Below are 57,671 nucleotides of genomic sequence, written 5' to 3'. Positions count from 1 at the left end.
TAGAGACCGAACCGAACAGCTTGCCGGAGTCGTGGGTCTTGACGCCCAGCTTGACCTCGGCGAGGCCTTCGATGGCCTGCTTGAGCTCGTTGGCGTGCTCGACGCCACGAACCTCGCGGAGATCCCGCGAGCGACGGATGCCGTCGACCTGCTTCTGTGCTCCACGGGTGGCAACGATGGCCAGTCCGCGGGGCAGCAGGAAGTTACGGCCGTAGCCGTCTTTGACCTCGACGGTGTCGCCTGCGACACCCAGGTTCTCAACCTCTGCGGTGAGGATCAGTTTCATGTTCTTGGTCCTTTCCGCTTATCGAGAGGTCGAGGTGAAGGGCAGCAGGGCAACTTCGCGCGAGTTCTTGACGGCGATGGCCACGTCCCGCTGGTGCTGGACGCAGTTACCGGTGACCCGACGCGAACGGATCTTGCCACGATCGGACAGGAAACGACGCAGCAGCGCGGTGTCCTTGTAGTCGATCAACAGGTTCTTCTCTTTGCAGAAAGTGCAGGCCTTGGCCTTGACGATCTTTTCTGCACCACGGACCTTCCGTCCGCCTTTAGCTTTTCCAGCCATGTGTACATACTCCAAAAGTGTTCTCTAGCCGCGGCATGTGACTGCCGCGCCCGAGGATGTTCGTCAGAACGGTGGTTCGTCGTCCCCGCCGCCGAACGATCCGCTAGCTGGGGCGCTGCCCCACGGATCGTCGTTCTGCGCAGCGCCGCCGCCGCCGGAATTGCCCCCGCCGCCGCGGTTTCCACCGCCGCCGCCCGATCCGGCATTGCCGCCACCGCCGCCTCCACCGCGCGAGGCCCGATTGACCTTGGCGGTGGCATAGCGGAGCGAGGGACCGATCTCGTCGACCTCAAGTTCGACCACTGTGCGCTTCTCACCCTCACGGGTTTCGTACGACCGCTGCTTGAGCCGGCCGGACACGATCACGCGTGAACCCTTGGTGAGAGACTCTGCGACATTCTCGGCGGCATCGCGCCAGATGTTGCAGCGCATGAACAGCGCTTCTCCGTCTTTCCATTCGTTGGTCTGCCGGTCGAACGCCCGCGGCGTCGAAGCCACGGTGAAGTTCGCGACGGCGGCACCCGACGGCGTGAACCGGAGTTCCGGATCTGCCGTGAGGTTCCCAACGACGGTGATGATGGTGTCGCCTGCCATGTGTATCTCCCGAGTTCAGTTGCGATTGCGCAGTGGTTGGGGTCGATGTGCACCGAGTGAGCCCCTAGTCAATAAGGAACCCTAGAGCCCGGTACCGACACGCATTGGACGTTCAAGAGACCTGATCGGTTCTCCCGAACATCCAGCGGCTACTTGGCCGGTTTCGCGGCAGCCTTGGCTGCGTGCTTGGCAGCAACCTTGGCGCGGCGTACCTTGGCACGCTCGTCGACGCGCATCACCTTGGTGCGCAGCACCGACTCGTTCAGCTTGAGCTGACGATCGAGCTCGGTGACGGTTTGGGGTTCCGCATTGAGATCGACGACTGCGTAAATTCCCTCGGTGTGCTTGAGAATTTCGTAGGCAAGACGGCGCTTGCCCCAGACATCGACGCCTGCAACATTTCCGCCATCCTGGCGAATCACGTTGAGGAAGGTATCCAACGATGGAGCAACAGTTCGCTCATCCAGGTTGGGGTCAAGAATGACCATCAATTCGTAGTGACGCATAAGACCTCATCACCTCCTATGGACTAGGTCGGCCACGGACGTTCCGTGGCAGGAGGGTCGCCGCGTCGGCAACGCTGGCCAGGCTACCTCAACTGACCGTGACCAGCGAAATTCGCCAATCTGCGCATCGAAACTGAATCTCCAGTTAGTTTCTGCGGATGAGCACCCCGACTGTGATAGCCGTCACCGAAGACCTGACTACCGACTGGCTGACCGGAGTCATCGGCGGTGGCGCTGTCGCCGCATTCGAGACCACCCGGATCGGGACGGGTCAGATGAGTGAGAGCCACCGGGTCAGTGTCCGCTACGACGACGGGGACGGCCCGGAATCGGTGGTGCTGAAGATCGCGGCCTCCGACGAGACGAGTCGCTCGACCGGGGTCTCGCTCGGACTCTACGAACGCGAGGTCCGCTTCTACGCCGACATCGCCGCCTCGATCGCCCCGGCGCCTTGGCCCGCTGCCACCACGCGAGCTACGAAGCCGATTCGGGAACGTTCGCCCTGGTGCTCGAGGACGCGGGACCGGCGGAGGTCGGCAACGACATTGCGGGCGCCACCCTCGGCCAGGCCGAACTCGCGGTTACGGCCCTGGCGCGAATCCAATCCGCGGTGCTGAGCAACGACGATCTGGCCGCCACCGAGTGGCTCAATCGCGAGGCGCCGATCAACCAGGCGCTGCTCGCCTCCCTGTTCCCGGCTTTTGTCGATCGGTACGGAAGCCGGCTGGACCCGCGGCATCAAGAGTTGGCACAGCAGATGGTCGACAGCTGGGACGCCTATCTCGCCGAGCAACAGGCCATGCCGCATCAAAGTCTGATCCACGGGGATTTCCGCCTCGACAACCTGCTCTTCGGGCACCCCGGCGCGGCCCGACCCGTGACGGTCGTCGACTGGCAGACCGTGGCGTGGGGCCCGGCGACCAACGATCTGGCGTATTTCCTCGGGGCGTCTCTGCCGACCGAGCTGCGACGCGCGCACTTCGACGAGCTACTGCAGATCTACTTCGACGGGCTCGGCGGACGCGGTCCGGCCTCGGTCGACGAGGTGCGCGACGGCGTCCGCAGACACACCTTCTTCGGCATCCTGATGACCATCGTCCCGTCGGTGATCGTCGAGCAGACGGACCGCGGCGACGAGATGTTCATGACGATGTTCGCGCGACACTGTGAACTGGCGCTCGACCTCGAGTCCGCGGCGACGCTGCCCGCTGCCCGAGCCCTCGAACCGCTCGCACCCGAACCGACGGACGAGTTCGCTCATACGCCCGGCGACGAACAACTGTGGAACGAGAGCTGGTACTTCGACGTCGCCGACGCCCAGGCCGGAGTCGGCGCTTACGTCCGAATCGGGGTGACCCCCAACCAGAGGAGCTCTTGGTACACCGCGATGATCTGCGGGCCAGGGCGCCCGACCATCGCAGTCCTCGACTTCGATCTGCCGACCCCGCAGGACCTGAGCTTGGCCACCGAGAATCTGCAGGCAACTCACCGCTTCGACGAACCGCTCACCGCCGCGTCGGTGACCTTGCGGGGGCGAGGCGAGGCGTTCGACGACCCCGCCGCGATCCTGCGCGGCGAGCGTGGCCGGCCCGTCGAGGTGCGTATGGACCTGCAGTTCGCCAGCGCGGGCACCGCGTACCGGTACCGCGTGACACCGCGCTACGAGATTCCCTGCCTGGTCACCGGCACCATCAGCGTCGACGGCGAGATCATCTCGCTCCAGGACGCGCCAGGACAGCGCGACCACTCCTGGGGTGTCCGCGACTGGTGGGGCATGGACTGGGTGTGGAGCGCGCTCCACTTTCCCGACGGCACCCATCTCCACGGTCTCGACCTGCGGATCCCCGACCTTCCGCAGATGAGCATCGGCTACGCACAGCTGCCTGGCCTACCACTACTCGAGCTGAGCCGGCACGTCGCCGACTCCGAGTTCACCGGCGACGGCCTACCCATCTCGGCACATTTGGAGATCGAACCGGGAAACGCCGCACTCACCTTCGAACCCCTCGGACACGGGCCGCTCCGACTCGAATCCGAGGACGGCAGGGTCGCCTACTTCGCCCGGGCGTGGGGGCGGGTGACCAGCGCCGACGGCTCCATTGGCGTGGGCTGGATCGAGTGGAATCGCAACCAGATTTCGTAGCGCCAGATGTGCGCCCCTACTCTGTAGCCCATGCCATCGCCGCCCCGCGCTTCGACGTGGGAAGAGGCGACCCCCAAAGGTCACTCTGGCCACGCTCCTTCCTGGCGGACCCGCATCAGCGCAGGACGCGGCGAACTCATCCTCATCCTGCTGATCTCGTTGCTGGTCAGCTCCTTCTTCATGTGGCTGAGCTACCTGGGTAAGGCCACGTGCGGCGGGGCGCCCTTCGACGAGTTCGGCCGAAGCTCCGTCTGGCCCGTCGGTTCGGGCGAGATCGTGATGCCCTGTTACTCGGATCTGCAGTTCCTGTGGGTCGGCCGCGACATCAACAATCACATCTTCCCGTTCATCCACGGCGGTATCGACGACAACGGCGTGCTCTACGGCGGCGTCGTCGAATACCCGGTGCTGTCCGGTCTGCTGATGTACATCGGTGCCAGCGGTGCCCACACCGACATCGACTTCCTGACCCAGTCGGCGATCCTGCTTGCACCGTTCGGCGTACTCATCGTCATCCTGCTCGCCCTGCTGGCGCGCTGGTGGGTGTTGCTCTGGGCCGCGACCCCGCCGCTGATCCTCTACGCGTTCCACAACTGGGAACTCCCCGTCGTCGCGACCACGGTGGGCGCGGTCGCGGTGATGGTGCTCGGTGCACGTATCAACAGACGCACGGGTAGACCGTGGATGTCGTTGCGTACCAGCGCACTCTGGGCATCTTTCATCCTGTCGATCGGATTCTCACTCAAGATCTATCCGGGCCTGTTCGTCCTCCCGCTGGCCATCTTCGTGCTCACCCGCGGCTTGGCACCGAGGTCTGCCGGGGACGAGGACGACTCGCGGGTCCGCCTCGACTGGGCGGGCGCAGGTGCGGTTGCCGGAGTCGCGGTCGCGACCGTGCTCGCGGTCCAATTGCCGTTCATGATCGCCGGATTCGAGGGATGGCAGGCGTCACTGTCGTTCCAGGGCAAACGTAAGGCCGATGTCGACACCAACTCCATCTGGTACTGGGGGCTGCGACATTTCACTGGCAGCGGACCCAGCGACGACCCCAGCCTGTACAACTCGATCGTCGGGGTTGCCTCGCCGCTGCTGATCATCGCCTCGCTGGCCCTGGCGGTCTGGTTCGGGCTACGGCACTGGCAGCGCGGCAACGTCTTTCCCTGGATCGGTGTCAGCGCCGCGATGCTGGCCGGGTTCATGCTGTTCCACAAGGTGCATTCGCCGCAGTACACCCTGTGGATCCTGCCGTTCTTCGTTCTTCTCAAGGTCGACTGGCGCGTGATCCTGTTGTACCTCATCGGCGATCTCGCCTTGGACCTCACCATCTTCCGGATGTTCGGAATCCTCACCCGCGGCGACGACATGACCTGGTGGGTCATGGGCGGCGTACAGCTCGGCGTGTGGTCGCACGCGCTCTGCCTCGCGTTCCTGATCTACCACTTCGTGGGCAGAGGGCTACGCGTTCCGCCTGAAATACCCTCGACGGCCGGGCCTCGGAGCGCTACCGTACCGGCATGACCTGGATGAGCGCCCCCGTCCTGTCCGGTACGCGAGTTACATTGCGGCCCTTGGAGCTTTCCGACGCTGCCGACTTGGCTGCTGCCGTCGACACCCCTGAGCCGTTCCGGTGGACGACCGTCCCCGCCGGCGAGCAGGAAGCCCGCGATTACATTCAGACCGCTCTCGACACCCCCGATCGGGTCGCGTTCGCAGTCGTCGACCAGACGACCGACAGGATCGTCGGATCGACCAGTTACTACGACATCAGCCCCGTGAATCGGGCTCTCGCCGTCGGCTACACCTGGTACTCCGCATCGGTGCAGGGCACGACCGTCAACCCGGATGCGAAGCTGCTCCTGCTGCGGCGCGCGTTCGAAGACCTGGGCGCGGTACGGGTGGTGTGGCACACCGACGAGCGCAACGCCCAGTCACGGGCGGGAATCGCGAAACTCGGCGCCACCTTCGAAGGTCTACTCCGCAAACACAAGCCGTTGGCCGGCGGCGAGTGGCGGACCACCGCGCAGTTCGCGATGACCGACGACGACTGGCCCGCTGCGCGATCGACACTGCAGGAACGCCTGCGCTGAGCTCACGTGCAGGGCTAGGAGTCCTCGAGGAGCAGCGGTCCCGTGGCCGGATCGTCGTCGAGGTTTCGGACTGTTGGCGTGCGGCGCGGCCACGGCATCCGATCGGGAGCGAGATCGAGAACGCCGCCACCGGGGTCGTCGGCAGACAGCCGCCGCCACCCGTGCCCACGGCGAACCAGGTCCTCGGTCGGATGATAGATCTGCCAGATGACCAACGCGCACAGCGCGATCACTGCGATGTCGCGGATCACCACGGCTGTGAGGAACCACTGCTCCGGCAGCCCGTCACCGGTCTCCTGGAACAGGTACCACATCATGCGCGGCACCCACACGAGTGAATCGATCACCATCCAGGCCAGCAAGATCCGGGTGTGAGGTAACGCGAGCACCGCCAATGGCACCAGCCACAACGAGTACTGCGGGCTCCACACCTTGTTGACGAGCAAGAATCCGGCAACGGTCAAGAACATGAGCTGCGCCAGTCGCGGACGCATGGGAGCGTGAAACCCCATGAACGCCACTACGAGGCAGATCAGGATGAACAAGCCCATGCTGATCGCGTTGAGCAACGACGGCGCCTGCCCCGGCTGATTGCCCCACTGATACCCGGACACCGCCGAGATGACGTTGAAGAGGGTGTCGGGGTCGGTGCCGCGTTCTGAGTTGTACAGGAAGAACTCTGACCAGCCGCGGGGGTACAGCACCATGATCGGCAGGTTGATCACCAGCCAGGTGGCGGCCGTCATGACAGCGGTGATCCCGAAGTCGCGAACCTTGCCCGCGCGCAGGCACAGGATGAGCAAAGGGATCAGCAACAACCCGGGATACAGCTTCGCGGCCATCCCGATCCCCAGGAAAAGCCCGGTGAGCCAGGGGTTTCGACGCGACCACGCCAACATGGCGACGGCGAGCGCGGCGGTGGCGATGGCGTCGAAGTTCGTGAAGATGTGCACGATCACCAACGGCGATGCGGCGGCCAACGCTGCAGCCCACACCCGGCGCTGGGCGGTGAGCGCGGTGGCCCAGATGGTGACCAGCCAGCACAGCGCAAGACCGAGCGCGACCAGATTGAAGAACAGCACCACATCGAGAGCCGCAGGCACGCCCCAGTTCTCGTGCGCCCACTCCCACCCCTGCGCGGTTTGCGCCGCGGCGTACATGAACATGCCCGTGGCGACCGGGTACTCCATGAAGCGCTGTTCCTGGCCACCGTTTCCGTCGTCTTGGAACCAGGACGCCTTGTACGGCAGCGCTCCCTCGTTGAGTTTCTCGGCACCGTAGAGGGGGATGGTGTCGGCGTAACACATCGCCGTGTACTGGCGGTGGTTGTCCCAGTCCAGACCCAGGACCTTGGTGGTCTTGTCCGGAGCCTGCTGCAGGCAACCGGCTTTCGCGAACCACCCGAGTGCCAGAAATACGAGGGCGATCAGCAGGATCACCCGGACCGGGGTCCAGCCGGGACTGCGGCCGACGACTGCGTGCAGGCCGACTGGGCCACCGATCACCATGCTGCCCGGAGCCGCGATGGGGTCGCTGCGGCTCGGCAGGATTCGGGTGCTCGCCTCGCGCCGATCGGGAGCGAACTCCGTCGGCGACTCGAACAGGTCCAGCGAATCGGTTGTCAGCGCCTGCTCGGCGCGAGGCTCATCGTCTCGGGCCCCGACTCCGCTCGCCGAGTCACCCTCAGTCGTCACGAACCGTCGCCTACGGGCTACCGCGGCCCGGGCCGCCCTCTTCGGGAGGCAGGGTCGGTTCCGTCTCCGTCTCTGTGTCGGGATCCGGGTTTGCCTGCCCCGGCAGCGGTATCACCACGCCCGGCGCGAGGGTCACTCCCGGCTGGGTGGTCGTGGTCGGTGGGGCCGTCGTCGTGGTGGGCGGCCTGCTACGGGTTGTCGTGTAGGTCTCGGGCGGCGGCTCGTACGGCACGCCTGCGACCCCACCGATCTCCGTGGGTTCCGGGAAGTTCTCGATCGGCTGGCCATCGAGCGCACGGTTCATGGCGGTGCGCCAGATCTGGGCGGGCAGTCCCGACCCGTAGATGGTTGCGCCGCTGTAGTTCTTCAGCGCCCCACCCTTGTCGGTACCGACCCACACCGCCGTCGACAGCTGCGGGGTGTAACCGACCATCCAGGCATCCTTGTTGAGGCCGGTGTCCCCGAGCTGGGTGGTTCCGGTCTTGGATGCAGACGGGCGTTCGCCGCCATCAAGTGCGTTGCCGTTGGAGTACGCCGCGATCGGTTCCAGTGCCGCGGTGGTGTTGTCGGCGACCTCGGCGGGGAGCCGGCGCTCACCCTGGTTGTCGGTGCGCTCGTACAGCACCTCACCCTTGGAGTTCTCCACCTTCTGCACGAAGTGGGGGGAATGGAACATTCCCGACGCGGCGAGGGTGCCGTACGCCGAGGCCATGTCGATGACCCGCGAATCGTACTGTCCGAGAACCACACCACCCTCGACGCCGCCGTCCGGGTTCTGCAGCGTCTTGACCCCATTGCTGGAGACCTCGGGGATACCCGCGCGGTGGGCCGCTTCCGCGACAGCGTTGGGTCCGCCGTTGAGGTCCATCATCAACCGGTAGTAGACGGTGTTCAGCGACATCTTCATAGCGGTGGCCAGGTTGCAGCTGCCGCACGATTCGCCGTCGGAGTTGTTGACGGTGAATCCGCCCGCGCCCTCGAAGGGCGCCGAGCTGTAGTTCTTGGACAGCGGGATGCCTTGCTCGAGGGCGGCCACAAGCGCGAAGACCTTGAACGACGACCCGGTCTGCAGGTCGGCCTGGGCGTAGTCGTAACCGTTGCCGTCGTTTCCGCCGAAGTAGCCCTTGACCCCGCCGGTACGTGGGTCGATCGAGACCACTGCCGTTCGGATGTCGTTCGGTTCGCCTTCGCGTAAATCGTTGGCACTGCTGACGTTCGCGTTCTGCACCTGCGGGTCGATCGTCGTCGTGACCCGAAGCCCGCCGGTACGGATCTCCTCCTCGGAGATGTTGAGCGTACCCAGCTCGGCCAGTACCTGCCGCTTGATCAGGCCATTGGGTCCGTTGCTCGCCGGGTCACCGGTCTCGGCCTGCTGCTCGACGACTTTCGGGTACTGCTGCGCAAGACGGTCTTCTTCGGTGATGGCCCCGGTGGTCACCATTCCGTCGAGGACGTAGTTCCAACGGCCCTCGGCTGCCTGCAGATTCGTCGCGGGATCGTAGTAGGACGGGGACCGGATCGAGCTCGCCAGGACCGCAGCTTCGGGCAAGGTGATGTCGCGGATGTCTTTGTTGAAGTAAGCCTTCGACGCAGCCGAGACACCGTAGGCGCCGCGACCGAAGTAGATGGTGTTGAGGTAGGCGGCGAGAATGTCCTGCTTCGACCACTCGTTGGCCATCTTCGTGGAGATCGCGAGTTCGCGGAACTTGCGCTGGTAGCTGGCCTCGTCACCGGTCAGCACGTTCTTGACGTACTGCTGGGTGATCGTCGAGCCACCGCCGGCGTCTTCGCGACCGGTGACCTTGCCGAGCGCTGCGCGTCCGTAGCCGCTGATCGAGAACCCGGCGTTCTCTTCGAACTCACGGTCCTCGGCGGCGATGACCGCCTGTTGCAGAACGAGCGGGATCTCTTCGATCGGGACGTCGGTGCGGTTGCCTTCCGGCGGCACGATCTTGGCGATCTCGCCACCGCGGGAATCGACGACCGTCGCGATCTGGCTCTGCTTGATGTCGCCGGGTGCGGGCACGGACAGGTCAGCGTAGGTGAACAGGAACACTGCCGCCATCACCAAGACGAACCCCGGCAGCAGTGCGCCGCCGAGGCCGACGATCCAGGCGATGACCTTGTGGAGGCGTCGCTTCTTCTGCGCCGGGGTCCGGCCAGTCGAAGCGGGACGTCCGCCATCGTGCTCCGAGGTCCAATTGGACCTGTTCGGTCCGGTAGGGCCGCTGTTCACAGATACTTCTCCATACCTTCGGTGCCCAGTACTTCTGGGCCACCGGCAGTGTCCACTTGCGATGAACCACCACCGGCTGAATTGTTTGCCACGCGGCCGCCGGCCACCCTGCGACTGCGTCGCACTTGTGGCCGTGGTGGCAATCCAGATACGTACGACTGGACCAAATGGTTCCAGCTACATGTCCGGCACACCTCCACCACATGTACCGAGAACTCCTCCTGGCTCACTGCCAGGCGCAGGATTTCCTCGGTCGTCCGGGCTGATCCCGACACCTGTCCAAGCTTCTCGCCGAACACCCACGAAACGATGGTGACCTGCTCTTTTCTGCAGATCGGGCACCGCGTCGCGCACGGTCGGCCGTGAAACTTGGCCGCTCGCAGCAGATAGGGGCTGGCATCGCAGACCTCGGCGACCCCGGTACGTCCGGAGTACACCTCGGCCAGCCGAGACTTGCGCTGTAACGCGTAGTCCACCACCTGTCGCTGCAATCGCACTCGTCAAGAGTACGTGCCACCACACGGCGACCGTCTGCGGTTGTCGCACGGGCCCGGCCCGAACACCGAGCCCTTCACGGGCGACGACACCGCGCTCGAGCGCCGCTTCGCCACGGTCAGCAGAGGACATCTGAACGCTTTCTCGCCGATACCCCTCGGATCGCCCCAGTTCAGACGCAGTTTCCTACCCGGTTATATCGGCGCGATACATTCGGGTGTACTGTTTGGCACACAGGTTTCTGCAACACGTTGAATGGAGGTGTCATCCCGATGCTCGAACTCGCAGTACTCGGTTTGCTCCTCGAGTCCCCGATGCACGGCTATGAGTTGCGCAAGCGGCTCACCGGTCTGCTCGGGGCATTCCGGGCGTTTTCGTATGGATCGCTGTACCCGTCGCTGCGCCGTATGCAGGCCGACGGGTTGATCGCTGAGGATGCCGGCCCACAAGGAACGCTCAAACGACGCGCACGTCGCGTCTATGCGCTCACTCCGAAGGGACGCGAGCGGTTCGCTGAACTGGTCGCGGACACGGGTCCTCAGAACTACACCGACGACGGCTTCGGAGTGCATCTCGCATTCTTCAGCCGGACCCCGGCAGAGGCGCGGATGCGCATTCTCGAGGGTCGTCGCCGGCAGGTGGAAGAGCGCCGCGAAGGTCTCCGTGAGGCCGTCGGACGTTCGAACCGCACAGTGGATCGCTACACGAAGCAGCTCCATCAGCTGAGTCTCGAATCCAGCGAACGTGAAGTCCGCTGGCTCAACGAGCTCATCGCCGCCGAGGGATCGGAGCGAGTCGAGGACCCGACAGCAGCGTCGCGTAACCCCGGCCCGTTACCCACCGAGACGGTCCATGCAGAACCAGAAACAACCTCAGTTACACCACACAAAGAAGGGGAACCCGACCATGGGTGACAACACCAATTCAGTTCGCGTGGCGATTGTTGGCGTGGGAAACTGCGCCTCATCCCTGGTCCAGGGCGTGCAGTACTACCAGGATGCCGATGAGAACGCCAACGTTCCCGGCCTCATGCACGTGAAGTTCGGCCAGTACCACGTTCGCGACGTGCAGTTCGTCGCCGCATTCGACGTGGACGCCAAGAAGGTCGGCTTCGACCTCTCGGACGCCATCTTCTCCAGCGAGAACAACACCATCAAGATCGCCGACGTGCCGCCGACCGGCGTCACCGTCCAGCGCGGACACACCCTTGACGGACTCGGCAAGTACTACCGCGAGACCATCACCGAGGCCGACGGCGAGGGCGCTGATGTCGTCCAGACCCTGAAAGACGCCAAGGTCGATGTACTCGTGTCGTACCTGCCCGTCGGATCCGAGCAGGCCGACAAGTTCTACGCACAGTGCGCCATCGACGCGAACGTCGCGTTCGTCAACGCCCTCCCGGTCTTCATCGCCAGCGACCCCGTGTGGGCCAAGAAGTTCGCCGACGCCGGCGTGCCGATCGTCGGAGACGACATCAAGAGCCAGGTCGGTGCCACCATCACCCACCGCGTCATGGCGAAGCTGTTCGAAGACCGCGGCGTCACCCTGGACCGCACCTACCAGCTGAACGTCGGCGGCAACATGGACTTCAAGAACATGCTCGAGCGTGAGCGTCTGGAGTCCAAGAAGGTCTCGAAGACCCAGGCCGTGACCTCGAACCTGACCGGTTCGCTGTCGGGCAAGATCGACGACAAGAACGTGCACATCGGACCCTCGGACCACGTCGCTTGGCTCGACGACCGCAAGTGGGCCTACGTCCGCCTCGAAGGCCGTGCCTTCGGTGACGTGCCGCTGAGCCTCGAGTACAAGCTCGAGGTCTGGGACTCCCCCAACTCGGCCGGCATCATCATCGACGCCGTGCGTGCAGCCAAGATCGCCAAGGACCGCGGCATCGGTGGACCCATCCTCCCCGCTTCGGCCTACCTGATGAAGAGCCCGCCCGAGCAGCTCGCCGACGACGTCGCGCGCACCCAGCTCGAAGCCTTCATTGTTGGAGCAGACGCCTGATCTGATCTGATCGAGCTTCACCCGAGAGCCGCCCACCTGTAAAAGGTGTGCGGCTCTTGGCATTCCGGGGTGCTGGAGCACTTCGACGACAACGGGCTGGGGACGGTTCACCAAGGTGGGGTGACCGCGCTCCGCCTAGCGGCCGGTGGTCTTCTCGATGAGCTCATAGGCGATGTCGGTCCGTATTCTGTCCGGATTCTCGAGATCGGCTTCGTCGTACCACGACTGGTCGGCTTCGGGGTGTGGGCCGCTGACCCCGACCTTGCCTTGCCCGTAGGGCGCGACCATGACTGCGGCGATCCCGTTGGGGTAGGTCGCCAGCACTTCGGCGTTCGAGTTCGGCTTCACGGTGAATGCGGGACGTCCTGGAAGTACATGTGCCGCTTCTGTCCGCGGTAGGTGACGTCGACGACGGTGTCCCGGTCGTTGTGGACGGTGGCGCCGGCGGTGTCGGTGTACCCGCCCACTGCGGCGGGCAGCAGGTCGAAACCGGGATCGGCTCCCGCCAGGTAGCCTCCGAAACACACGCCAAGATAGCTACCTCCGCCGCTGATCCATGCGCGCAGGTCGTCGGCGACTCCCTTGAGGTCGTCCCAACTGGACTCGAGATCCTGGCCTCCCCCAGGTTGCACGTACAGCGACGCGGTGGCCAGAGTGGCCGCGGTGAGAGGGGTGCCGGTGCCGGGACCCACATACTTGGTCCGGAACGGGTGCGGCGCATTGCGCAGGAGCGTCGCGATGGAGGGCGCGCAGTCGTCGCACCCTTGAGGACCGTTGTAGATCAGCGCGAGGGGGAGCTCGGGGTCCGGCGCACTGGTCGCAGGAGCGCAACCCATCACCATCACCAGCGCGGCCAGAGCCGTCGCGACCAACGCACGCACACTCGTCGAGCGGAAAGGACGCGATCTCCCCTGGCGGCGAACGGGCAAGTTGTCTCCTCGCGGACGGCCCGCGGCGGCGGCCCGGTGTGTGTTCGATTCGACAGCAGTGTAGACGGTTTCGGCTGTTCGGCACCGTAGATCGACGAGCAGGATCACGAAGAAGACCCACCGGATCACGGTGGGTCTTCGTGTGAGCGGCGGCGGATCAGCCGACGACGGTCGTGTCGTAGTAGCCGTCGCCGTCGGTGTCGACATGCACCGTGTCGATGTAGCCGTCGTTGTTGGCGTCCTCGTGCATCTCGTCGGCCATGCCGTCGCCGTCGGTGTCGTACTCCTCGTAGTTCGCGATGCCGTCACCATCGGTGTCGGTGAGTGCCGTGTCGACGATTCCGTCGGCGTTGGTGTCGTAGTACTCGGTGGCCATGATGTTCTCCTCGCTGGTGTGTGGCTTTCAGGGATAGGAGAGCCACGCACCGGCGAATGTTCCCGATGGCCGCGTTTTATTCAGGGCACAGGCCCTACATCTGCCAGTGCACCGGCTGCGAGATGATGTCGGCCAACCGCCTGCGGTAGTACTTCGCCGACTCCTCGTTGAACGCGCTCATCGTCTTCGCGGTCGACTCGGTGTCCCGCGCACGCATCGCGTCGAGGACGTCCTGCTGCATCTCCACCGCGGCAAGCCTGGTGGCCATCGGATGCTCGTTGGGTTCGGCGTCACGCACGAGCAACCACAGCGTCTCCATGACGATCTTCAGCGCGGGATTGCCGGCCGCCTCGTAGACACAGCGCTGGAAGACCGCATTGTTCTCCTGGAAGTTCGCGTAGTCGCCCGGGTCTTCGCGCATCCTGTCGAGTGCGGTCTGCATGACCTCGATCTGCTCGTTGGTCACGTTCGCCGCGGCAGCACGGGCCACGATGGGTTCGAGCATCAGCCGGACATCGATCACGTCGCTGATGTTGGCGCTGTCGATCTGCAGGAACAGTTTCATGGTGTTCCCGAGCGATTCGAGCTCGGGCCGCTTGGCGACCGGGCCACCACCGATGCCGGACTTGATGGTCACCAGGTCCCGGCTTTCGAGTAGCCGCAGAGCCTCTCGCACCGTGGTGCGGGCGACCCCGTGCTCGGCCACCATCTCCTTCTCGGTGGGCAGCCGCTGACCGACCACGATGCCCCCGGTGAGGATCTGATCCGCGATGACGTTTGCGATTTTTGCGGACATCTTCTGCCCGCGGACCTTCGGCCCTACGGTGTCTTCAGCGGTCATTTCTCCCCCATGGCGATCAGCTGGCGCTGCGTGGCTGTCAGCGCATTCGGCTCGTACGCTGACAACACTTTCAGCGCTCCGGCATTGCGCCCAACAGTACCCATCCGAACTGTGATGTGGGTCAAGTCTGTACATAGTTAGCGAGATTAGATACTGTAGCCGATGTCAGAAAAGTACGCAGTGCAGGACAGGAGGTAGCCATGTTGCCAACGCGGCCGCCGAATGCCGAACTCGCGCAGTCGTTTCGCGACGGTGGACACTGGAATGACAAGCCGATCGGCCATTTTCTCTCCCGCGCGGCCCAGCTCTACCCCATGGCAACGGCGGTGGTCGATGGCGCCCGCAAGCTGACCTTCGCCGAGGTCGACCTACAAGCAACCCGATTGGCGGCCGCATTGCACGCCCGTGGGGTCACCCCGGACGACGTGGTCTCCTTTCAGCTTCCCAACTGCGCTGAGGCGGTCATCGTCTTCCAGGCCGTGATGAAGATCGGTGCCGTCGCCAACCCGATCGTGCCCATCTATCGGTCCCGCGAACTACGCTTCATCCTGGGTCAAGGGCGGGCCAAGGTCGTGTTCATCCCGGCCGAACTCCGCGGCGTCGATGTGGGCGAGATGTACCACGGCCTCGCCGCCGCCCTGCCGGACCTCGAATGGATCATCTCGCTCGGCGACGCCTCCGGCGCCGGAAGCCTTGCCGTCACCTGGACCGATCTGATGAGCTCGGTGACGACCCCGATGATCAGCAAGGCCCGGGCCCTTGCACCTCCGGTTGCCGACGACGTCTGCCTGCTGCTGTACACCTCGGGCACCACCGCCGACCCCAAAGGGGCGCTGCACAGCCACAACACACTGGTCTACGAGAACCTCTCGATGATCGACTGGTTCGGTCTCAACGAGACCGACGTGATCTTCAACCCTTCACCGGTCACCCACGTCACCGGTATCAACTGCGCCTTGATCCTGCCCTTCCTGCTCGGCGCACCCGTTGTCCTGCAGGACGTGTGGGATCCCGCGATTGCCTTGCAGCGCATCGTCGCCGAACGTGGCAGCTTCATGATCTTCTCCACACCGTTTCTTCGTGGGCTGCTCGACGTTGCCGAATCAACCGGCACACCGACGCCCTCGATCCGGTACATCGTCTGCGGCGGTGCCGACATCCCGGACGCACTCACCGCCGCGGCCACCGAGCGACTCGGAACGGTGGTGCGGATGTATGGCGCCACCGAGGGCCCGTCGGTCAGTACCGCCGATCGTTGGGATCCGCTCTATCTCCGGATAAACACCGACGGGCGGCCGATCGGCCCGACCGAACTCCTGGTGTCCGACGGCAAAGGTGGCCTCGCGCAGACCGGCGAAGTCGGTGAGATCATGTGGCGCGGCCCTGACACCTTCCTCGGCTACCTCGAATCCTCGCTCAATGCAGAAGCTTTCACGGCCGACGGGTTCTTTCGGACCGGCGATCTGGGCCGCTTCGACAGCAGCGGCGGCATCCACGTCGTCGGTCGTATCAAGGACATCATCAACCGGTCGGGCGAGAAGATCAGTGCCCACGATGTCGAGAATCAGCTCAGCGAACACCCGGCTGTCGTCGAGGTCGCTGTCGTCGCCGGACCGGACCCCCGGACAGGAGAGCGCGGCTGTGCATTCGTGGTGACCCGCGACCACCGCGACCTCACCCTCGGAGAAGTCCACTCATTCCTGCTCGACCGGGAGATCGCAGTCCAGAAGATCCCGGAGAGCGTCTTCGTGGTCGATTCGCTGCCGAAGACCGCTAGCGGCAAGGTGCAGAAGTTTGCGCTGCGCGACTGGACCCGCGATCGGGATGCGCTTCCACCGCAGATGTCGGCGATGAAGTTCGCCGCAACACATGAGAAATAGGGGCCGAATGACTGTTCAGACGCCTGGCATCGAACACCTCGTCGTCACCGAGCCGGAACCGGGTATCGCACTCGTCGAGCTGGCCCGCGGCAAGGTGAACGCTATCGACACCCAGATGTACGACGAGATCGCTCAGGTCTTCGACATCTTGTCCGACAACCAGGACATCCGTGCCATCGTGCTCACCGGCCGCGGCAGGATCTTCTGCGCTGGGAATGATCTCGGCAACTTCCGGGTGATGGATGCGGTCAGCGGCGATGCCGAGATGCGCAGCGTGCGGCGCGCGCTCTTCGGGCTCTACGACTGCGCGCTGCCCGTCATTGCTGCGATCAACGGTCCGGCACTCGGGAGCGGTCTCGCGTTGGCCTCGCTCAGCGACATCGTCGTCGCCTCCGACCGGGCGACGTTCGGCCTTCCGGAGATGGGCGTCGGCGTACTGGGTGGTGGCCGGTTCACCGCCAGGATGCTTCCCCAACAGGCGATGCGCCGGATGTTCTTCACCGCCGAACCCGTCGACGCCGAAACCCTACGCAGCTGGGGTGCCCCGATCGACGTGGTGCCCCACGACGAGATCCTCGAGGTCGCGATGTCGCGGGCGCGCGTCATCGCTGCGAAGAGCCGATATGCGCTGACCCTCGCCAAGCAGTCGTTGAACGGGTGCGAAGACGTCGACCTCAAGCGCGGCTACGAACTCGAACAGACCTTTACCGTGCGACTGTCCGAGCATCCCGACTCCAAGAAGGCCGTCGAGGCCAGGATCGCAGAGATGGCGAAGGGAAAGAAGTCATGACGCCGGCACCCGGTTCGAGCGAAGCACATGTCATCGATCTGGACGCGTTCTCAGAGAAATGCGTTGCCTGGCTCGATGAGCACCTCGACCGGCGTGAGAGCGGGTCGACGGTTGCCGCCGATCCCAATTATGCGATCTTCCACAACCACACCCACGACGAGGAACGCGCGCTGATCGACACCGCACGGGACTGGCAGCGGCGCAGGGTCGATGCGGGATTCGGTGCGATCACCTGGGGTTCTGAGTGGGGTGGAGCAGGCCTCACCGCAAGCCACGAACGGGTGTACGTCGGTCTCGAGCGGCAGTACAACACGCCAGACCGTCACGAGACCGTCTTGGTCACCGTCGAATTGGTGGCGCCGACCCTCCACGTGCTCGGTACCGAGGACCAGAAGAAGCACTTCGTCACGCCTTTCCTGCGGACCGATCTCCTGTGCTGCCAGCTGTTCTCGGAACCGGGTGCAGGATCCGATCTCGCCGGCCTCTCGACCAAGGCCGTGAAGTCCGGCGACACCTGGCGTGTCAACGGGCAGAAGGTCTGGAGCTCGGGCGCGCAGTTCTCCGAGTGGGGCCTGCTCATCGCCCGCACCGACACCACCGTCGCCAAACACCGTGGGATGACAGCGTTCATGGTGCCCATGGACGCGCCCGGGGTCGACGTCCGACCCATTCGGCAGAGCTCTGGCGGTTCGACCTTCAACGAGGTCTTCCTCACCGACGTCGAACTTCCGGACTCGCTGCGCATCGGTGCCGAAGGCGATGGCTGGAAAGTCGCCCTCACCACGCTTGGATTCGAACGCAATTCGAGTGCCGGCATCGTCAGCGCCGGCGGCAACAGCGCCGACCTGGTGCGGCTGGCCAAGAGTCTCGGGATCACCGAGGACCCGCTGGTACGGCAGCAACTCGCGGACGCGGCGATCTACGAGCGCGCCGCGGCGCTGATGGTGGCGCGTTACGCAGAGCGGGAGCAGTCGGGAGCCGTTCCAGGAGTGGAGGGTTCGATCGGCAAGCTCGTCTGGACCCAGAACCTCAAGCGGATCGGCGACGCTGCCGCGTCGTTCCTCGGGCCGAAGATCCTTGCCGACACCGGAGAATCGAACACCTTCGCCTGGACCGAACATCTCCTGGGTGCGCCCGGCTATCGGATCGCGGGCGGCTCAGACGAGATCCAGCGAAACATCATCGGCGAACGCGGGCTCGGACTGCCCCGCGAACCACGTTAGGAGCTCGGCAATGCCTCTCGAATTGACGGTCGAACAACGCGATCTCGAATCCAGTCTCCGGTCGTCGCTGGCACGGACCTCAGCGGGCGAAGACGTCTGGAGTGCCTTGCTGGAGATGGGCCTGACCGAGGTCCCGTTCCCGGAGACCTACGGCGGAGCCGGATTCACCCTGAAGGACACCGCGGTGGTGATGGCCGAGCTGGGTAGATCGCTCGGTGCCGCGCCGTACTTCTCGTCGGTGATCCTGGCGGGTTTCACCCTGCTGCATGCAGGTTCGGAGGCCGCCAGGGCACAGCATCTGCCGACCATCGCAGACGGCAGCGTGACCGCCGCACTTGTGACCGGCTACCCGTTCGCGACGTCGACGATCACCGCATCGGTCGGTGTCGGTGACACGATCGTCCTCGATGGCGCGCAGGAGGCCGTGGTCGCCGGCGCGGACGCTGATCTGCTCGTCGTCGTCGCCGAAGGACCCTCCGGTACGGAGTTGGCGGTCATCGACGGTGACGCCGGCGGGGTGGTCCGCACCGCACGCGAATCCCTCGACTTCACCAGACCACTCGCACGAATAGAGTTCACCGGGGCAGTGGCCCAGCGCATCGGCGGCGATGATCTCGTCGCAGGTCTCGCGAAGGCGCAGGCCATCGCGATCACCGCACTCGCCGCCGAACAGGTGGGTGCCGCGCGCGCCTGCCTCGAGATGTCCGTGGAGTACGCCAAGACCCGCCAGCAGTTCGGCCGGGCCATCGGATCGTTCCAGTCGATCAAGCATCGGCTGACCGACATGCTCGTCGCGATCGAACTCGCGGAGGCCGCGGTGCTCGATGCGGCCGAGGCGGATACCCGCAGCGACAACGAACTGTTCGTCGCAGCCGCGACCGCCCGGGTACTGGCCTCACGAGCCGCAACCTTCGCGGCCGAAGAATCCGTCCAGATCCACGGCGGCATCGGCTTCACCTGGGAACACCCTTTGCACAGGTACTTCCGTCGGGCGAAGACGAGCGAATTGCTCTTCGGCAACACCACCGTGCACGCCGAGACAGTTGCTGCCGCGCTGGTGTCCTGAGCCAGCAGGAATGTCAGAGCGCGATCACGGCTTGTTCACTGCGCCCGCATCGACGGAGTACTGCGACGCCGTTACGTAGCGCGCCTCGTCGGAGGCCAACCAAGCCACGAGGTTGCTCACATCGCGGGGGTCGATCCACGGAACCGGGAGCAGGTTGGTCACCTTCATCGCCTCGGCGGCAGCATCGCGGGTGGGATTCGGGTCATCCGGGGAGAACAATCCCCAGGTCCGCTTGTTCTGGATCATCGGGGTGTCCACACCGGTCGGGTGCACCGTGTTGACCCGGATGCCGAAGGGCCCGAGCTCCTGCGCGAGACTCTTCATCAACCCGACCACCCCGTGCTTGCTGGCCGTGTAGTGCGGCGCATTCGCGTAACCCTGCATGCCTGCAGTGGAACTGGTCAGCAGGATGACGCCGCCGCCCTGTTTCTTGAGGTGCGGGATGGCCGCGTGCGCAGTGAAGAAGACGCCCGTCAGGTTGATGTCCAGGACGTCGCGCCATGCCTCTTCGGGCATGCCGTCGGCGTCGTGACTGATGAAGATGCCGGCGTTGGCCAGCACGATGTCCAATCCACCCAGTGCAGCAACGCCTTCGTCGAGAGCGGCGGTGAGCGCCGAGAGGTCGCGAACATCGACCTCCCGCGCAACGATTCGTCTGTCCAGACCCTCGACCAGGCGCACGGTCTCCGCCAGGTCGTTGGGCTCCGCCAACTCGTAGAACGGCGTCACGCTCTCGATCGGCCGGCAGATGTCGACCGCGATGATATCCGCGCCTTCTTCGGCGAGACGGATCGCGTGCGAACGCCCCTGTCCTCGTGCAGCTCCCGTGATGAAGGCGACTTTGCCTTCGAAACGACCACCCATGTTTTCTCACTCCTTCGCATTGTTGGGTCACGGGCGACATCGCGCCCGTACCCCTGATCTAGCCGACGACGAGCAACAGGTCTCCGCCGTCGACCTGAGCGCCCCGGCTGATCGGGACCCTGGTCACCACACCGGCTTTGGTCGCGGTGATGGTCGCTTCCATCTTCATCGCCTCGATCGAACCGACCGACTCCCCTTGAGCAACGCTGTCCCCCTCTTTCACCGACAGCGTCACCACGCCGGTGAACGGCGCCGGCAGATGTCCGGGGTCACTACGGTCGGCCTTCTCAGCCGAACGTGTCGTCGTCTCGATACTTCGATCGCGAATCTGAACCGGGCGCAGCTGTCCGTTGAGGATGCACAGGACGTTGCGCATCCCATTCGCGTCCGGGTCGGAAATTGCCTCGAGGCCGATGAGTAGTTCCACGCCTTTTTCGAGCTGCACCCGGTGTTCTTCGTCCTGCCGTAGACCGTAGAAGTACTGGTTGGTCGACAGCTGCGAGGTGTCGCCGTAGCTGGCTCTGTGCGACTCGAACTCCTTTGTCGGGCCGGGGAACAGCAGTCGATTCAGTGCTTCTCGTCGATCTTGCGAGCTGCCGCCGATTGCGGTGGTATCCGCCTCGGTCAGCGGGACGATCGCCCGCGGCTCGGCGCGGCCGGCCAGCGCACGCGAGCGCAATGGCTCGGGCCAGCCACCGGCAGGTTCACCCAGGTCTCCGCGCAGGAAGTCGATCACCGACGCCGGGATGTCGTACCCGGCAGGATCGGCCGCGAACTCTGCCGCCGTGGCGTCCGCGCCGACCAGCGACAGCGCGAGATCTCCGACGACCTTCGACGACGGCGTCACCTTGATCAGGCGGCCGAGGATCCGGTCGGCACCCGCGTATGCCGCTTCGATGTCTTCGAAGCGGTGGGCCAGGCCGAGGGCATCGGCCTGCTGACGCAGGTTGGACAACTGGCCACCCGGGATCTCGTGCGTATAGACCCGGCCGGTGGGAGCCGGAAGCCCGGATTCGAAGGGTGCATACGCAGATCGCACTGCAGCCCAATAGGGTTCGAGATCGCAGATCGCGGTGAGGTCCAGTCCGGTCGCGCGGTCGGTGTGGTCGGTCGCGGCGACGATGGCCGACAACGCAGGCTGGCTGGTGGTACCGGCGAGCGCAGCGCTGGCGCCGTCCACGGCGTCGACGCCGGCCTGCCAGGCCGCGTAGTAGGTCGCGAGCTGACCACCTGGCGTGTCGTGGGTGTGCAGGTGCACCGGAAGGTCGAAACGTGATCGCAGCGCGCTGACCAGTGTGGCCGCCGCGGCGGGACGAAGCAGACCGGCCATGTCCTTGATGGCCAGGATATGCGCACCTGCCTCGACCATCTGCTCTGCGAGTCGCAGGTAGTAGTCCAGCGTGTACAGCGTCTCGCGTGGATCGGCGAGGTCACCGGTGTACGACATCGCGACCTCGGCGACGGCCGTCCCGGTCTCCCGGACCGCGTCGATCGCCGGACGCATCTGGTCGATGTTGTTGAGCGCGTCGAAGATTCGGAAGGTGTCGACGCCGGTGTCGGTCGCCTCGCGGACGAACGCGTGGGTCACCTCGTCCGGGTATGCCGTGTAACCGACCGTGTTCCGGCCTCGCAGCAGCATCTGCAGGCAGATGTTCGGCATCTCGGCGCGGAGCGCAGCGAGGCGTTCCCACGGATCCTCGTGTAGGAAGCGCAACGCGACGTCGTAGGTCGCGCCGCCCCAGGCCTCGACGGACAACAACTGCGGGGTCATACGCGCGACATGCGGTGCGACGGTCACGAGATCGCGGGTACGGACCCGGGTCGCGAGCAGAGACTGGTGTGCATCTCGGAAGGTCGTGTCGGTGACGGCCAGTGCTGATGCGGCACGGAGGTCGGCCGCAAACCCGGCGGGACCGAGTCGGAGCAGTCGATCCCGTGACCCGGGTTCGGGCCGGGAGGTCAGATCGACGCTGGGCAACTTGTCGATCGCGTAGACCGACGACGGCCGCTCGCCGTGGGGTCTGTTCACGGTGATGTCCGCTAGGTAGCGCAGAATCTTGGTGCCGCGGTCCGCAGACACGTGCTGTGTCAACAGTTCCGGGTGTTCTTCGATGAACGTCGTCGTGACGTTCCAGGCGAGGAAGTCCGGATTGTCCAGGACCGCTTGCAGGAAAGGGATGTTCGTCGAGACGCCGCGTACGCGGAACTCGGCGATCGCTCGCCGCGACCGCGCGCAGGCCGTCGCGAAGTCGCGACCGCGGCAGGTGAGTTTGACCAGCATCGAGTCGAAGTGCGACCCGATCTCCGAGCCGACACCCACGCTGCCGTCGAGGCGCACCCCGGACCCGCCGGGGGTTCGGTAGGCCGTCACCCGGCCGGTGTCCGGCCGGAAGCCATTGGTCGGGTCTTCCGTGGTGATGCGGCATTGCATGGCCGCACCGCGGATCTCGATCGAATCCTGCGTCAGTCCCAGGTCGGCGAGGGTCTCACCGGAGGCGATCCGCAACTGCGAGCCCACCAGATCCACATCGGTGATCTCCTCGGTGACGGTGTGCTCCACCTGGATCCGCGGATTCATCTCGATGAACACGTAGTTGCCGAACGGGTCGAGGAGGAACTCGACGGTTCCCGCGCAGGTGTATCCGATGTGCCGGGCGAACTTGACGGCATCGGCGCAGATACGCTGCCGGAGTGCGGGATCGAGTCCCGGGGCGGGCGCGACCTCGACCACCTTCTGGTGCCGTCGCTGCAGTGAGCAATCCCGTTCGTACAGGTGGATCACGTCGCCGGCGGCGTCGGCAAGTATCTGTACCTCGATGTGCCGGGGATCGACGACCGCCTGCTCGAGGAACACCGTGCCGTCGCCGAACGCGGTCTTCGCCTCCCGCGATGCTGCCTCGATCGATTCGCGCAGTTGCCCCGGCTCGGCGACGCGGCGCATCCCGCGCCCTCCACCACCGGCCACCGCTTTGACGAAGAGCGGGAATCGCATCGCGGCGGCCGCCTCGATCAGTGCGTCCACATCGTCGGAGGGCGCAGACGAGGCGAGCACCGGGAGGCCCGCTGCGCGAGCTGCGGCGATGGCCTGCGACTTGTCACCCGTCAACTCCAGGATCTGCGCCGACGGACCGACGAACACGATGCCCTCGGCCTCACAGGCGGCAGCCAAGCCGGCGTTCTCCGAGAGAAACCCATACCCCGGGTACACCGCATCGGCGCCCGAACGCTTCGCCGCCGCAATGATCTCGGAGACCGAGAGATAGGCGCGGACCGGGTGCCCCGTCTCGCCGATCTGATAGGACTCGAACGCCTTCGCCCGGTGCGCCGAGTTCCGATCCTCGTAGGGAAAGACCGCAACGGTCGATGCTCCCAGTTCGACGGCGGCGCGGAATGCTCGAACCGCGATCTCTCCGCGATTGGCTACGAGGACTTTCGAGAACATGGCGTTCCTCCGAACAAGGGGTCATGGCGGATACGGGTCATGGCGGAATCGCAAAAGAACACCTCGCAGGTTCGGCGAGGCGTGCAATCAGGGGATGTGAGCTGAGTCTCTCACAGTTCGGATGAACTTACTAGACGAGTCGTAAAGTTACTAGCCGAGCGCTCCCTGCTGGAAAAGATCTTCAACTTGCTGCGCAATATCTCTGTACATGTTTCTATTGTGCCGATGTTTCTATAGTGTGACTTGAAATACAGTCCTACAGCACCTCGAGGAGGACTCGTGAGCAACGAGCAGAACGCCGACACCTGGATCACCGACTGGGAGTACAGCGAGCGGTACCCCGTGTACACGCGCGCCAACGCAGGAGAGGTGCTGCCGGACCCGTCGAGTCCCCTGAATGTCAGCCTCGTCTGGAACAAGGGCCTCAACATCGGCTGGCGTGAGGGATACGTCGAGCATCTCGGCACCCACCTGGCCTCCGAGCTCGACGAGGTGATGCCCGAGACGCTCGGCAACTTCGGTGGTTACCACTTCACGAACTTCTCGGCGACCGAACTCAACGGCGCCCGCCTGCCCGGAATGACCGTCCCGGAGTGGAACCGACTATGGGTCGGCGACCACCCGGACCTTCCCGACTACGTGGAAAAGCCCGGCCACGCCAACGCAGAACTCACCGCGCGCCTGGCGGAGAAGAGCGCCTGGGCGCTGACCACCGACGAGTTCCCCGAAGCGGAGGAGACCAAGCGACGGGCCGATCAGGCACGGGCAAACCGGCCTGACCTGAGCACGCTGAACGATCAGCAGTTGGTCGATCACGCACGGTCGTTCGTCCCCGACCTGATCTTCTGCTACGCATACCACCCGGTCACCACCACACTCTCGACCGTTGGACCTGCGGTCGCGGGCGCCCTGCTGGCGTCGATCGGTGAAGCCGACAAACTCGGCGACCTGCTCAGCGGTCTCGGTGGTGTCGACTCCGCCGCACCGTCGTTCGCACTGTGGAACATGGGCCGGCTCGTTGCGGGCTCCGACGAGTTGACCACGCTGTTCGACAACGGCCTCGCCACCCTGCTCGACGCCGTGGACGCGAGCGGGTCTCCCGATGCCAAGCAGTTCCGGATGGACTTCGACGACTTCCTCTACAAGTACGGTTCGCGCGCGCCCAACGAATGGGACATCCGTTCGGACAGCTGGGAATCGAAGCCTGTTCTCGCATTGCTCGCGATCAATGGGATGCGCCTGAGTCCGGACTCGTCAGACCCGGAGCTGATCCGCCAGCGCAACGAGACGAAGCGAATCGCACTCACCGCTGAACTCGCGGCGAAGATGCCCGATGAGGCGACGCGACAGAGCTTCCTCGACGCCGCGAAGTCGATCACCCGGTTCATGCCGTGGCGCGAGCGCACCAAGACCGCTTGCGTGAAGGTGATGGGTGAGATGCGCACAGCACTTTACGAATTGGGCCACCGGATGGTCGCGCGAGGGGTCATGGAAGACCACCACGACGTCACGATGCTGCTCGCCGATGAACTGGACGCCTTCGCGGCCGACCCCGAGTCCTTCAAAGAGACGATCGCGCAGCGGCGCGAGCAGTATCTCGCACTGTTCGACCTCGAGCCACCGTTCTTCCTGTTCGAGCCGCTTCCGTTGTCGCAGTGGCCCAAGCGGACCGAGCACAAGGCACAGATCGCCGTCCCCGGTGAATCGATCGCCGGTGTGTCCGGTGCGCCCGGCGTGAGCCGCGGCCGCGCCCGGATCCTGCATGATCCCTACGACGCCGAGCACCTCGAAGAGGGCGACATCATCATTGCGCCCCAGACGGATCCGGCCTGGACTCCGTTGTTCGTGTTCGCGGGCGGCGTCGTGGTCAACGTGGGCTCGACCATCACACACTCGTCCATCGTCTGTCGCGAGCTGGGAATTCCCTGCGCGGTGTCGGTGCAGGATGCCACCGCGCGCATCCCCGACGGTGCGATGATCGAGGTCGACGGCAACACCGGAACAGTGACGGTGCTCTAATGGTCGAGATCGGTCTGACCCTCCCGCAGCTCGGTGAACACGTCGATGCCGCTGCGATCAGGTCCTTCGCGACCTCGGCCGAAGAACTCGGCTTCGCCAGCCTGTGGGTGCAGGAGCACCTGTTCTACCCGGAGGCGAACGAGTCGATCTACGGCGGGCGGCACACCACCAGCGTCCATCCCGCGTACCGCTCGGTACTCGGGGCCACCGAGCTGATGGCCTTTGTCGCCGCCTGTACCGAGAAAGCGATGATCGGCAGCAGCATCCTCGTCGCCGGCTACCACCGTCCAGTTGAATTGGCGCAACGTCTTTCGACGCTCGACGTACTGTCCGGCGGTCGCCTCGTCGCGGGCCTCGGAGCCGGTTGGTCCGATGAGGAGCACGGCCAGATGGACGTCGATCCACGCACGCGCGGCCGGCGCATGAGTGAACTCGTCCAGGCCGTCCAAGCCTGTTGGGGACCTGACCCGGTCGAGTTCTCCGGGGAGTTCTTTTCTATCCCGCGGTCGGTGATCCGCCCCAAGCCTCTCCAGCAACCACACCCTCCGCTGCTGTCCGGACTGCGGTCGAAGGCCGGATTGGCCCGCACCGCAGCATTGTTCGACATCTGGAACCCCAGCAGCGGGACGGCCGAGGCACTACAAGAGCAGCTCGACACCATGGCGGGGTTACGCGCCGATGACGCCGCACCGGTCCGGTTGTTCCTGCGCTCCTATCTGCAGCGGCCCACCGATGCTGTCGGCTCCGGCGGACACGGCATCGAGGGTGTCCGCGGCGATCTTCGTACCGCGGTCGCGGCGGGGGCCGAGCAGTTCATCGTGGAGATAAACTTCTGGGACGAGATGCGATCCACCCAGGACTGGGCGGAGGCGCCGGCCCGGCTGGCCTCGCTACTCGAGACCGCCGAAGAACTCTCGACCGACATTTCGAAAGCGAGTGTGTTGTGAAGGCAGCAGTATTCGACGGCAACAGCCCGTCGCTGACGATCGAAGACATCCCACGGCCCGAGCCCCGGCGCGGCGAGATCCTGTTGAAGGTGACCGCCTGCGGTGTCTGCCACACCGACCTGCATGTGCTCAAGTCCGAGGTGAAGTTCCCGGTCCCGGCGGTACTCGGTCACGAGGTGTCCGGTGTCGTCGAGCAGACCGGTGAAGGGGTGGACAACGTCGCCGTCGGCGACCGCGTCGTCTGTAGTTTCATCATGCCGTGCGGCGATTGCCGGCACTGCGTCAGCGGCAAAGAGGATCTCTGCGAGAAGTTCTTTGCGCACAACCGATTAAACGGCACTCTCTACGACGGCGAGACACGACTGGGCCGCGCAGACGGCACTCCGCTGGCGATGTACTCGATGGGTGGACTTGCCGAATACTGCGTCGTGCCCGCATCCGACGCCTTCAAGGTCCCCGAGGGAGTCGGCCTCGGCGAGGTCTCCATCCTCGGCTGCAGCTCGTTCACCGCACTCGGTGCGATCAACAACGCCGAACTCGTCCTGGGCGACCGAATCGCGGTCATCGCGGCCGGTGGCGTCGGATCGTCGATCGTGCAGTTCGCGGTCGCGTCCGGCGTTTCACAGATCATCGCGATCGACATCGACGACGAGAAGCTGAAAGCCGTTGCGGCACTCGGTGCCACCCACACCATCAACTCGCGGGAGACCGACGTGGTCGCCGAGGTCAAGGCCCTCACCGACGGTCACGGGGTCGACGTCGCGTTCGAGGCCCTCGGCAACAAACACACCTTCGCCACCGCACTGGACATCCTCGACGACGGCGGCCGGGCAGTCGTGGTCGGTATCGCACCCGCCGGCAGTGTGGGAGAGATCGACCTGGCCCGCCTGGTCCGGCGCAAGCTGGAGATCCACGGTTCCTACGGCGCCAAGGCCCGCACGGACATGCCTGCCCTGCTTCGCCTGGTCTCGGGCGGGATCGTCGAGCCCGAACGGGTCATCACCCGCCGGTACACGCTGGATCAGGCCGACGAGGCCTACCAGGCGCTGGCCCGCGGTGAGATCATCGGGCGCGCGATCATCGAGATGGCCCCATCAGAATGACGGAGAGGGGCATTGTTGCTGTTGTCACCGGCGCAGCATCCGGTATCGGCCGGGCCGCCGTCGAGATCATTCTCGAGCGCGGCGGATCGGTCGTCGCCTTCGATACGACCCCGGAGTCGCTGGATTGGTTGGCGGGCAACGAAAACGCTGTGCCTTTTGTCGGCGACGTCACCTTTGACGTCGACAACCGCGCCGCCATCGAGCTCGCCGAGGAGTCGTTCGGCCGACTCGATGCCTTGATTCTCAATGCCGGGGTTCCGGCCTCCGGCTCGATCGAGACCCTCGACATGGACGTCTTCGACCGCTCGATCAACGTCAACCTGCGTGCCGTGGCACTCGGTGTACGGGAATCGATTCCGGCGTTCCGACGCAACGGCGGCGGTTCGGTGGTCATCACCGCATCGGCGACTGCGATGGGCGGTGAACCCAATCGCTGGCCTTATGCCGCCGCGAAGGCGGGCGTGGTCAATCTGGCGCGATCGTTCGCCATCGATCTCGCGAACGACAAGATCCGGGTCAACACCGTATGCCCCGGTCCGATCAGCACCGGCATGACCAAGCGCATCGAGGAGAACACGCCGGAGCGGTATCAGTCGCTCGCGTCGATGGTCCCTTTGCAACGGTGGGGCACCGCCCGTGAGGTCGGTGAGGTCATCGCCTTCCTGGCTTCTCCCCTCGCGTCGTTCGTCACGGGAGCATCGATCCCCGTCGACGGCGGAGCGACCTGCGGCAGCGGGCAGACCATCCCGATTCCCGCACCCGTCTGACCCGCCGCCGACCGGCTCAGCTGTTGGCGTCGCCTTCAGGCTGCTTCGCCGGCTTGATCTTCTGCTTGAGTTCGTAAGCCTTGATGACCACCTTCATGGTGATCTTCTGGATCAAGGTCGGCTCTTTGGCTTGCTCAGACATTCGGGTCCCCCATCGTGACCGGCTGGTAGCCGGTGATCTCTGCGGCCTGGTCGGCAGCGAAATCACACTAACCTGCCCGACCGCAGGCACGAACTACCTGGTCGGGTCGACCAGGACCTTGGCATGTTCGCTGGTACCCGAATCGAGCTCCCGGAACATCGCCACCAGATCGCCGAGCCCGATCGTGCCGGTGTGCAGCGACTTCACGTTGATGCGTCCATCCGCGATCAGCCGCATGGTGGCGGCAAAGTCTTCGTGGGAGTACGCGAGCGATCCGATGACGGTCAGCTCCCGGCTCTGCCAATCCCCGTAGCTCACGGATGAATTGGTGCCCGGGTAGCCGAGTAGCGCGAGCGTTCCACCGCGCCGGACCAGTTCGGCCGAGGGCTGCAGCAGCGCCGCGACGCCGGTGCATTCGAAGAGCACATCCGCGCCGAGCCCGTTCGTGGCCTCGGCGAGCAACGCCGGAAGGTCGCCGGGTTCGACCACATCGGTGAAGCCGAGCGCGGTCGCCGCCGCCCGACGCGGAGCCGATGGTTCGCTGATGATGAGTCTGCCCGCACCACCGGTGCGAGCATGTTGTGCGGTGAGCAGGCCGATCGGTCCCGCGCCCTGGACCACGACGGTCGATCCGAAGCGGATCTCTGCCCGCCGGACCGCATGGAACGTCACCGTCGCCGGTTCCATCAATGCCGCTTCCTCATCGGACAGCTCATCGAGCACCGGAATCGCCCGTCGAGCAGACACTTTCAGCTTCGTCGCGAAACCGCCGTGGGCCGGCGCATCGTCGGTGATGCCGTTGGCCTCTGCGAAGGCGAGATCGCAGTTGGGGGCGTGACCCGCACGGCACTGTGCGCAGACACCGCACGCAGGACCGACTCCGGCGATCACTCGCTGGCCGACCTCGAGTGTCGTGACGTCGTCGCCCACCGCGGTGACAGTGCCCATCCACTCGTGTCCGAATACCGCAGGCGGCAACGCCGCGGAGGCGTATCCGTGGGTGTCGGTGGCACAGATACCGCAGAATCCGATGTCGACGATGACACCGTCCGGCGCCGGTACCGGTTCGGCCTCGACAACGGTCTCGGCGACTTCCGGAGCGATCATGTGAACGAACTTGTTCTCGATCGCAGTTGTCCCCGTGGTCTCGGAATTCATGGCTGCCATCACTTCCCGGTCATGCGCTCGACAATGGGCGCAAATTGTTCGTAAGCCCGATCACCAATCGTAAAGTACGAGAATCCGAACTCTTCGCGACGTTGTTCGAGCTGATCACAGATGTCGTCGACCGTGCCGACGAGCGCGTGGGGGAAGGCCCGGAGCTCCGCGCGCGAGAAGCCCGTGCGTTCGATCAACGCGTCTTCGGTGACATCAGTCTGACCCTCGATGGCGACGAAGTAGGCGCCCGTCTCCAGTTCGATGTCAGCCATTCGATCTCCCGCTCCACCGCGTACCCAGCCCAGCTTCTTGTGGGTCTCGTCGACGGTCGAGGTGAGCACGCTGTCCGAGCCGAGCACGCCCGACCGGTTGTTGAAGTTGATGCTCACGATGTCGGCGGTTCTGCCTGCCAGCGTCAGCACCCGCCGCGCTCCGCCGCCGATCATGATCGGGGGCGTGATCTCAGGGACCGGCAGTGGCGAGAAGCCGTGCGCCTTCACGAACGTGCCGTCGACCTTGATCTCGTTTCCGGCGAGGTACTGGGTGATCAGCTCGACGGTTTCCTCGAGCCGATCCACTCGCAGACCCGCCGCCGGGAAGTCGATGCCCATCGCGTCGTATTCGGAGCCGAGCCAGCCTGCGCCGAGCCCGATCTCGATTCGATCTGGTGCGAACATCGCCAGCGTCGCAGCCTCTTTCGCCAACACCACCGGTTCGTGGTAGCTGGTGCAGAACATGCGGCAGCCGATCTTCAGCGTGTCGGTGACCTCTGCGGCGACGGCCATGCTCGTGATGGGAGCCATCGTCACCGGGCGGTGACCGGTCGGGTCGAGTGCGGCGCCCGGCCCGATGTAGTGATCGGACACGTGCAGAGCCGAATAGCCCATGTCTTCGACCTTGTGCGCGACGTCGCGCCATTCCTGTCCGGTATTTGCCCGATAGACCTGGGCAGCAAACCTGAAGGGTTTCTTAGTCATGACTACAGTTTCTCATTCTTCGTCGAATTTCACGAGGCCGGGCTCGGAGAGTGCGCAACCTGCTCCAGGACCTGGCGTGCTGCACGGCCGAGGTCGGCGGTCCACCCGCGTGGGTCGGTGACAGACCGGGCAGAAGGCGCCTCCACACTGACCGCGGCGGTGGCCGGAAGCCTTTGCAAGAGCTCCACCAGTGGCAATGCGCCCTTTCCCGGCGCGAGGCGATCGGTCCGGGCCTCCGTGATCGCCGCGTTGTGATCGGCGGCCGGTTCGGCCGTAGGAGCGTCGCAGATCTGGCAGTACGGCAGCAGCTCGGGGGCGATCACGTCGAGTTCGGACCACTGAGAACCCGCACGCGAGAAGTGCAGTGCGTCGACGAGTAATCCGGCATCCGAATTGCGGGCGTCCACGACGAACTTCGCTGCGGCCGTCATGTCTCGAACCGACGAGAAGACCATGGGCTCCAGGCAGGTTCGGAGCCCATACTCTCCCGACAGCTCTGCCAGGTCGGCGAAGTTGTCGGTGGCCCGGGGGTAGTCGTCGTCGAGGACGGTGACCAACAGAAAGCTCGCGTCGAGCTCGGCTCCTGCCTCGAGCACCGGCAACCAGTCCGACCGCGAGCTGCCGGGATGAAGTTTGACCACCTCGACGTCGAGCACCCGCATCCCGTTGTCCGACAGGGCGAGTTTGGTCTCACGCAGGAGCGCCGAGCCTGCAGGCAGCTGGAATCCGCGGTCGTGCGGTGTCTGCGCCACCCGTAGCCCGACCGCGTCGAATCCACCGAAGGCGGCATTGTCGATGAACTGCGGCGGGGATACACCTATCGAGGACAGGTGCGAGAGGGACATGATGCGTTGTGCTCGGATGTCTTTCACTCTTGCTCCGGTTTCTTCGGATCGTCTCGATGAGATGACACTGCCCGGGCGGTCACGCTCGGCCCGGGCAGTGTCATCTCACGCGGTCTCGCTTACTTCAGCCACAGGGCCTTGAACTGGTCCTGGTAGTCCTCGACACCCACGTAGAAGCCGGTCTCCGGATCCAGCACGGCGGCCTCGATGTTGTCCTTGTTGAGCAACTGGGTGGGCAGGAATGCGTCGTCGGCAGGCTTCAGGTCGTCACCGTTGAACTCGCGGGCGAGCATGTCCAGCACGCGCCACCCGAGGATCTGGACCGGGAACCCGACCCAGACACTGTTGTCGCCGTCTTTGAGCGACTTCAGGTTGTCAGGCGTCGGAGTCTGACCAGCGAAGGTCACCTGATCCTGGAGGCTCGCGCCACGCAATGCGGCGTCCACACCGAGCACGAGGTCTCCGAAGGAGAAGACTGCGTAGTTGATCGACGGATCACGCTGCAGCGTGCTGACCACGCTCTGCGGTGTCTTCGTACCCAGGTCGGTGACCTGCTGATTGACCAACTCCACCTTGCAGTCCGGGCACTGTGCCTTCATCTGCGCGGTGAATGCGTCGGTGAAGACGTTGAGGATCGGGTAGTCGGTGATGGAGAACAGCGCCACATTGGCATCGCCGTTGCTCTCGGCGACCACCTGGCTGGCGACCATCTTGCCCCACTCCTGGACCTGAGCGGTGCCGTCGAGCGACGTCGAGATGACGCCTGGAATGGGCTCGTCGCCGACGCTGTCAGCGATGACGACGATGCCGGCGTTCTTCGCCGACTCGATCTGCTTGGCGAGCATCGACACGGGGGTGCCCGAGAAGTGGATGGCGTCCGGCTTCAGCGCGATGGCCTGATCCATGGCCTTGGGCGCGGCCTCGGCGTCGGTTCCCATCAGGATGCGCTGATAACGCCATCCCAGCAGATCGGCCGCCTCCTGGATGGCGTCGTCCTTGGCACTCGAGATCGGCTGTGGCGTCTCGATACTGATCACGTACTTGCCGGCCGCCGGCGCCTTGCTCAGCGGGGTCTCCAGGACGAGGTTGGTCGGCGCCGCCTCGTACTGGTCTGCCACCGCCTGCGCGCCGGACACATCGGCCGCTTGGCCGGTGCCCCCTTCGTCGGAGCTGCTACACGCTGTCGCGAACAGACTCGCGGCGACCACGGCGACGAACGCCTTTGTCCATCGGGTTGTCTTCACTGGGATTCCTCTCGGGTGTTGGCTCTCTGCAGAGCCACGGACTGGAGTAGATGGCTTGAGCTGGAAGATGTTCGCAGAAGAGATGGTCGTCAATCCTGGAGATGTTCAGACGCGACGAGCCGTGCGAGCAGCGAGTGCGACGGCGATGATCAGGGCCAGGCCGTTGAAGAGATCGTTGACGTAACTCGGGGCCCCGGCGAGCTGCAGGCCCTTGACGCCGGTGGCCAGCAGGTAGATCGCGATGAGGGTTCCGAGGACGTTCACCCGGCCGGCGCGGATCTGCGTCGAACCCAGGAAGACCGCCGAGAAGGCGGGGAGCAGATAAGAGGGCCCGATGTCGGGTGCTGCGGTACCGAGTTTGGCAGCCAGGATCACACCCGTCAGCGCGGCAACGGTGGCCGATGTGACCAAGGCGCCGAACATGATCCGCTCGACCCGCAGACCGGCGAGCCGTGCGGCCTGGCGGTTGCCGCCGGTGGCATAGAGGTAACGGCCGAGCGGAGTCTTCTCCAGGACCACGTACATGACCGCTGCGACCGCGATCATGTAGAAGAACGGAAGCGGCAGGCCCAGGAACGGCTTGCTGCCCATGTCCAGGAATCCGTCGGTGAAGCCCTCGGTGATCTGCTTTCCGTCTGTCACGAAATAGGTACCTGCCAGCAGGATGCTGGACATACCAAGGGTTGCGATGAACGAGTCGACGTTGAGCTTCACAACGACGAAGCCGTTCACCGCACCGATGAGGGCACCACACAACAGGGTGGTCAGGATCGCGATGGGTGCGGCGATCCCCTGCGAGAGCTGGTACGACACCATCGCCACGGAGAAGCCCATCACCCCCGCGATCGAGAGGTCGAAGACTCCTGCCGCGAGCGGCACGATCAGGCCGATCGCCAGCATCGCGGTGATGGCCTGGTCGCCCGCGATGATGCGGAAGTTGCCCTCGGTCAGGAACAGGTCAGGAATCCAGATGGCGAACAGCACGATGATGGCAACCCACACGTACAGTCCGCTGAACCGGTCGAGACCGAGGTTGATCTTGCGTCCCTTGGTCTTCTCCGGGAGGAAGTCTCCGCCGCCCGGGGGTGGGCCCTTCGGCGCTGTCGCCGCGGCGTCCGTCGATTGTGTTGTCATGGTGTTCCTTTCGCAAATCGCGCGCGGGCTCAGGCCTCGGCGCGAACAGGCTTCTTGAGAGTCGAGGCGGTCAACCGGTCAGGGTCGATCCGGGGGCGGGAGAAGTCGTCGACCACGCAGCCGGCCGACAGCACGATCACGCGATCGCACAGGCGGGTGAGTTCGCCGTGATCGGTGGAGACCACCAGCACCGCGGCGCCGGACTGCGCGGCGTCGTCGACAAGTGTGTGGATGTCGGCCTTCGCGCCGATGTCGACACCCTGCGTGGGCTCGTCGAGCAGCAGGACGCGAGGTTTGCGGCGCAGCCATCGCGCCAGCACCACCTTCTGCTGGTTGCCACCACTGAGGGTGCCGAGATGGCGTTCGGTGTTGCCGGAGGGCCGCACACCGAGCTTCTCGAGCCATGTTGCGACGTCGGACTTCTCACGCTTGATCCGCAGCATGCCGCCTTTGGTGTACGCCCAGGGGTCGGCGACCGAGACGTTCTCACGAAGGGACGCGGTGGCGAAGGCGGCGTTGCTCAACCGCTCGGCGGGGACACAACCCACCCCCGCTGCCATCGCGAGATCGGGTCGTCCGTCCTCCACCGTCTTACCGTCGACAGTGACAGTGCCACCCCTGGTCTCGGCACCGAAGAGTGCGGGCACGATCTGCTCACGACCCGACCCGGTGATCCCGGCGATCCCGAGCACCTCGCCCGATCGGATCGAGAAGTCGAGGTCTTGCACGGCACCGCAGGAGAACCCGCGAACCTCGAGGACAGGATCCCCCGCGGTGTCCGTGGTCTCGTCAGGTTCGGCGAGGAACTCTTCGACGCGGCGGCCGATCATGAGTTCAACGAGGCCTGGCTCGTCGAGCCCTTCGAGGCTGCGGGTGGTGACGATGTTGCCATCGCGCATGACTGTCACGCTGTCGCACAGCGAAAAGACCTCGTTGAGGTGGTGCGAGACGAAGAGCACCGCGACCCCGCGGTCCCGGATTCTGCGCACCAGGTCGAACAGCCGAACAGCCTCTGCAGCAGGCAGGTTCGCGGTCGGCTCGTCGAGAACCAGGATGTTCGTCGCGCCCGACCGATCCTGTACGGCGCGAGCGATCGCGAGCATCGTTCGTTCGCTCATGCTCAATGCAGAAGCGAGCTTCTTGAGATCGATGTCGAAGCCCAGTTCGGCGAGAGCTGCCTTGGCCTGCGCGCGCTCGGCCTTGAAGTCGATCGTGCCGATGGACCTGGTCTTGTAGCCGTGTCCGAGCGCCAGGTTGTCGACGACGTCGAGGCTTTCGACCAGCCCGAGCTCCTGGTGGACGAAGCGCAGCCCGGCAGCCTCTCCGCTCCCGGGCACACCGAGGTTGAGTTCGCTGCCTGCAACGACGATCTTTGCACCGTCGTCCGGATCATGGTATCCGGCAAGAACTTTGATCAGTGTGGATTTTCCGCATCCGTTCTGTCCGACCAGACCGCGAATTTCACCGGGCGCGAGGACGAGAGTCACATCGTTGAGTGCTCGCTGACCGCCGAAAGTCTTGGAAAGACCGCTGATACTGAGCGCGTCTGTCATGAAGGCCTACCTACGTGAGGTGAGTTACTTGAACCGTTGTTTTGTTACCTACGTCATACTGAACTATGTACATGGATAAGTCCAGCGTTCCGGCAAACTCGTTATAATTGCCTCTCACGTGCACACTTACCGCCCAATGATCACCCCTAGGTTCCGCTTTCCGTCAATCCGCATTCGCTACTGGCCAGTGCTATCTATAGTCGTCAAAAAGTTAGCAAGCGCCGAGGCGGGCGTTTGCCCGAGTAGACAGGGCCGCGATGTGACCGAGTTTTCCCCTGGTGCGGTCGTCCAGATCGCCTACATCGTCGATGACGTGCGGACCGCGGCCCGCGAGTTCGCGTCCCGCACCGGTGCCGGACCGTTCTTGGTGCGACGCAACCGCGTGACGACAGCACTCGGTCCGGACGGCGCCACGGGTTCCTTCGATCACTCCTCCGCGTACGGGCAGTGGGGCCACATCCAGGTCGAACTGGTCGAGGTACACAGCGCGGAGCCGGCGGCCTTTGCACAGACAACGCTGCCAGGCAACCAGATTCATCATGTCGCGATCATGGTGTCATCGTTCGACGACCAGCAGCGACAGTTCACCGCCGACGGCTGGCCGGCCGTACTGACCGCGACCACCCCGAACGGCAACAACTTCGCCTTCCACGATGCCCGTGCGCAACTCGGGCACCTGGTGGAGATATACGAACCGCGCCCGACGATTCTCGGGCTGTACCGCAAGGTCGCAGACGCGGCCGTCGACTGGGACGGCAGCGACCCGGTCCGGGATATGTAGTCGTCCCGAATGGGCGCGGGCGCCTCAGGCGTCTGCGAGCAGTGCTGCTGCGCGTTCGCGCGCCATGGTCAGGACCGCAGGGTTACCGGAGTTCCACAGCACGGTCAGCTGCTTCTTGCAGATCTTCCACTCGCCGGCAACGCGCACAACGGAATCGGTGTAGTACCCGCCGATGGTGAACATCGGATCACCCGCGGTGTTCGGCAGTACATGCTCGGCGCGTACGTACGAGATCACCGTGCCGCGATCACCTTCGAGCGTGATGTGCAGATTCGACAGGAAGTGCTGCGACGCCGCGAGTCCCGGGAACAGCATCCTCCCGCGTTGCACCCAGTCCTCGGCGCGGAACATCCCCCCGTTGCCGGCCCGATAGCTGGTGTAGTCGATCTCGATCTCGTCGGTGAACACCGACCGGTACATGTCCCAGTCGCGCAGGTCGATTCCGCGCGAGAAACGCGACATCAGGTTGGTGATCTCGCGGTGCGCGGTGTTCAGTTCTGCTTCCGTGGCCATGTCAGATCGCTTTCGTCGTGGGTTGGCGCCGGTCAGGCGGGGAGCTGAAGGGAGATCTTCTCGAAGTACTCGTCCAGTCCGTCCGGGCCGAGTTCACGGCCGATCCCCGATTTCTTCATGCCACCGAAGGGGGCCATCGCGTTGAACCGGCCATGGTTGATCGACACCTGCCCGGTCCGCAATCGGCGCGCGATCGCGATCGCAGCGTCGTCATCGGCCGCGAACACGCCGCCGGAGAGTCCGTAGTCGGAGTCATTCGCGATCCCGACCGCCTCGTCGATGTCGTCATAGGTGAGAACTGTGAGCACCGGCCCGAACACCTCGTCACGGGCGATGGCCGAGGTGTTGTCGACGCGGCTCACGACGGTGGGACGGACGAAGAACCCTGACCGGAGCCTTTCGTCGAGACCGCTGACCTCACCCGGCCCGCCGACCAGGAAGACTGCATCGGCGGGGACTTCCGAGAGCATCTCGAGAACCGTCTGCTGCTGCTCACGAGACGCCATCGGGCCGATGTCGATCGCCTCGTCCAACGGATCACCGACGCGCTGACCGCCCACGAGTTCGACCAGCTTGGCCTCGACCTGCTCGAGCGCCGCGACCGGTACGAGCAACCGCGTGGTCGCGGCGCACGTCTGTCCGTTGTTGACGTAGCAACCTCGTACTGCGGCTGTGATCGCCGCGTCCACGTCGGCGTCCGGCGCGACGATGAACGCCGACTTGCCGCCGAGCTCGAGGGTTACTTTCTTGATGTCCGCTGCAGCTACCTGGCCGACTCTCGCGCCGGCCGAGGTGGATCCGGTGAGGCTGACGAGATCGACGTCGGGATGACCCGCGAGGCGCTCGCCGACCCGGCCGCCCGCGCCGGTCACGATGTTGAGGACTCCCGGCGGCAACCCGGCTTCCTCGGCGATCTCCGCGACTACGAATGCCGCGAGCGGCGCCACGCTGCTCGGTTTGACCACACTCGTGCATCCTGCGGCAATCGCGGGCGCAACCTTCGCCGCGAGTTGATAGAGCGGGTAGTTCCAGGGCGTGATCGCCCCGACCACACCTACCCCGACCTTGAGGATCAGCGAGTTCCCTCGCCGCTCCTCCAGGGAAGTGGTCTCCAGGATGTCGGCCATCGACCGGAAGATGGTCACTCCCAACCCCACCTGGACGGTGCGCGAGCGAGCGATCGGCGTGCCCACCTCGCGGGCCATCATCTCGGCCAGTTCGGTCTCCCGCTCGAGAAGACCGTCCGCGATCCGGCGCAGCACGGTGATCCGATCGGCGACGGCGGACTGCGACCATTCATCGAACGCAGCTCTGGCAGCGGCGACCGCGTCGTCGACGTCGCTCTCTGTGCCTGCCGGCACGCGGGCCATCAGCTCTCCGGTGGCCGCCTCCAGGACGTCGATCGTGTCGTCACCTGCGGAAGGAACCCACTTGCCGCCGATGTAGAGCTCATTCCGGTCGTCCATTGCCCGCGCCTCACTGTTGTCCGTCATCTGGTCGAGCTACGCCTGGCGTCGTCTCAGCTGAGCCGAGTGGTCGCCATCACACACAGCGTATCTGACTTTGAGGAACGACTGTCAAGTAAGTATGGGAAACAATTCTGTACATAGTTTGCGGCTCTTTCTTGACATCCACTACTATTTGGGTAGGTTATGAGCACCGTCACAGTCCGGCTGAGGTGGTGCATCAGTCACCGCCGACGCACTTCCCGATCCCGGGACCCGAGAACCATTCGAGGAGCACCATGAACGACCTCGCGATCAACACATCCACGTCGGCCACCGCATCGAGCGAATTGGTCGGTCTCGTGGTCAAGGGGATGTTCCGCGGCCCGGTCTCACCCGAGCTGCAGTTGGTGATCGACGCCGGGGACGCCGTCGCCAAGGGCCCGATGGTGATGCCGACCCCCGCCGGGATCAGCGCGGCCGGCGCACTCGTCCGATTGCCGGAGGGCAGCGACGAAGAGAAGGCCGTCAACGATTTCCTGCACGCGTTCCTGCCTGTCAACCGGCGCCTGCGTGAGCTGTGCACGGCGTGGCAGTGCCGACCGGACGGTTCGGCCAACGATCACTCGGACGCGCAATACGACGCCCGGATCCGCGATCAGCTCGACGACATCCACACCGACGTGTCGAAGATGCTCCGGCGGGCAGGTAAGCAGTCCGCGGACCTCCTCGCATATCGGGATCAGCTCAATGTCGCCCTCGAGCGCTTCGACGGTGGCGACACCGCGTCCCTCACCTCGCCGCTGACCGACGGCTACCACACCGTCTGGATGTGGCTGCACCAGCACGTGCTGATGATGCTCGGCGTCACCCGCGCCGAGGACGAAGCCCTCGAAGAGAAGCTCGTCGCTGGCAGCGCGGAATGACTCTGTCCGACAACTCTGTTCATTCGTTCACTCGCGCAGCGGTCCCCTACGGACAGGGGCGCGCCCGTGGGCTCGGTGCCGATGTGCTGGGTGTTCACGGCGTCGAGATGGACAACCTGGTCGCACTCGGCCTCCCGGTGGTCCCGGGCCTGACCGTTCCGATCGGATCCGGCAGCGGCCTCGAGAACCGGGAGACCGCGAACATCGCCATCGACCTGGTGGAAAAGCTCGCCGTCCGCGGGATCTGGCCTGCCACCCGCACCGAGCGTCGTCCGATGCTGATGCACCTTCGCTGCAGCGCACCGGTTCCGGTGTCCGCTCTGCCGCCCGCGATTTCTGTCATCGGGTTGTCGAACCGCAACATCGACGCCTTGGTCGAGGTCATCGGCCGCGACCGCGACATCTACGACTCCTGGGCCGCGAATCTGCGCTTCGTCGCCGAAGGCGCGCTGGACATCGACGTGGATGATCTCGACGATCTCGACGACGACCACCCCGACAGCCGCGCCCGGGTCCCGGCCCTCCTGCAACTGATCGAAGAGACCACAGGCGCTCCCTACCCAGCCGACCCGGCCGAGCAACTCGGACTCGCGGCGAAGGCCATGCTCGCCCGCTGGGCCTCCCCGCGCGGCCAGCGGGCACGCAAAGCGCTGTCACTTCCCGACGATCTCGGTATCGCGCTCCACGTTCGTGCTCTGCGTCTGGGCTCATGGAACGAGTCAGGCTACGGCTCGGCGATCAGCCGTGACCTGGAGACCGGGAAGTACGCGCCGCATGGCGTTTTCCATCTCGGCGTCCGGCGTACCGATCCCAATCCCGGCCCCGGCGAACCTCTCGGCCAGGTCCCCGGCGGTGTCACGATCCTCGATCAGATCTTCGCGACCCTCGAACCTCACCTGCGTGGTGTCGCAGAGGTCGAGTTCGAGGTCCGCGACCGGCAACTCGCCCTCCTCAGCGCGGGTGCCCGCGAACATCCCGGCCCTCGTGCCGTCACCAATCTTGCTGTCGATCTGGCGGGCAACCACTCGATCGAGCGCAGTGAAGCCGTCCGGATGCTCGAACCGGACCTCATGCAGGACCTGCTCCATGCCCAGCTCAAGCTCAGCGGCAACGAGCAACTCCTCGCCCAGGGCCTGCCGGCATCTCCCGGTGCCGCGATCGGCGAGGTCGCGCTGTCGAGTGAACGCGCGCTCCAGCTGGCCGGCCAGGGCAGGGACGTCATCCTCGTCGCCTCCGAGACCAGTCCTGCCGATGTACCCGCCTTGCTGGCAGCGACCGCAGTCGTCACCTCCAACGGAGGCCTTGCCTCCCATGCCGCGGTCGTCGCGCGCGGCGCCGGACGGCCGGCGGTCTGCGGTGCCACGTCTTTGCGCATCGATCTGACTGCACGCACCGTGACCGCGAACGGCGTCACCATGTCCGAGGGCGACGTCGTCTCTGTCAACGGACGGACCGGCGACATCTACGCCGGAGCAGTGATGATCCGTCCTGCGGAACCGTCGCCCGAACTCGAGGTCCTGCTCGGCTGGGCAGACGAGATCCGTGAGCTCGGTATCCGCACCAACGCCGACAACGCCGAAGACGCCGCCACCGCATTCCGGCTCGGCGCCGAGGGAATCGGGTTGTGCCGCACCGAACATCAGTTCATGGGCGACCAGCTGCCGCTGGTGCAGCGTCTGGTTCTCGCCGAGTCGGAGGCCGAGGAGATCGAGGCCATCGCGGCCCTGACCACCGCGCAACAGTCGGACTTCACCGACCTGTTGCGAGTGGTCGGCGATCGTCCCATCACCGTGCGGCTACTCGACGCTCCACTGCACGAGTTCTTGCCGGCCGACGGCCAGTACCGCGATGCCGCCCAGGCCGAAAGAGCCGCGGAGACACACGAATCCAACCCGATGCTGGGCCTGCGGGGCGTCCGCTTCGCCATGGTCCAGCAACGGCTGTATCCCGCGCAGGCCGAAGCGCTGTTCCGCGCCTGGGTGACCGTCAACGCCGAGGGGATCTCGCCGATACTCGAGGTCATGATTCCTCTGATCTCGCTTCCCGGTGAGCTCAGCAAGGCCATCACACAGGTGGACAGCGCAGCCGCGACCGTGGCCGCGGACACCGGCGTCAAGGTGCCCTACCTGGTGGGCAGCATGGTCGAGACCCCACGCGCCGCCCTGCTCGCCGCATCGCTGACCGCCGATGCGGAGTTCCTGTCCTTCGGGACCAACGATCTGACTCAGCTGACCTACGGTTTCTCCCGCGACGACGTCGAAAAGACCATGCTTGCCCACTATCTCGACCACGGGTTGCTCACCGACAGCCCGTTCGCCGTCCTGGATCCCGACGGCGTCGGTGCGCTGGTCGCCATGGCGGCAGAGCGGGCCCGCGAGGCCCGGCCGAGCGTGAAGCTCGGGGTCTGCGGTGAACACGGCGGTGACCCGGCGTCGATCTCGTTCCTCAACTCCATCGGCCTCGACTACGTCTCGTGTTCGCCTCGTCGGGTTCCCGTCGCACGGCTTGCCGCCGCACACGCAACTCTCGAAAGTGGTCGATGAGTACTGAACTGGACGACCTACGGGCCGCGGTCCGTTCTGCAGCAGCCGATCTCGGGGGCCCGGATCTGTGTCGCTCGCTGGATCCCTCCGGCCCGGGGTGGGATTCCACGGCCTGGTCCGTCCTGGCCGAGCAGATCGGCGTCGGAGCACTGGGCCTGCCCGAATCCTGCGGTGGAATCGGTGGGTTGGCCGAACTCGCCGTGGTTGCCGAGGAGCTCGGCGCCGCGCTGGTGCCCGTGCCATTCCTGTCGACAGTCTTCGCGGGTCAGGTACTCGTCAACGCCGGCGGTGCAGACGACGCCCTCTCCGAGATCGCCGAGGGAGTTCCGGCCGCGTTCGTCGGACTGAATCGCCAGGGTTGGTGGACGCCGGACGATCTGGTGTTCACCGCTGCTGATCGGGGCGGTTCGTGGTCGCTCACCGGCCACGCGCCCGCCGTTCTCGGCTCCGCCGGCGCTCGTTGGTTGGTCATCCCTGCGGACACTCCTGACGGTCCCGACGTGTTCCTGGTCGATTCGGCCGCACCCGGCGCTGCCGTCGTTCCGCTCGAAACCCTGGACCTGTCCCGCGGTCAGGGGTCGGTCACGCTGACCGACGTCTCCGGGACACGCTTGACCACCGGTGGAACGGCCTCTGCCGCAGTACTTCCCGCATTCGAGGTCGCCTGCATCGTGCTCGCCGCGGAACAGCTCGGCGGGGCGCAGGCGAGTCTGGACCGGACAGTCGAGTACGTGAAAGAACGTCGGCAATTCGGACGCGAGATCGGCAGCTTCCAGGCCGTCAAGCACACCCTCGCCGACCTGCTGGTGCTCGTCGAATCGAGCAGATCAGCCGTCACCCGCGCGGTGGAGGCCGACGATCTCGTGGAGGCAAGTGCGGTGGCTCAGGCCTGGTGCAGCGATGCCTACCGGACCGTCAGCGCCGAGGCGGTCCAACTCCATGGTGGTATCGGCTTCACCTGGGAACACCACTGCCATCTGTACTTTCGACGCGCCCGCGCCGACGCCCAGCTCTTCGGCGGCACTGCGCTCCACCGTGAGCGACTGGCCGCCGCCCTCGCCTGGTAACCCCGGGTCAGCGCTTGTCGCGCTGCGACCAAGGCTGATCGCGGTTTTCGCGAGGCTCCGGCGGAAGGCCGAGCACCCGTTCGCCGATGATGTTGCGCTGGATCTGATCGGTGCCGCCTGCCAGCCGGTAACCGGGGCTCCCCAGCAGATGCTCGGTCCAGGCGAACTGGTCTGAGTCGACCGACGCGGTGATGTTGTTGCCCAGCAGATCTGCCGCGATCTCGCCGATCTTGCCCAATACGTCCGACGCCATCAGTTTGCCGACCGACGCCGCAGGCCCTGGCGAGATGCCCGCTGCGGCGGCGCGAGCCACCCGATCCGCCGTGGCGGCACGAAGTTCGGAGCGGATGTAGACATCGGCGATGTCCTGACGAACGAGCCGATCGTCCGAGACGCCCAGTGACTGTGCCAACGCGACGAGTTCTGCAACCGAGCCACCCTTCTTCCGGGTGACCGAACCGGACGCGGTCCGCTCGAACGCCAACGTGGCACCGGCGACCTTCCAGCCCTGTCCTACCTCACCGAGCCGCATGCTGTCGGGGACGCGCACGTCGTGGAGGAACACCTCGTTGAACGATGCGCCCCCGCTCATCTGGCGGATGGGTCTGATCTCGACGCCCTCGGCGTCGAGCGGGATCAGAAATGCGGTGATGCCCTTGTGCTTGGGCACATCCGGGTCGGTGCGGGCCAGCAACATGCCGAGGTCGGCGAACCGGGCCCCCGACGACCACACCTTCTGTCCGTTGAACACCCACTCGTCGCCCTGACGGACGCCGCGGCAGCTTAGGGCCGCCAGATCGGATCCCGCTCCGGGCTCGCTGAAGAGCTGGCAGGCCAGCAGGTCGGTACGCAGCAACGGGTTCGCGTAGGCAGCGCGCTGATCATCGGAACCGAACATCGCGACGGCAGGGCCGACCAGACCCGTGGTGACGCTGATCAATTCGGTAGAGGGTGGCACATCGAAATCGCGCTCGGCCTGGGCGATCGCGGACGCGAACGAGGCCGGCAACCCCCGTCCGCCGTGTTCGACCGACAACGTCACCGCACCGTAGCCGGCGTCGAAGCGCTGTCTGCGATAGTCACGGACCGCGTTCAGCAACGACAGCTCGTCGTCATCCGACAGGTTCCGAAAGACCGCGAGGTCGGGCCGGTCGTCCGGCGACGGGGCCGGTCGAGGCGCCAGAATACTGGCCAGCCACGTTCGCACTTCTTCTTGAAAAGTGGCCAATTCGGGAACCACACCGAGTGTTCGAGTCACGACATGCCTTTCATACTCAAACCGTCAGCACCGTGCACGCCGAGAGCCCGGGAGCGCCATAGACGTGGGTGAACCCGACCCGTGGACCACCCGGTACCTGGTTGCCTGCGGCCCGGCCCTGCAGTTGCCGGACCACTTCGTGGACCTGTCGCAGACCGGAGGCGCCGATCGGCTCACCGCCTGCCAGGCAACCGCCATCGGTGTTGATGGGCAGGTCGCCGTCGAAACGGGTTGCCCCGCTTGCGAGGAGCTTGCCCTGGTCGCCGTGGGCGCACAGCCCGGTCTCGGCCATGTGGATGATCTCGGACCCCGAGTCGGTGTCCTGGAGCTGGGCAACCTGCACGTCTGACGGGCTCACACCCGCACTCGCGAAGGCCGCGGCAGCGGCGTCGATGCTCGGACTGTGCACGGGTTCGGTGTGCAGCCAGGGTGAGAACACCTCGAACGACCCGAAGCGTCGGGTCCGCACCTCCACGGCAGCAAGGCGAATCGGCTTGTCGCACAGATCATGCGCTCGGTCTCCGCGGGCCAGGATCAGGCCGACGCCGCCTTCACCGGGCGAGCAGAACATGTATTGGGTGAGCGGGTCATTGACAGGCGCGGAGTCGAGGACCTGCTGCGCGGTCAGGGGTTTGCGGCGCCAGGCCTTCGGATGCGCGGCCCCGTTCGCGAAGGCACGTTCAGAGACCGCCGCGAGGGCATGCTCGTCGAGTCCGTGCTCGTGGAAATACCGACGCGTCTTCATCGCGAAGTATTGGGTGGTGACCATCATCCCGGTACGGGCGTACCACTGACCCAGTCCGTAGGCCGCCGGGTCGGAACCGAACGCCCCCCGCGGGTGTTTGTCGAAGCCCACGACCGCCACCACGTCTGCGCGGCGCGCCGCGAGCATGTCCGCGGCCGTCGACAGCGCGACTCCGCCGGTGGCACAACCGTTCTTGACCGTGGTGAACGGGATACCGGTCAGGCCGAGTCGTGAGACCAGCGAGTCCGGCTTGCCGGACACGTTGCTGCCACCGACCGCCGCGTCGACCTCGGACCAGGTGATACCGGCATCTGCGAGCGCGGCCCGCAGCGCGTGCTCACCCATGTCCATGCCGCTGACCCCGTCATGCCGCCCGAAGGCGTGCATGCCGGCTCCGACGATGTAGATGTCCTCGTTGCTCACGACGCAACCCTGTCGGGCGAGACCTTCTCGAACGCAAAGGTGAACTCGGTATCACTGACGTCGAGCAGACACAGTTCGACCTGGTCGCCGATCGCGACCTCGCCGACGATCCTGGATTCGACCAGCACCGAGCCGAGGTCGACGTAGCCGACGACAAACGGTTCGAAACCGGATGCAGGCGCCTCGAACGGTGGCTTCGGGGCGAACGACTGCCGCGTCCAGGTCCACACCGTGCCCCGCCCGGGCAACGCCTGCCGGACGACGTCGACCCCCGCGCAACCAGGACACCGCTGCGCGGCCGGAAAGACCACCACACCACATTCGGCACAGCCGCTTCCGGACAACAGAGGTGGATCGAGTTGTGCGAACAAGGTTTCGTCGACGGCGACCGAATCCATGACGTACCTACCCGACCAACAGGCTCAGTGGTCGCGACAGCACGGCGCTGAGGGTGCGCAGGAACTCCGCCGCGGGAGCGCCGTCGACAGCCCGGTGATCGAACGTCAGGCTCAGGGTGAGGACCTGGGTCTTCACCGGAGTCTCGCCTTCCCAGCGGAATCCGTCCTTCACCCGTCCGACACCGAGGATCGCCACGTTGCCCGGGTTGATGACCGGCGTGAAGAAGTCGACACCGAAGGCACCGAGGGTGCTGACGGAGAACGTCGCACCTTCCATGACGGCCATCGCAAGCTTTCCGGTGCGAGCACCTGTCGCCAGCGCAGCTGTGCGGCCGGCGATATCACCGATCGACAGCGCATCGGCATCCCGGACGACCGGAACAATGAGTCCACCCTCGACCGCGACTGCGACACCGATGTTGATCTCTTCGAAGAGGGTGATCGTGTCGTCCGCGATGCCTGCGTTCAACAGTGGATGCTGCTGCAGCGCAACGGCGACCGCCTTGATGATGAAGTCGTTGAGACTCGGCGTTTTCGCACCGATGTCGGCGGACTCCGCCTTCAGCTGTGCACGCGCCGCGACCAGCGCGGTCACGTCCGCCTCGTAACCGTGGGTGAGCTGCGCCATGGTCTGCAGGCTGTCGACCATGTTGCGGGCGATAGCTCCCCGCATGCCGGTCAACGGGATGACCTCGCCCGGTTGCGGTCCGGCGACCGGCGTCGCCGTCGGTGCGGCAACAGCTGCGGGAGCCGCCGTCGTACCCGCTGCGCCCTCGACATCGGCCTTGGTGATGCGTCCACCGATGCCGGTGCCGACGAGTTGCGCCAGGTCCACGCCGAGTTCTGCGGCCCGCCGACGGACCAGTGGTCCGACGAACTGGCCTGCGCAGTCGCCCAGCGGTTGAGCCGCGGCGGCAACAGGTTCCGCTGCCGGCGCTGCTGCGAGGAACTCTTCGACGTCTTCGGAGACGATGCGTCCACCGGGGCCGGTGCCACGGACTGTCGCGAGATCGACGTTCGATGCCGCTGCCACGCGACGAGCGTTCGGCGACGACTTGATGCGGGAGCCGTCTCCGGCGACCGCTGCAACAGTGGGTGCGGCGACTTCTTCTGCCTCGGGGGCGACCACGTCTTCGGTAACCGCGGCCGAGGCGCCGTCGGGCGCCTGTTCACCCTCGCCGAGCAACCAGCCGATCACAGCTCCGACCGGCAGTACGTCACCGGCGTTGGCGTTCGTGGCCAGAAATCCCTCGGCCTCGGCTTCCACATCGACCTCGACCTTGTCGGTCTCGAGTCGCAGGAGCACATCACCCATACCGATGCGCTGTCCCGGGGTGGCCAGCCATTCGCCGATCACGCCTTCCTGCATCGTGAGCCCCAGCTTCGGCAGCACGATCTGCTGTGCCACGGTCAGCCCCTTTCGAGCAGACGGCGCGCTCCGGCGACGATGCGGTCGGCGTCGGGCACGTAGGCCTTCTCGAGCGGTGTGCTGAACGGCACGGGCGTAAACGGGGCACCGATGCGCAGGACCGGGGCGTCGAGGTAGTCGAACGCCTCTTCCTGGATCTGAGCCGCTACCTCGGCACCGATGCCACCGAAGGTCACCGCCTCGTGGACCACGAGGATGCGATTTGTCTTCGACGCCGACTTCACGATCGCCGCGGTGTCGAGAGGCTGGACCGAGCGCGGGTCGACGACCTCGACTGATACGCCGGATTCGGCCAGGATGTCGGCGGCCTTCAGGGCTTCGACCACCATGCGGCCGAACGCCACGATGGTGACGTCGTCGCCTTCGCGAGGAATCGCGGCCTGCCCGAGCGGAATTTCGTAGACCTCTTCGGGCACCTCACCGCGGGCGCCGAGCAGCACTTTGTTCAGCATGAAGATGACGGGGTTGTCGTCGCGCACCGCAGCGACCATCAGGCCCTTGGCGTCGTAGGCGTTCGACGGCATGACGACCTTGAGCCCGGGCGTGTGCGCCAGCCAGGTCTCGAGGCTCTGCGAGTGCTGGGCACCCGCGCTGACCCCGGCGCCGTAGGCGACGGCGATGACCATCGGGACCTTGACCTCGCCGCCGTACATGAACTTCATCTTGGCCGCCTGGTTGACGACCTGGTCGAGCGCGACGGCCAGGAAGTCCATGAACATGATGTCGACGACCGGGCGCAGTCCGCGCGCGGCGGCTCCGACACCGAGTCCGATCAGGCCCATCTCGGCGATCGGGGTGTCGACCATCCGGCGTGGACCGAACTCGTCGAGCAATCCGTCGTACATGTGGAAGACGCCGCCGTAACCCGCGACGTCCTCTCCGATGACGAAGACGTCGTCGTTCTCACGCATGGTCTGCGCGACGGCCTCGTTGTACGCCTTGACGTAGGTGGTGACCCGGGCCGTGGCGGCCTCCGCGGGTGCGGTCAATTCAGTTGCAGTAGACATTGATTCAGCCTTTTCGGGAGGTTCAGTCGCTGTAGACGTTGAGGGCGAAGTCGGCCAGGTCCGGGAACGGGCTGTTCTCCGCGAAGGCGACGGATTCGGCGATGTCGGAGTCGACCTCGGCCCAGATGTTCGCGAACTCACCTTCGGTCACGAGGCCCTCGGACACTGCCCGCGCCTCGAGCAATTTGATGGCGTCACGCTCTTTCCACGCCTCGACCTCTTCCTGGGTGCGGTAGGTCTTGCGCAGACCCTTGACACCCTGGTGGTCGTAGTAGCGGTAGGTCTTGGCCTCGACCAGGGTGGGGCCGCCACCGTTCCGGGCGCGCTCGACGGCACGGCCCACCGCGGCGCGCACCGCGATGGCGTCCATGCCGTCGCAGATCTCGCTCGGGAACCCGTACGCCGGCGCACGATCGGCCACGTTCTCGAGTTTCATGTGGTCGCGCAGCGCGGTGAACTCGGCGTATCCGTTGTTCTCGCAGACGAAGACGACCGGGAGGTTCAGGATGCCTGCCATGTTGGCGGCCTCATGGAAAGCACCGATGTTGCTGGCGCCGTCACCGAAGAACGGAATGGCGACGGTGTCCTCACCGCGGTACTTCGCGGCGAAGGCTGCGCCGACGGCGATCGGGATACCGCCGCCGACAATGCCATTGGCGCCGAGCATGCCGATGGAGAGGTCATTGATGTGCATCGAGCCGCCGCGGCCCTTGCAGTAGCCGTCGACCCGGCCGAAGAGCTCGGCGAACATCTGCCGGAACTGGGCGCCCTTGGCCACGGCATGTCCGTGTCCGCGGTGGGTCGAGGAGATCTGGTCGGTGTCGCGCAGGTTGCTCATCGCACCGGCGGCCACAGCCTCCTGACCGACATACAGGTGAAGGAAGCCGGGCAGTTTGCCGCCTTCCATCAGGCGGCCGGCCTCGGTCTCGAACTGTCGGATCCGGACCATGCGGCGATGGAGGTCCAGGACCACCTCGCGGCTCGGGGTCGGGTCGTTCGATCCGACGGGCTCGATGGCCTCACGGGTTGCGTCTGTCGCGGTCGAAGTCACCACGAGCACCTCTTCTCTGGTTTTCCAACAATGCAGCGACGAAGTTCGGGCTGACTTTGTTTACGTCTTCTACAGTATGGACCACAACTGTAGCCCAATGTAAGCAGAATCACTATAAAGTTACTAAGGCCTGAGGTCAGGCTGCTTCTTACTTGACTTGGTGTCCAGTAAATCGCACGATAGGCCCGGACATGGACCGTTTGAAGGAGAAAAGTCGATGCTCGACCGAATCAGAGATCGGGCGGTGTCCGATCCCAGCGGGGTTGCACTGATCGACGACAACAGCTCATTGACGTGGGCCGAGGCCGCGGACGCCCTCGATGCGCTCGGCGAACACCTCATCGCACTGGCTCCCGATCCCGACGAGCGCGTCGCGGTGATCGGTGAGAACACCATCGAAACACTGCTCACCCATGCCGCCGCGATCGGTCGCGGCGTCGGGACGGTCGCGGTGTCCCGGCAGCTCAAGCCCGACGAGATGGCCGATCAACTGCTCGATTCCGGAGCGGTCGCGTTGGTCACGGGACCGCTGGGCCTCGCGTCCTCTGTGGCCGCCGCCCAGAAGACCGGCCTGCGAGCCGTGATCGTCCACAACGCCGAGGTGAGTGGCGGGACCGTGCCATGGCAGGAGGTCGTCACCCCGGCCGAGGCCCCATCGTCCACCGGTCCTACCGACCGGCCCGCCCGCCCACCGCTGGTCTACACATCCGGCACCACCGGTCGCGCCCGCGGCACGCAGGTGCGTTGGTTACCGGCTCCTGTCGACACCGCCCAGGAGTACGCCGATGCGGTGGCCGCCCGGTCGGGTTATCCGGCCGGCGTCCACCTGGTGGTCGGCCCCTTGCAGCACAACGGCCCGCTCACCGCGATCCGGCACCTGCTGTCGGGACGCCCGGTTGTCGTCATGGGCCGGTTCGACGCCGAACGCGCGTTGTCGCTGATCGAAACCCATCGGGTCACTTCCACTCTGATGGTCCCGACCCACTTCCAGCGTCTACTGGCATTGCCCGCGGAGACCCGCGCCGAGTACGACGTGACGAGCCTCGAATGGGTTGCCCACACGGGCTCCGCCTGCCCGGCGGACGTCAAGCGCGCGATGATCGATTGGTTCGGACCGATCCTGGTCGAGTCCTATGGCGGCAGCGAGATCGGTTCGGTCTGCCGCATCGATTCAGTCGAGTGGCTCGCGCATCCACGTTCCGTCGGTCGCGCTACTGCGCCGTTCGAGGCAGTGGTCGTCGGCTCCGACGGCACCGAACTCGGCCGCGGCGAAGTGGGGATCCTCGGATTCCGCACCCCGCCCGAGCGCAGCGTTGTCTACCACGCCGATCCCGAAAAGACCGCTGCCGCATACATCCTCCCCGGTGTCGCGACCCTCGGCGACGTCGGCTACGTCGACGAGGACGGCTACGTCTTCATCACCGATCGAGTTGCGGACATGGTGGTCTCGGGCGGCGTCAATCTGTATCCGGCCGAGAGCGAACGAGTCCTGCTGACCCATCCCGCGGTCTCCGAGGTGGCGGTCATCGGGGTACCCGACGAGGATCTCGGCGAGGCCCTACTCGCCCTTGTCGTCGCCGAACCCGACTCGAGCCTCGACATCGACGAATTGAAGGCGTTCGCCAAGGAATCGATGGCGTCGTACAAGTGCCCCAAAAAGTACGTCGTCGTCGACGAACTCGCCCGTAACGTGATGGGCAAACTCGACAAGAAGGCATTGCGCGCTCCCTATTGGAGCAGCGATCGCACCATCGCCGGCTAGATCGGCGAAACCACTGGAAGGCATTCATGATCGAGGTTTTGTTCGTTCGGCACGGCCAGCCCGTCTCGCGGGTGCGTAACCCTGCCCTGGCGCCCGAGGGGATCGCGGATGCCCGCAAGCTCGCCACGTGGCTTCGCCACGAGCAGATCGACGCCATCGTCGCGAGCCCACTGGCCCGCGCGCTCCAGACTGCCGAGACCCTCGCAGAGGGCATGGGTCGCGGAGTCGACCTCGTGCTCGAAGACCTCCGAGAATGGGATGACGACATCAGCCCCGAGGACTACATGGCCCTCGAGGACATGGCGCCCGACGACGCCCGTCTGACGGCGGTGCGCGACGGCCGATTCGAGGAATACGTCCCCGACCTGAACCTGCCGAAGTTCCGGGCCCGCGCACGCTCGGCCCTGGATCAGATCTTCGACCGGTACGAATCCGGTCGAGTGGTCGCGGTGGCTCATGGAGGCATCATCAACGCAGCCGTCGCCGATGTGCTGGAGATGCCGAAGACGTTCTGGCACAACCCCGCATATACTTCGGTCGCCCGGGTGCAAAAGCTGGATTCCGGCGTGGTCATCGTCGATTCGATCAACGACACCGCACACCTGCGCGGCACGGTGACGATATGACACAGGTGGTCGATGCAGGCGCCGTTGTCGCCGACACCCTGGCGAACGCCAGCCGGGTGATCCTGGTCAGACACGGACTCCCCGGCGATCTCGGCGTAGCTGATCCGGGACTCGGAGACGAGGGCATCAGCCAGGCCAGGCGACTGGGTGACTGGCTGCGCACCGAACCGGTGGCGCAGGTTGTCTCCAGCCACTACACCCGAGCCCACGAGACCGCGCTGTTCGCGGCTGAGCCGCATGGCCTCGACGTCTTCGTCGACGAACGGCTGCGAGAGTGGGACAGCGACCGGACCACCTATTCCACACCGGAGGCCATCGCCGAGACACCCCGCGGAAAGGCCTTCGCAGAAGCAAGATTCGACGACTTCATCCCCGACTACGACAAGGTCGAGCTCGCGGCCCGGATGCGCGCTGCTGTGCTCGCGGCCGTGGAGCGGGCACCCGGGCAACTGACGGTCGTCGCATCGCACGGTGGCGCCATCAACACCCTGCTCACCGACATCCTGCAAGCGCCGTCGCCGTTCTTCTTCAACCCCGGCTACACGTCGATGAGCCGCGTCGCCGTCATGCGCTCAGGCCGGTTCGTCATCGAATCGGTGAACGAGACAGCGCATTTGCGCTGACGGCTCACCTTGTGTCGACCCCCGGCCCGGGGGGTTGCGGATTGACGTCAGCGACGATCCGGGCTGCGGCGGTGTGCACCGTCACCTGGTCGCGGTCGGCGAGCTGGTGCAGGGCGGCCCGCGCAGCAGCGATTGTGCCCAATGCGTTGCTTTCGTAGAGGATTCCGATGGCGTAGTCGATGACCGCACGGTCGTCCAGCGACAACTCCGGATCCGGCGGTGCACCATGGAGGTGGTTGTCGACATCCAGTGCGGCGAGGTCGATTCCGAGCAGGTGCGCACCATCGGCGGCGAGGTCCACCAGCGAGCCGGGTGTGGACGCACGGAGCAGCAGATGTGCTGTGGTTGTCGGGTGGAGCATGGCGCTGGTGAGAGGGATGAGCAGCGATGATCCCGCAGGTGCCGAGGTGTCGGCGCGCGGGGGTGTGGTGATGCTGAAGTCGTAGCCGTCCACGATCACGGTCAAAGACGCCGAGAGCAATGAGGGCACCGCCCCGGTGAGGTGCTCGTGGACGGTGGTCAGGAGCGCGTCGAGGTCGGTGGCAGGTTCGTCGAGCGCTGTGGTCAACTCGCGCAGCGCCGCATGCAGGTTGGCCGGCGGGCGGTGATCGTCTGATGGTGAGTCCACGGGGTACTCCGGGCGACCCGAGCAACCCATCATCGTGCCCGTGTCCGAACGCGTCAGACTGCGCGTGCGGAAGTGCGGTGCCGGCACGTGGGTCGGGTCCCATGGCCGGTGCGCATCGCCATCCTCACCCTACGCGCATAGGAGCTGGTGAACAGGCCTCGCTGCCCGTCACTGCGGGGTGTGGGGGTGGCGGGCGCGGGCCCGTTTGCCTGCGTCCTCGACGATCGAGCGGGCGATCTCGTTGAGTTTGCGGTTTTCCTGCTGGCTGATGGTGCGCAACGCGTCGAAGGCCTGCGACGAGCTGTATCCGCTACGGCTGATCAGGATGCCGATGGCCTGATCGATGACGGCGCGGTTGGTCAATGCCTTCTCCAGGCGCTGCGACAGCAGGACCGCCGTGGCCAGAGCTCGGGCATTTTGCACCGAGACTGCGGCCGGCACCGCGAACAGTTCACCGAGCTCAGCTGCGCGTTCATCGAAGGCGTCTTTGGCGTGCGCATACACGTTCATCGCGCCGATGACCTCGTCACCGGTGATCAACGGCAGCGACAGCACACTGTGCACGCCGAGGCGTCCCACCCGAGGCCCGAACGCAGGCCACCGGGCCTCGCCACCCAACGAACCTGAGCGGACAGTGGAGGCGGTGGCGGCTGCGGAGATGCACGGACCCTGACCGATGCTGTACTGGATATCATCGATTTCTCGGACGAACGACGCGCTGGCCACGACGGTATCGGGGCGGTCCTCATGTAAGAGTGTGACCCCCGCGCCGTCGGCACCGGGAATGGCCCTGACCGCGAAATCGGCTACCGCAGTGAGAGCATCGGCCAAAGACAGCGATCCCGTAGCCAGCTGCGACAACCCGGTCAGCGCACTGTTCAGGTCTTCTTGATCATCGGGTGTCTGCGAGAGATCCGGTTCGTGATCAGCCATTGGTGGCACCCTGTTCTGGTTCGCGGCGGCGCATGGGGACAACGGAAACGCACAGTCAGTCTAGGCGCAGCACCTCGCCGAGGTGAGCGGCCTGAACAGGTACGCAACCTCACCACGACGACGCGGTCACGGTAGCGCTAAGTCTCACGATCGTTCGGCTGTGGTGCGGCCGCCGGGCCGGAATTCCCCGGCGGCCCATCGGCCAGAGCCTGCGCGACGGTCGGGAAGATCTGTAGGTCAGTATCCGGGGCAGCGGCGTGGATGACATCGCGGAACTGGCCCACGTCGCGAGCGATCCGGAACGAAACTCCTTTGTGGGCCAGGGCACCATGGAGTTCGACGAGCATCGACACGGCACTGACATCGACGAACGGTGATGTTTCGGCATCGAGAACGATTGTGCGGGTGTCGGCCTCGGCCAGGGCGCCGATCTGGTCACGGACATGGTCGGCGTTGGCGAAGAACAGTCCTGCCTCCACGCGAACAACTTTCACGCCTGCGAGGTGCCGGCGGGCCACGTCGTCGGTCGCTTCCACCCACCGCGTTCCGTCTTTGACCAACGTCGCCACGTGTGGCCGCGAGACCCGGTAGAGCAACAGCAGCATGGACACGGCGATGCCGATGACCAGACCGGGCAGGGTGTCGAAGATCAGCACCCCGAACAGCGCTGCCAGGGCAGCGATGAAATCGGCGCGGGTGGCGCGGCCGTAGATGCTGCCCAGCCGGGTGGTCCAGACCCGGTACAGACGCCGCAACGCGGCGATGTCGACGAGCTCGATGACCGCAGCGATCACCACAGCAGCAAGTGTCGCGTCCGGCAATTTCTCGAACAGGCCTGTCAGCAGCAGCAAGGTCAGGACGGTCAGCGCGGCGACGACGAGCCCGCTCACCTGCGTCTTGGCGCCTGCGCCCCCGTTGACCGCGGTCTTCGACAGACTGCCGTTGACGACCATGCCCGAACACAGTCCCGATCCGATGTTCGCCGCACCGAGCCCGAAGAGTTCCCTGTTGGCATCGACGGTGTACCCGGCCTTGGCCGCGTAGGTCTTGGCAGCCCCCAGGCCCTCGGCGAAACCGATCAGCACGATCCCGACTGCGGGACCGACCAATTCGAGGTACTGATCCATCGATACCCCGGAGGGTAATCCGAGCGAGGGCAGCCCCGGATCGATGTGCCCGACGATGGCGACGCCCTTGTCCTCGAGACCCAACAGCCATACCGCACCGATCCCGCCCAGTACCGCCACCAACGATCCGGGCACCAGCGGGAGCCACCGCCGGATCGCCAGCACCACGACGAGGCTGGCGACGCCGATGATCGTGGTGCGCCAATTCCATTCCGTCACATGGGTGATGAAGGAACCGGTCTGTTCGAAGAAGTTCCCCGACCCTTTTGGTACGCCGAACAGTTTGGGGACCTGTCCGATGATGATGGTCAGTGCGAGCCCGACGATGAACCCTTTGAGGACCGGTTCGGAGATGAACGAGGCGACAAACCCCATTCGCAGGACGCCGGCCACCAGAGCCACCACACCGGCGGCGAGCGACAACGCGACCGTGGTGGCGAGAAACAGCTGCGGATCGTCTCCGGCGATCGGTCCGACGATGGCCGCTGACAATGCCGCGGTCGCCGACATCGGCCCGACCACCAGATGCCGCGAGCTCCCGGCGGCGGCATAGAGGATCAGAGCCGGAACAGCCGCATACAGACCGACGACCGCCGGGACACCGGCAATCGCCGCGTACGCCAGGGCTTCGGGTACCAGGACCGCCCACACGGTCAGCCCGGCAACCACATCCGGTCTCAGGTACGCCGAGCGGTAATGGTGCAAAGACGTGAACACAGACCAGCCTCCAGCAATCGTCGCGCTCGGCTCCACCTGGCATGAACGCACGCCGGCATCCACTGATCAGTTTGCCGCACCGCACCTGAATCCGACAGCTGTACGCGCCCGGCACAGTGCCTCCCAATGTCCAGCCGTATGGGTTAAATTGAGTGCGTTCGGCCAACGCCTGCGGGCCCCAATACTCACGCTGGATCTGATCGAGCCAAGGAGCACGAGACATGGGCGCAGTCATCGGTGATCTCCTGCCGCTCGCGGTCGGTGTGGCCGTCTCCCCTATCCCCATCATCGCGGCCATCTTGATGCTGCTGTCCAAACGCGCGGGCAGTACCAGCGTCGGGTTCGCGCTCGGTTGGCTGGCCGGGATCGTGGTCGCCACCAGCATCTTCGTAGCGTTGGCCGGAGCCATCAGCACGTCCGACGACGGTCCGTCCACCACCGCGTCGGTGATCAAACTTGTTCTGGGCGCATTGCTGTTGGCTGTGGGCGTGCGGCAGTGGCGTGGACGCACCAGCGAGCATGCCACCCCGAAATGGATGGCCGCGATCGACGACCTCACCGCCGCGAAGGGTTTCGGTCTCGCGTTCGCGCTCGCAGCGATCAACCCGAAGAACCTCCTGATGTGTGTGGCTGCCGGCGTCACGATTGGTGGCGCCTCATTGTCGGTGGGTCAGCAGATCGGTTCTGTCGTCGTCTTCACCGTGATCGCCGCGTCTACCGTCGCGATCCCCGTGATCGGCTACCTGGTTGCCGCACAACGATTGAGAGCACCCCTCGACGCGCTCAAACAGTGGCTCGAGACGAACAACGCGACAGTCATGGCCGTACTGATACTCGTCATCGGCGTGGTACTGATCGGCAAAGGTATCGGCGGCCTGTAACCCGGCTATGGCGCGAGCGCACGATCAGGTGCGCAAACGGCTACGGATTCAGCCTTGTCGTACCCCTCTGGCATAGTCGCTCATATGTTCGAGGGTGGGGATTACGACGTACAGCGGGTGGCCGGTATCGGCCCCGCGAACTGGCTGCGGCCCAACGAGTTGCTCCGCAACTGCGAGCGGTCGGTCGCCGCGCAAAGCTACTTCGAATGGGTCCGCTACGACAGCGCCGCCCAACTACACAAACTGGTCGTCGCACCCCTAGAGGACACCCCGGTGGCGCTACGGGCGGTCGACCCGTTCAGTGTCTGCGCCGCGCAACTGGCCGCGGCGCAGCAGATCACCCAGCAAGGCGCCGAGCACTACCTGACCCGAGCCCTGGCCCTGCGCGACCGGCTCCCGCACGTCAAACAACTGCTGAAAGAAGGGCACGTCGCCGCCCACCACATCGCGCAGATCGTCTCCCGCACCGATCTGATCGAGGGCTCCGAGCACATGGCCGATATCGACCGTGACATCGCCGCCCAACTACGCCGCCGGGGATCCTGGTCGACCAACCGGATCCGGGACATGGTCGATGCGATGATCATGCTCCGCGACCCCGACCTGGTAAGGGAGAACCGCACAGAGGCCAAGAAACGTCGTGGGGTGTGGAACAACAACATCGGCGACGGGATGTCAGCGCTCGACGCCGTCGGATCCGCCGAGACCAACAACCTCATCATGCAACGCCTGGAGAAATTGGCGATGTCGGTGTGCAACGCCGATCCGCGTCGCAAAGCCGAACGAATGGCCGATGCCCTCTTCGCGACGGTGATGGGACGCGAGTTCAGCTGCGAGTGCCCCAAAGACCCCAAACATCCCTGCACAGCCAGCATCTGGACATGGCCCGCAGACACGATGGTCTCGGGCGTCGATATGAAACTGGTCCTGCACGTCATCGCTGACCAAGCAACGGTCAACGGCGACGCCGACCACCCCGGCTACCTGCAAGGGCACGGCATCATCTCCGCCGAACATGTCCGCGACATCGCCGAACGCCCCGAAACCAAACAGCGCCCGATGCGCAACGAGTACGAACAATCCCAACCCCTCTGGAACGACCACGACCTACGCGCCGAAGCCGAATACGCCGACCTCTACGCCCAAGACCAAGCCGCC

The 57,671-nt window shown here is 65.2% G+C and carries 53 protein-coding genes and 1 pseudogene (1 of these 54 running past the window's edge); 23 read left to right on the top strand and 31 right to left on the bottom strand.

Annotated features, from left to right (window positions below; translation table 11 throughout):
• The 4 genes and pseudogenes from rplI to rpsF all read right to left on the bottom strand — a co-directional run.
• On the bottom strand, positions 1-286 hold the 5' portion of the coding sequence (rplI, locus tag BFL43_RS08375; protein ID WP_084892105.1) for a 50S ribosomal protein L9. The gene continues 170 nt to the left of window position 1, outside the view; the window shows 286 of its 456 coding nt (coding positions 1-286); the start codon lies at positions 284-286; its stop codon lies off the left edge, out of view.
• Positions 287-304: 18 nt separating this feature from the next.
• Entirely contained in the window at positions 305-568 is a 264-nt protein-coding gene (gene rpsR / locus BFL43_RS08370) for a 30S ribosomal protein S18 (protein ID WP_023958686.1), read from the bottom strand.
• Positions 569-631: 63 nt separating this feature from the next.
• The gene (locus BFL43_RS08365) at positions 632-1,162 is read right to left on the bottom strand and encodes a single-stranded DNA-binding protein (protein ID WP_084892104.1); all 531 of its coding nucleotides are present in this window, start codon (positions 1,160-1,162) and stop codon (positions 632-634) included.
• A gap of 221 nt (positions 1,163-1,383) precedes the next feature.
• Positions 1,384-1,668, bottom strand: a pseudogene (gene rpsF / locus BFL43_RS08360) (30S ribosomal protein S6); the annotation flags it as partial.
• Positions 1,669-1,826: 158 nt separating this feature from the next.
• Between rpsF and BFL43_RS29875 the strand changes: the two are divergent.
• The 4 genes from BFL43_RS29875 to BFL43_RS08345 are packed head-to-tail and all read left to right on the top strand — an operon-like array spanning position 1,827 to position 5,898.
• A complete protein-coding gene (locus tag BFL43_RS29875) occupies positions 1,827-2,285 on the top strand; it encodes a hypothetical protein (RefSeq protein WP_346425955.1) in 459 nt (152 codons plus the stop codon).
• A complete protein-coding gene (locus tag BFL43_RS08355; protein ID WP_346425954.1) occupies positions 2,174-3,811 on the top strand; it encodes a phosphotransferase in 1,638 nt (545 codons plus the stop codon). The genes BFL43_RS29875 and BFL43_RS08355 overlap by 112 nt, the downstream gene beginning before the upstream one ends.
• Positions 3,812-3,841: 30 nt before the next feature.
• Positions 3,842-5,329, top strand: coding sequence for a glycosyltransferase 87 family protein (locus BFL43_RS08350; RefSeq protein WP_084892103.1), 1,488 nt, complete (start codon positions 3,842-3,844; stop codon positions 5,327-5,329).
• The gene (locus BFL43_RS08345) at positions 5,326-5,898 is read left to right on the top strand and encodes a GNAT family protein (protein WP_084892102.1); all 573 of its coding nucleotides are present in this window, start codon (positions 5,326-5,328) and stop codon (positions 5,896-5,898) included. Before BFL43_RS08350 ends, BFL43_RS08345 begins: the two co-directional genes overlap by 4 nt.
• Positions 5,899-5,912: 14 nt before the next feature.
• Here the strand turns inward: BFL43_RS08345 and BFL43_RS08340 are convergent, their stop codons facing one another.
• The 3 genes from BFL43_RS08340 to BFL43_RS08330 form a co-directional block, all read right to left on the bottom strand.
• Positions 5,913-7,508, bottom strand: coding sequence for a glycosyltransferase 87 family protein (locus BFL43_RS08340; RefSeq protein WP_240498144.1), 1,596 nt, complete (start codon positions 7,506-7,508; stop codon positions 5,913-5,915).
• Between the two features lie 94 nt (positions 7,509-7,602).
• Positions 7,603-9,657 carry a transglycosylase domain-containing protein gene (locus BFL43_RS08335; RefSeq protein WP_143695190.1) on the bottom strand — a complete coding sequence of 685 codons (2,055 nt, stop codon included), beginning with the start codon at positions 9,655-9,657 and terminating at the stop codon, positions 7,603-7,605.
• 167 nt (positions 9,658-9,824) lie between these two features.
• Entirely contained in the window at positions 9,825-10,325 is a 501-nt protein-coding gene (locus BFL43_RS08330) for a DUF5318 family protein (protein ID WP_143695187.1), read from the bottom strand.
• Positions 10,326-10,595: 270 nt separating this feature from the next.
• On the opposite strand from BFL43_RS08330, the gene BFL43_RS08325 reads away from it, so the two are divergent.
• Complete coding sequence (locus BFL43_RS08325) at positions 10,596-11,237, top strand: PadR family transcriptional regulator (protein WP_084837770.1); 642 nt, start codon at positions 10,596-10,598, stop codon at positions 11,235-11,237.
• Positions 11,230-12,330: an inositol-3-phosphate synthase gene (locus BFL43_RS08320; RefSeq protein ID WP_084892100.1), complete on the top strand. Its 1,101-nt coding sequence runs from the start codon at positions 11,230-11,232 to the stop codon at positions 12,328-12,330. Before BFL43_RS08325 ends, BFL43_RS08320 begins: the two co-directional genes overlap by 8 nt.
• Before the next feature lie 135 nt (positions 12,331-12,465).
• Here the strand turns inward: BFL43_RS08320 and BFL43_RS29405 are convergent, their stop codons facing one another.
• The 4 genes from BFL43_RS29405 to BFL43_RS08305 form a co-directional block, all read right to left on the bottom strand.
• Entirely contained in the window at positions 12,466-12,678 is a 213-nt protein-coding gene (locus BFL43_RS29405) for a hypothetical protein (RefSeq protein ID WP_240498141.1), read from the bottom strand.
• The gene (locus tag BFL43_RS08315; protein WP_240498140.1) at positions 12,675-13,211 is read right to left on the bottom strand and encodes a BPL-N domain-containing protein; all 537 of its coding nucleotides are present in this window, start codon (positions 13,209-13,211) and stop codon (positions 12,675-12,677) included. Before BFL43_RS08315 ends, BFL43_RS29405 begins: the two co-directional genes overlap by 4 nt.
• Before the next feature lie 205 nt (positions 13,212-13,416).
• A complete protein-coding gene (locus BFL43_RS08310; RefSeq protein WP_084837773.1) occupies positions 13,417-13,635 on the bottom strand; it encodes a hypothetical protein in 219 nt (72 codons plus the stop codon).
• A gap of 94 nt (positions 13,636-13,729) precedes the next feature.
• Positions 13,730-14,476, bottom strand: coding sequence for an FCD domain-containing protein (locus BFL43_RS08305; protein ID WP_084892099.1), 747 nt, complete (start codon positions 14,474-14,476; stop codon positions 13,730-13,732).
• A 200-nt stretch (positions 14,477-14,676) separates the two neighbouring features.
• Between BFL43_RS08305 and BFL43_RS08300 the strand changes: the two genes are divergently transcribed.
• Genes BFL43_RS08300 through BFL43_RS08285 form a run of 4 tightly spaced genes read left to right on the top strand, consistent with a single transcriptional unit; the run spans position 14,677 to position 19,435 of the window.
• Entirely contained in the window at positions 14,677-16,356 is a 1,680-nt protein-coding gene (locus BFL43_RS08300) for an AMP-binding protein (protein WP_084892098.1), read from the top strand.
• 7 nt (positions 16,357-16,363) lie between these two features.
• Positions 16,364-17,146, top strand: a complete 783-nt coding sequence (locus BFL43_RS08295; protein WP_084892097.1) for an enoyl-CoA hydratase-related protein — start codon at positions 16,364-16,366, stop codon at positions 17,144-17,146.
• Positions 17,143-18,369, top strand: coding sequence for an acyl-CoA dehydrogenase family protein (locus tag BFL43_RS08290; RefSeq protein WP_084892096.1), 1,227 nt, complete (start codon positions 17,143-17,145; stop codon positions 18,367-18,369). Before BFL43_RS08295 ends, BFL43_RS08290 begins: the two co-directional genes overlap by 4 nt.
• 10 nt (positions 18,370-18,379) lie before the next feature.
• Complete coding sequence (locus BFL43_RS08285; protein WP_084892095.1) at positions 18,380-19,435, top strand: acyl-CoA dehydrogenase family protein; 1,056 nt, start codon at positions 18,380-18,382, stop codon at positions 19,433-19,435.
• Between the two features lie 24 nt (positions 19,436-19,459).
• On the opposite strand, the gene BFL43_RS08280 is transcribed toward BFL43_RS08285, so the two are convergent.
• Both BFL43_RS08280 and BFL43_RS08275 read right to left on the bottom strand, forming a co-directional pair.
• Entirely contained in the window at positions 19,460-20,299 is an 840-nt protein-coding gene (locus tag BFL43_RS08280; RefSeq protein ID WP_084892094.1) for a mycofactocin-coupled SDR family oxidoreductase, read from the bottom strand.
• A gap of 58 nt (positions 20,300-20,357) precedes the next feature.
• Entirely contained in the window at positions 20,358-23,741 is a 3,384-nt protein-coding gene (locus BFL43_RS08275; RefSeq protein WP_084892093.1) for a pyruvate carboxylase, read from the bottom strand.
• 279 nt (positions 23,742-24,020) lie between these two features.
• Here BFL43_RS08275 and BFL43_RS08270 point away from each other — a divergent pair, with 279 nt between their 5' ends.
• The 4 genes from BFL43_RS08270 to BFL43_RS08255 are packed head-to-tail and all read left to right on the top strand — an operon-like array spanning position 24,021 to position 28,577.
• The gene (locus BFL43_RS08270; protein WP_084892092.1) at positions 24,021-25,760 is read left to right on the top strand and encodes a PEP-utilizing enzyme; all 1,740 of its coding nucleotides are present in this window, start codon (positions 24,021-24,023) and stop codon (positions 25,758-25,760) included.
• Positions 25,760-26,707 carry a TIGR03619 family F420-dependent LLM class oxidoreductase gene (locus BFL43_RS08265; protein ID WP_084892091.1) on the top strand — a complete coding sequence of 316 codons (948 nt, stop codon included), beginning with the start codon at positions 25,760-25,762 and terminating at the stop codon, positions 26,705-26,707. The genes BFL43_RS08270 and BFL43_RS08265 overlap by 1 nt, the downstream gene beginning before the upstream one ends.
• On the top strand, positions 26,704-27,810 hold the full coding sequence (locus BFL43_RS08260) for a zinc-binding dehydrogenase (protein ID WP_084892090.1): 1,107 nt from the start codon (positions 26,704-26,706) through the stop codon (positions 27,808-27,810). Before BFL43_RS08265 ends, BFL43_RS08260 begins: the two co-directional genes overlap by 4 nt.
• Positions 27,807-28,577 (top strand): SDR family NAD(P)-dependent oxidoreductase, encoded by a 771-nt coding sequence (locus BFL43_RS08255; RefSeq protein ID WP_084892089.1) that lies wholly within the window; start codon positions 27,807-27,809, stop codon positions 28,575-28,577. Before BFL43_RS08260 ends, BFL43_RS08255 begins: the two co-directional genes overlap by 4 nt.
• A 16-nt stretch (positions 28,578-28,593) precedes the next feature.
• On the opposite strand, the gene BFL43_RS29740 is transcribed toward BFL43_RS08255, so the two are convergent.
• The 7 genes from BFL43_RS29740 to BFL43_RS08225 form a co-directional block, all read right to left on the bottom strand.
• The gene (locus BFL43_RS29740) at positions 28,594-28,719 is read right to left on the bottom strand and encodes a hypothetical protein (RefSeq protein ID WP_276206099.1); all 126 of its coding nucleotides are present in this window, start codon (positions 28,717-28,719) and stop codon (positions 28,594-28,596) included.
• A gap of 93 nt (positions 28,720-28,812) precedes the next feature.
• On the bottom strand, positions 28,813-29,877 hold the full coding sequence (locus tag BFL43_RS08250) for a zinc-binding dehydrogenase (RefSeq protein WP_084892114.1): 1,065 nt from the start codon (positions 29,875-29,877) through the stop codon (positions 28,813-28,815).
• 8 nt (positions 29,878-29,885) lie between these two features.
• Positions 29,886-30,854 (bottom strand): TIGR03621 family F420-dependent LLM class oxidoreductase, encoded by a 969-nt coding sequence (locus tag BFL43_RS08245; RefSeq protein WP_084892088.1) that lies wholly within the window; start codon positions 30,852-30,854, stop codon positions 29,886-29,888.
• Positions 30,855-30,883: 29 nt separating this feature from the next.
• Positions 30,884-31,726, bottom strand: coding sequence for a TIM barrel protein (locus BFL43_RS08240; protein ID WP_240498139.1), 843 nt, complete (start codon positions 31,724-31,726; stop codon positions 30,884-30,886).
• A 92-nt stretch (positions 31,727-31,818) separates the two neighbouring features.
• Positions 31,819-32,943: a substrate-binding domain-containing protein gene (locus BFL43_RS08235; RefSeq protein ID WP_168176571.1), complete on the bottom strand. Its 1,125-nt coding sequence runs from the start codon at positions 32,941-32,943 to the stop codon at positions 31,819-31,821.
• A gap of 105 nt (positions 32,944-33,048) precedes the next feature.
• Complete coding sequence (locus BFL43_RS08230; protein ID WP_084892086.1) at positions 33,049-34,077, bottom strand: ABC transporter permease; 1,029 nt, start codon at positions 34,075-34,077, stop codon at positions 33,049-33,051.
• 29 nt (positions 34,078-34,106) lie between these two features.
• On the bottom strand, positions 34,107-35,630 hold the full coding sequence (locus BFL43_RS08225) for a sugar ABC transporter ATP-binding protein (RefSeq protein ID WP_084892085.1): 1,524 nt from the start codon (positions 35,628-35,630) through the stop codon (positions 34,107-34,109).
• A gap of 259 nt (positions 35,631-35,889) precedes the next feature.
• Between BFL43_RS08225 and BFL43_RS08220 the strand changes: the two genes are divergently transcribed.
• Positions 35,890-36,411 (top strand): VOC family protein, encoded by a 522-nt coding sequence (locus tag BFL43_RS08220; RefSeq protein WP_084892084.1) that lies wholly within the window; start codon positions 35,890-35,892, stop codon positions 36,409-36,411.
• A 24-nt stretch (positions 36,412-36,435) separates the two neighbouring features.
• On the opposite strand, the gene BFL43_RS08215 is transcribed toward BFL43_RS08220, so the two are convergent.
• Both BFL43_RS08215 and BFL43_RS08210 read right to left on the bottom strand, forming a co-directional pair.
• Positions 36,436-36,924, bottom strand: a complete 489-nt coding sequence (locus tag BFL43_RS08215) for a nuclear transport factor 2 family protein (protein ID WP_084892083.1) — start codon at positions 36,922-36,924, stop codon at positions 36,436-36,438.
• Between the two features lie 32 nt (positions 36,925-36,956).
• Positions 36,957-38,417: an aldehyde dehydrogenase family protein gene (locus tag BFL43_RS08210; protein ID WP_143695186.1), complete on the bottom strand. Its 1,461-nt coding sequence runs from the start codon at positions 38,415-38,417 to the stop codon at positions 36,957-36,959.
• Positions 38,418-38,668: 251 nt separating this feature from the next.
• Between BFL43_RS08210 and BFL43_RS08205 the strand changes: the two genes are divergently transcribed.
• Genes BFL43_RS08205 through BFL43_RS08195 form a run of 3 tightly spaced genes read left to right on the top strand, consistent with a single transcriptional unit; the run spans position 38,669 to position 42,905 of the window.
• Complete coding sequence (locus BFL43_RS08205; RefSeq protein WP_084892081.1) at positions 38,669-39,295, top strand: hypothetical protein; 627 nt, start codon at positions 38,669-38,671, stop codon at positions 39,293-39,295.
• Positions 39,292-41,838, top strand: a complete 2,547-nt coding sequence (locus tag BFL43_RS08200; protein WP_084892080.1) for a putative PEP-binding protein — start codon at positions 39,292-39,294, stop codon at positions 41,836-41,838. Before BFL43_RS08205 ends, BFL43_RS08200 begins: the two co-directional genes overlap by 4 nt.
• Positions 41,835-42,905 (top strand): acyl-CoA dehydrogenase family protein, encoded by a 1,071-nt coding sequence (locus BFL43_RS08195; RefSeq protein WP_084892079.1) that lies wholly within the window; start codon positions 41,835-41,837, stop codon positions 42,903-42,905. The genes BFL43_RS08200 and BFL43_RS08195 overlap by 4 nt, the downstream gene beginning before the upstream one ends.
• Positions 42,906-42,912: 7 nt before the next feature.
• Here BFL43_RS08195 and BFL43_RS08190 read toward each other — a convergent pair whose 3' ends face one another.
• From BFL43_RS08190 to BFL43_RS08165, 6 genes are read right to left on the bottom strand one after another with little or no spacing between them, the layout of a single operon-like run.
• Positions 42,913-44,163: an acyl-CoA dehydrogenase family protein gene (locus BFL43_RS08190; protein ID WP_084892078.1), complete on the bottom strand. Its 1,251-nt coding sequence runs from the start codon at positions 44,161-44,163 to the stop codon at positions 42,913-42,915.
• Positions 44,164-44,179: 16 nt separating this feature from the next.
• The gene (locus tag BFL43_RS08185) at positions 44,180-45,331 is read right to left on the bottom strand and encodes a thiolase family protein (protein WP_084892077.1); all 1,152 of its coding nucleotides are present in this window, start codon (positions 45,329-45,331) and stop codon (positions 44,180-44,182) included.
• On the bottom strand, positions 45,328-45,729 hold the full coding sequence (locus tag BFL43_RS08180; RefSeq protein WP_084892076.1) for an OB-fold domain-containing protein: 402 nt from the start codon (positions 45,727-45,729) through the stop codon (positions 45,328-45,330). The genes BFL43_RS08185 and BFL43_RS08180 overlap by 4 nt, the downstream gene beginning before the upstream one ends.
• A gap of 7 nt (positions 45,730-45,736) precedes the next feature.
• Positions 45,737-47,137, bottom strand: a complete 1,401-nt coding sequence (locus tag BFL43_RS08175; protein ID WP_084892075.1) for a dihydrolipoamide acetyltransferase family protein — start codon at positions 47,135-47,137, stop codon at positions 45,737-45,739.
• 2 nt (positions 47,138-47,139) lie between these two features.
• A complete protein-coding gene (locus tag BFL43_RS08170; RefSeq protein ID WP_084892074.1) occupies positions 47,140-48,165 on the bottom strand; it encodes an alpha-ketoacid dehydrogenase subunit beta in 1,026 nt (341 codons plus the stop codon).
• Positions 48,166-48,187: 22 nt separating this feature from the next.
• Positions 48,188-49,216 carry a thiamine pyrophosphate-dependent dehydrogenase E1 component subunit alpha gene (locus tag BFL43_RS08165; protein WP_240498138.1) on the bottom strand — a complete coding sequence of 343 codons (1,029 nt, stop codon included), beginning with the start codon at positions 49,214-49,216 and terminating at the stop codon, positions 48,188-48,190.
• Positions 49,217-49,433: 217 nt separating this feature from the next.
• Here BFL43_RS08165 and BFL43_RS08160 point away from each other — a divergent pair, with 217 nt between their 5' ends.
• From BFL43_RS08160 to BFL43_RS08150, 3 genes are read left to right on the top strand one after another with little or no spacing between them, the layout of a single operon-like run.
• A complete protein-coding gene (locus BFL43_RS08160) occupies positions 49,434-50,978 on the top strand; it encodes an AMP-binding protein (RefSeq protein WP_084892072.1) in 1,545 nt (514 codons plus the stop codon).
• A 26-nt stretch (positions 50,979-51,004) separates the two neighbouring features.
• Positions 51,005-51,604, top strand: coding sequence for a histidine phosphatase family protein (locus BFL43_RS08155; protein ID WP_084892071.1), 600 nt, complete (start codon positions 51,005-51,007; stop codon positions 51,602-51,604).
• On the top strand, positions 51,601-52,227 hold the full coding sequence (locus BFL43_RS08150; RefSeq protein WP_084892070.1) for a histidine phosphatase family protein: 627 nt from the start codon (positions 51,601-51,603) through the stop codon (positions 52,225-52,227). Before BFL43_RS08155 ends, BFL43_RS08150 begins: the two co-directional genes overlap by 4 nt.
• Positions 52,228-52,231: 4 nt before the next feature.
• On the opposite strand, the gene BFL43_RS08145 is transcribed toward BFL43_RS08150, so the two are convergent.
• The 3 genes from BFL43_RS08145 to BFL43_RS08135 form a co-directional block, all read right to left on the bottom strand.
• Positions 52,232-52,855 (bottom strand): ANTAR domain-containing protein, encoded by a 624-nt coding sequence (locus BFL43_RS08145; protein WP_084892069.1) that lies wholly within the window; start codon positions 52,853-52,855, stop codon positions 52,232-52,234.
• A gap of 168 nt (positions 52,856-53,023) precedes the next feature.
• Positions 53,024-53,788 (bottom strand): GAF and ANTAR domain-containing protein, encoded by a 765-nt coding sequence (locus tag BFL43_RS08140; protein WP_084892068.1) that lies wholly within the window; start codon positions 53,786-53,788, stop codon positions 53,024-53,026.
• A gap of 137 nt (positions 53,789-53,925) precedes the next feature.
• Positions 53,926-55,668, bottom strand: coding sequence for a SulP family inorganic anion transporter (locus BFL43_RS08135; protein WP_206186642.1), 1,743 nt, complete (start codon positions 55,666-55,668; stop codon positions 53,926-53,928).
• A 185-nt stretch (positions 55,669-55,853) separates the two neighbouring features.
• Here BFL43_RS08135 and BFL43_RS08130 point away from each other — a divergent pair, with 185 nt between their 5' ends.
• Both BFL43_RS08130 and BFL43_RS08125 read left to right on the top strand, forming a co-directional pair.
• Positions 55,854-56,513, top strand: a complete 660-nt coding sequence (locus tag BFL43_RS08130) for a GAP family protein (RefSeq protein WP_084892067.1) — start codon at positions 55,854-55,856, stop codon at positions 56,511-56,513.
• Between the two features lie 84 nt (positions 56,514-56,597).
• Positions 56,598-57,671: DUF222 domain-containing protein (locus tag BFL43_RS08125; protein WP_143695061.1), on the top strand; the 1,074-nt coding region annotated here is incomplete at its 3' end.

It is taken from the genome of Williamsia sp. 1135 (assembly GCF_002095395.1).
Taxonomy (GTDB): domain Bacteria; phylum Actinomycetota; class Actinomycetes; order Mycobacteriales; family Mycobacteriaceae; genus Williamsia.
Note: the sequence above shows the minus strand (reverse complement) of the source record. Positions and strands in the feature narration are given on the sequence as shown.

What these genes read in the sequence shown, in the direction of transcription:
- rpsR (WP_023958686.1), bottom strand. Translation starts at nt 568, where the DNA reads ATGGCTGGAAAAGCTAAAGGCGGACGGAAGGTCCGTGGTGCAGAAAAG.
- BFL43_RS08365 (WP_084892104.1), bottom strand. Translation starts at nt 1,162, where the DNA reads ATGGCAGGCGACACCATCATCACCGTCGTTGGGAACCTCACGGCAGAT.
- BFL43_RS29875 (WP_346425955.1), top strand. Translation starts at nt 1,827, where the DNA reads ATGAGCACCCCGACTGTGATAGCCGTCACCGAAGACCTGACTACCGAC.
- BFL43_RS08350 (WP_084892103.1), top strand. Translation starts at nt 3,842, where the DNA reads ATGCCATCGCCGCCCCGCGCTTCGACGTGGGAAGAGGCGACCCCCAAA.
- BFL43_RS08345 (WP_084892102.1), top strand. Translation starts at nt 5,326, where the DNA reads ATGACCTGGATGAGCGCCCCCGTCCTGTCCGGTACGCGAGTTACATTG.
- BFL43_RS08335 (WP_143695190.1), bottom strand. Translation starts at nt 9,657, where the DNA reads ATGGCGGCAGTGTTCCTGTTCACCTACGCTGACCTGTCCGTGCCCGCA.
- BFL43_RS08325 (WP_084837770.1), top strand. Translation starts at nt 10,596, where the DNA reads ATGCTCGAACTCGCAGTACTCGGTTTGCTCCTCGAGTCCCCGATGCAC.
- BFL43_RS08320 (WP_084892100.1), top strand. Translation starts at nt 11,230, where the DNA reads ATGGGTGACAACACCAATTCAGTTCGCGTGGCGATTGTTGGCGTGGGA.
- BFL43_RS08310 (WP_084837773.1), bottom strand. Translation starts at nt 13,635, where the DNA reads ATGGCCACCGAGTACTACGACACCAACGCCGACGGAATCGTCGACACG.
- BFL43_RS08305 (WP_084892099.1), bottom strand. Translation starts at nt 14,476, where the DNA reads ATGACCGCTGAAGACACCGTAGGGCCGAAGGTCCGCGGGCAGAAGATG.
- BFL43_RS08300 (WP_084892098.1), top strand. Translation starts at nt 14,677, where the DNA reads ATGTTGCCAACGCGGCCGCCGAATGCCGAACTCGCGCAGTCGTTTCGC.
- BFL43_RS08295 (WP_084892097.1), top strand. Translation starts at nt 16,364, where the DNA reads ATGACTGTTCAGACGCCTGGCATCGAACACCTCGTCGTCACCGAGCCG.
- BFL43_RS08290 (WP_084892096.1), top strand. Translation starts at nt 17,143, where the DNA reads ATGACGCCGGCACCCGGTTCGAGCGAAGCACATGTCATCGATCTGGAC.
- BFL43_RS08285 (WP_084892095.1), top strand. Translation starts at nt 18,380, where the DNA reads ATGCCTCTCGAATTGACGGTCGAACAACGCGATCTCGAATCCAGTCTC.
- BFL43_RS08280 (WP_084892094.1), bottom strand. Translation starts at nt 20,299, where the DNA reads ATGGGTGGTCGTTTCGAAGGCAAAGTCGCCTTCATCACGGGAGCTGCA.
- BFL43_RS08275 (WP_084892093.1), bottom strand. Translation starts at nt 23,741, where the DNA reads ATGTTCTCGAAAGTCCTCGTAGCCAATCGCGGAGAGATCGCGGTTCGA.
- BFL43_RS08265 (WP_084892091.1), top strand. Translation starts at nt 25,760, where the DNA reads ATGGTCGAGATCGGTCTGACCCTCCCGCAGCTCGGTGAACACGTCGAT.
- BFL43_RS08255 (WP_084892089.1), top strand. Translation starts at nt 27,807, where the DNA reads ATGACGGAGAGGGGCATTGTTGCTGTTGTCACCGGCGCAGCATCCGGT.
- BFL43_RS29740 (WP_276206099.1), bottom strand. Translation starts at nt 28,719, where the DNA reads ATGTCTGAGCAAGCCAAAGAGCCGACCTTGATCCAGAAGATCACCATG.
- BFL43_RS08250 (WP_084892114.1), bottom strand. Translation starts at nt 29,877, where the DNA reads ATGAATTCCGAGACCACGGGGACAACTGCGATCGAGAACAAGTTCGTT.
- BFL43_RS08245 (WP_084892088.1), bottom strand. Translation starts at nt 30,854, where the DNA reads ATGACTAAGAAACCCTTCAGGTTTGCTGCCCAGGTCTATCGGGCAAAT.
- BFL43_RS08230 (WP_084892086.1), bottom strand. Translation starts at nt 34,077, where the DNA reads ATGACAACACAATCGACGGACGCCGCGGCGACAGCGCCGAAGGGCCCA.
- BFL43_RS08225 (WP_084892085.1), bottom strand. Translation starts at nt 35,630, where the DNA reads ATGACAGACGCGCTCAGTATCAGCGGTCTTTCCAAGACTTTCGGCGGT.
- BFL43_RS08215 (WP_084892083.1), bottom strand. Translation starts at nt 36,924, where the DNA reads ATGGCCACGGAAGCAGAACTGAACACCGCGCACCGCGAGATCACCAAC.
- BFL43_RS08210 (WP_143695186.1), bottom strand. Translation starts at nt 38,417, where the DNA reads ATGACGGACAACAGTGAGGCGCGGGCAATGGACGACCGGAATGAGCTC.
- BFL43_RS08205 (WP_084892081.1), top strand. Translation starts at nt 38,669, where the DNA reads ATGAACGACCTCGCGATCAACACATCCACGTCGGCCACCGCATCGAGC.
- BFL43_RS08200 (WP_084892080.1), top strand. Translation starts at nt 39,292, where the DNA reads ATGACTCTGTCCGACAACTCTGTTCATTCGTTCACTCGCGCAGCGGTC.
- BFL43_RS08195 (WP_084892079.1), top strand. Translation starts at nt 41,835, where the DNA reads ATGAGTACTGAACTGGACGACCTACGGGCCGCGGTCCGTTCTGCAGCA.
- BFL43_RS08180 (WP_084892076.1), bottom strand. Translation starts at nt 45,729, where the DNA reads ATGGATTCGGTCGCCGTCGACGAAACCTTGTTCGCACAACTCGATCCA.
- BFL43_RS08170 (WP_084892074.1), bottom strand. Translation starts at nt 48,165, where the DNA reads ATGTCTACTGCAACTGAATTGACCGCACCCGCGGAGGCCGCCACGGCC.
- BFL43_RS08160 (WP_084892072.1), top strand. Translation starts at nt 49,434, where the DNA reads ATGCTCGACCGAATCAGAGATCGGGCGGTGTCCGATCCCAGCGGGGTT.
- BFL43_RS08155 (WP_084892071.1), top strand. Translation starts at nt 51,005, where the DNA reads ATGATCGAGGTTTTGTTCGTTCGGCACGGCCAGCCCGTCTCGCGGGTG.
- BFL43_RS08150 (WP_084892070.1), top strand. Translation starts at nt 51,601, where the DNA reads ATGACACAGGTGGTCGATGCAGGCGCCGTTGTCGCCGACACCCTGGCG.
- BFL43_RS08140 (WP_084892068.1), bottom strand. Translation starts at nt 53,788, where the DNA reads ATGGCTGATCACGAACCGGATCTCTCGCAGACACCCGATGATCAAGAA.
- BFL43_RS08130 (WP_084892067.1), top strand. Translation starts at nt 55,854, where the DNA reads ATGGGCGCAGTCATCGGTGATCTCCTGCCGCTCGCGGTCGGTGTGGCC.